The sequence below is a fragment of the Sphingomonas kyeonggiensis genome (assembly GCF_030812785.1).
Classification (GTDB): domain Bacteria; phylum Pseudomonadota; class Alphaproteobacteria; order Sphingomonadales; family Sphingomonadaceae; genus Sphingomonas; species Sphingomonas kyeonggiensis_B.
Map to the genome: position 1 here is coordinate 274,412 of NZ_JAUSTJ010000002.1, position 56,400 is coordinate 330,811.

Annotated in this window: 51 protein-coding genes (1 of these 51 running past the window's edge); 20 read left to right on the forward strand and 31 right to left on the reverse strand. The window is 67.8% G+C overall.

The window, feature by feature from the left end:
* The 3 genes in view from J2W22_RS10760 to J2W22_RS10770 are tightly spaced (at most 42 nt apart) and all read left to right on the forward strand, a layout consistent with a single transcriptional unit that may run on beyond the window.
* On the forward strand, positions 1-13 hold the 3' end of the coding sequence (locus J2W22_RS10760; RefSeq protein ID WP_307118256.1) for a molybdenum cofactor biosynthesis protein MoaE. It extends 428 nt beyond the left edge of the window; 13 of the gene's 441 nt are visible here — the last part of the coding sequence; its start codon lies beyond the left edge, outside the window; its stop codon occupies positions 11-13.
* 42 nt (positions 14-55) lie between these two features.
* Positions 56-316, forward strand: coding sequence for a ribbon-helix-helix domain-containing protein (locus tag J2W22_RS10765; protein ID WP_307118257.1), 261 nt, complete (start codon positions 56-58; stop codon positions 314-316).
* Positions 313-636, forward strand: a complete 324-nt coding sequence (locus J2W22_RS10770) for a type II toxin-antitoxin system RelE/ParE family toxin (RefSeq protein ID WP_307118258.1) — start codon at positions 313-315, stop codon at positions 634-636. The genes J2W22_RS10765 and J2W22_RS10770 overlap by 4 nt, the downstream gene beginning before the upstream one ends.
* Here J2W22_RS10770 and J2W22_RS10775 read toward each other — a convergent pair.
* The 6 genes from J2W22_RS10775 to J2W22_RS10800 form a co-directional block, all read right to left on the reverse strand.
* The gene (locus J2W22_RS10775; protein ID WP_307118259.1) at positions 633-1,538 is read right to left on the reverse strand and encodes a hydrogen peroxide-inducible genes activator; all 906 of its coding nucleotides are present in this window, start codon (positions 1,536-1,538) and stop codon (positions 633-635) included. The genes J2W22_RS10770 and J2W22_RS10775 overlap by 4 nt on opposite strands.
* A gap of 60 nt (positions 1,539-1,598) precedes the next feature.
* The gene (locus tag J2W22_RS10780) at positions 1,599-2,159 is read right to left on the reverse strand and encodes a hypothetical protein (protein ID WP_307118260.1); all 561 of its coding nucleotides are present in this window, start codon (positions 2,157-2,159) and stop codon (positions 1,599-1,601) included.
* An 81-nt stretch (positions 2,160-2,240) separates the two neighbouring features.
* Entirely contained in the window at positions 2,241-3,818 is a 1,578-nt protein-coding gene (gene ahpF / locus J2W22_RS10785; RefSeq protein WP_307118261.1) for an alkyl hydroperoxide reductase subunit F, read from the reverse strand.
* 241 nt (positions 3,819-4,059) lie between these two features.
* Entirely contained in the window at positions 4,060-4,623 is a 564-nt protein-coding gene (gene ahpC / locus J2W22_RS10790; protein WP_184169391.1) for an alkyl hydroperoxide reductase subunit C, read from the reverse strand.
* A gap of 269 nt (positions 4,624-4,892) precedes the next feature.
* A complete protein-coding gene (locus J2W22_RS10795) occupies positions 4,893-5,024 on the reverse strand; it encodes a hypothetical protein (protein ID WP_307118262.1) in 132 nt (43 codons plus the stop codon).
* A gap of 364 nt (positions 5,025-5,388) precedes the next feature.
* Positions 5,389-6,150, reverse strand: a complete 762-nt coding sequence (locus J2W22_RS10800) for a sulfite exporter TauE/SafE family protein (protein WP_307118263.1) — start codon at positions 6,148-6,150, stop codon at positions 5,389-5,391.
* Positions 6,151-6,306: 156 nt separating this feature from the next.
* Between J2W22_RS10800 and epsC the strand changes: the two genes are divergently transcribed.
* Positions 6,307-6,996 (forward strand): serine O-acetyltransferase EpsC, encoded by a 690-nt coding sequence (gene epsC / locus J2W22_RS10805; RefSeq protein ID WP_307118264.1) that lies wholly within the window; start codon positions 6,307-6,309, stop codon positions 6,994-6,996.
* Entirely contained in the window at positions 6,997-7,335 is a 339-nt protein-coding gene (locus J2W22_RS10810; RefSeq protein WP_307118265.1) for a DUF2794 domain-containing protein, read from the forward strand.
* Positions 7,336-7,479: 144 nt separating this feature from the next.
* On the opposite strand, the gene J2W22_RS10815 is transcribed toward J2W22_RS10810, so the two are convergent.
* On the reverse strand, positions 7,480-7,959 hold the full coding sequence (locus J2W22_RS10815; RefSeq protein WP_307118266.1) for an Lrp/AsnC family transcriptional regulator: 480 nt from the start codon (positions 7,957-7,959) through the stop codon (positions 7,480-7,482).
* Between the two features lie 109 nt (positions 7,960-8,068).
* Here J2W22_RS10815 and J2W22_RS10820 point away from each other — a divergent pair, with 109 nt between their 5' ends.
* On the forward strand, positions 8,069-8,962 hold the full coding sequence (locus tag J2W22_RS10820) for an EamA family transporter (RefSeq protein WP_307118267.1): 894 nt from the start codon (positions 8,069-8,071) through the stop codon (positions 8,960-8,962).
* A gap of 90 nt (positions 8,963-9,052) precedes the next feature.
* Here J2W22_RS10820 and J2W22_RS10825 read toward each other — a convergent pair whose 3' ends face one another.
* The 11 genes from J2W22_RS10825 to J2W22_RS10875 all read right to left on the reverse strand — a co-directional run bounded on the left by J2W22_RS10825 (position 9,053) and on the right by J2W22_RS10875 (position 19,746).
* Positions 9,053-10,162: a hypothetical protein gene (locus J2W22_RS10825; protein ID WP_307118268.1), complete on the reverse strand. Its 1,110-nt coding sequence runs from the start codon at positions 10,160-10,162 to the stop codon at positions 9,053-9,055.
* A gap of 207 nt (positions 10,163-10,369) precedes the next feature.
* Complete coding sequence (locus J2W22_RS10830) at positions 10,370-11,263, reverse strand: SDR family NAD(P)-dependent oxidoreductase (RefSeq protein WP_307118269.1); 894 nt, start codon at positions 11,261-11,263, stop codon at positions 10,370-10,372.
* 195 nt (positions 11,264-11,458) lie between these two features.
* Positions 11,459-11,872, reverse strand: coding sequence for a Fe-S oxidoreductase (locus J2W22_RS10835; protein WP_307118270.1), 414 nt, complete (start codon positions 11,870-11,872; stop codon positions 11,459-11,461).
* A gap of 110 nt (positions 11,873-11,982) precedes the next feature.
* Positions 11,983-12,276 carry a hypothetical protein gene (locus J2W22_RS10840; RefSeq protein ID WP_307118271.1) on the reverse strand — a complete coding sequence of 98 codons (294 nt, stop codon included), beginning with the start codon at positions 12,274-12,276 and terminating at the stop codon, positions 11,983-11,985.
* A gap of 214 nt (positions 12,277-12,490) precedes the next feature.
* A complete protein-coding gene (gene phoB / locus J2W22_RS10845) occupies positions 12,491-13,183 on the reverse strand; it encodes a phosphate regulon transcriptional regulator PhoB (RefSeq protein WP_086128782.1) in 693 nt (230 codons plus the stop codon).
* Positions 13,184-13,202: 19 nt separating this feature from the next.
* Positions 13,203-13,904: a phosphate signaling complex protein PhoU gene (gene phoU, locus J2W22_RS10850; protein WP_307118272.1), complete on the reverse strand. Its 702-nt coding sequence runs from the start codon at positions 13,902-13,904 to the stop codon at positions 13,203-13,205.
* 11 nt (positions 13,905-13,915) lie between these two features.
* The gene (gene pstB, locus J2W22_RS10855; protein WP_307118273.1) at positions 13,916-14,704 is read right to left on the reverse strand and encodes a phosphate ABC transporter ATP-binding protein PstB; all 789 of its coding nucleotides are present in this window, start codon (positions 14,702-14,704) and stop codon (positions 13,916-13,918) included.
* On the reverse strand, positions 14,704-16,002 hold the full coding sequence (pstA, locus tag J2W22_RS10860; protein ID WP_307118274.1) for a phosphate ABC transporter permease PstA: 1,299 nt from the start codon (positions 16,000-16,002) through the stop codon (positions 14,704-14,706). The genes pstB and pstA overlap by 1 nt, the downstream gene beginning before the upstream one ends.
* On the reverse strand, positions 15,995-17,371 hold the full coding sequence (pstC, locus tag J2W22_RS10865) for a phosphate ABC transporter permease subunit PstC (protein WP_307118275.1): 1,377 nt from the start codon (positions 17,369-17,371) through the stop codon (positions 15,995-15,997). The genes pstA and pstC overlap by 8 nt, the downstream gene beginning before the upstream one ends.
* 52 nt (positions 17,372-17,423) lie before the next feature.
* Positions 17,424-18,455: a substrate-binding domain-containing protein gene (locus J2W22_RS10870; protein ID WP_307118276.1), complete on the reverse strand. Its 1,032-nt coding sequence runs from the start codon at positions 18,453-18,455 to the stop codon at positions 17,424-17,426.
* 94 nt (positions 18,456-18,549) lie between these two features.
* Positions 18,550-19,746 carry an ATP-binding protein gene (locus J2W22_RS10875; RefSeq protein WP_307118277.1) on the reverse strand — a complete coding sequence of 399 codons (1,197 nt, stop codon included), beginning with the start codon at positions 19,744-19,746 and terminating at the stop codon, positions 18,550-18,552.
* Positions 19,747-19,975: 229 nt separating this feature from the next.
* Here J2W22_RS10875 and J2W22_RS10880 point away from each other — a divergent pair, with 229 nt between their 5' ends.
* The 5 genes from J2W22_RS10880 to J2W22_RS10900 all read left to right on the forward strand — a co-directional run bounded on the left by J2W22_RS10880 (position 19,976) and on the right by J2W22_RS10900 (position 23,259).
* Complete coding sequence (locus tag J2W22_RS10880) at positions 19,976-20,362, forward strand: hypothetical protein (RefSeq protein WP_307118278.1); 387 nt, start codon at positions 19,976-19,978, stop codon at positions 20,360-20,362.
* Between the two features lie 328 nt (positions 20,363-20,690).
* On the forward strand, positions 20,691-20,960 hold the full coding sequence (locus J2W22_RS10885; protein ID WP_307118279.1) for an HPr-rel-A system PqqD family peptide chaperone: 270 nt from the start codon (positions 20,691-20,693) through the stop codon (positions 20,958-20,960).
* Positions 20,957-21,802, forward strand: coding sequence for an HprK-related kinase A (locus tag J2W22_RS10890; protein WP_307118280.1), 846 nt, complete (start codon positions 20,957-20,959; stop codon positions 21,800-21,802). The genes J2W22_RS10885 and J2W22_RS10890 overlap by 4 nt, the downstream gene beginning before the upstream one ends.
* Positions 21,799-22,809 (forward strand): nucleotidyltransferase domain-containing protein, encoded by a 1,011-nt coding sequence (locus J2W22_RS10895; RefSeq protein WP_307118281.1) that lies wholly within the window; start codon positions 21,799-21,801, stop codon positions 22,807-22,809. The genes J2W22_RS10890 and J2W22_RS10895 overlap by 4 nt, the downstream gene beginning before the upstream one ends.
* Before the next feature lie 84 nt (positions 22,810-22,893).
* Positions 22,894-23,259 carry a VOC family protein gene (locus J2W22_RS10900; RefSeq protein WP_307118282.1) on the forward strand — a complete coding sequence of 122 codons (366 nt, stop codon included), beginning with the start codon at positions 22,894-22,896 and terminating at the stop codon, positions 23,257-23,259.
* 1 nt (position 23,260) lies between these two features.
* On the opposite strand, the gene J2W22_RS10905 is transcribed toward J2W22_RS10900, so the two are convergent.
* Positions 23,261-23,944 (reverse strand): HAD-IA family hydrolase, encoded by a 684-nt coding sequence (locus tag J2W22_RS10905; protein ID WP_307118283.1) that lies wholly within the window; start codon positions 23,942-23,944, stop codon positions 23,261-23,263.
* Between the two features lie 73 nt (positions 23,945-24,017).
* Between J2W22_RS10905 and glmU the strand changes: the two genes are divergently transcribed.
* The 3 genes from glmU to glmS are packed head-to-tail and all read left to right on the forward strand — an operon-like array spanning position 24,018 to position 27,634.
* A complete protein-coding gene (glmU, locus tag J2W22_RS10910; RefSeq protein ID WP_307118284.1) occupies positions 24,018-25,376 on the forward strand; it encodes a bifunctional UDP-N-acetylglucosamine diphosphorylase/glucosamine-1-phosphate N-acetyltransferase GlmU in 1,359 nt (452 codons plus the stop codon).
* The gene (locus tag J2W22_RS10915; RefSeq protein ID WP_307118285.1) at positions 25,376-25,780 is read left to right on the forward strand and encodes a hypothetical protein; all 405 of its coding nucleotides are present in this window, start codon (positions 25,376-25,378) and stop codon (positions 25,778-25,780) included. The genes glmU and J2W22_RS10915 overlap by 1 nt, the downstream gene beginning before the upstream one ends.
* 30 nt (positions 25,781-25,810) lie before the next feature.
* Entirely contained in the window at positions 25,811-27,634 is a 1,824-nt protein-coding gene (gene glmS / locus J2W22_RS10920; RefSeq protein ID WP_307118286.1) for a glutamine--fructose-6-phosphate transaminase (isomerizing), read from the forward strand.
* Here glmS and J2W22_RS10925 read toward each other — a convergent pair.
* The gene (locus J2W22_RS10925; RefSeq protein ID WP_307118287.1) at positions 27,621-28,169 is read right to left on the reverse strand and encodes a GNAT family N-acetyltransferase; all 549 of its coding nucleotides are present in this window, start codon (positions 28,167-28,169) and stop codon (positions 27,621-27,623) included. The two genes, glmS and J2W22_RS10925, sit on opposite strands and share 14 nt — an antisense overlap.
* Positions 28,170-28,277: 108 nt before the next feature.
* Here J2W22_RS10925 and J2W22_RS10930 point away from each other — a divergent pair, with 108 nt between their 5' ends.
* Positions 28,278-28,565, forward strand: a complete 288-nt coding sequence (locus J2W22_RS10930) for a DUF6916 family protein (protein WP_307118288.1) — start codon at positions 28,278-28,280, stop codon at positions 28,563-28,565.
* Between the two features lie 76 nt (positions 28,566-28,641).
* On the opposite strand, the gene J2W22_RS10935 is transcribed toward J2W22_RS10930, so the two are convergent.
* A complete protein-coding gene (locus J2W22_RS10935; RefSeq protein ID WP_307118289.1) occupies positions 28,642-29,277 on the reverse strand; it encodes a phage tail protein in 636 nt (211 codons plus the stop codon).
* Positions 29,278-29,766: 489 nt separating this feature from the next.
* Here J2W22_RS10935 and J2W22_RS10940 point away from each other — a divergent pair, with 489 nt between their 5' ends.
* Positions 29,767-37,959, forward strand: a complete 8,193-nt coding sequence (locus tag J2W22_RS10940; protein WP_307118290.1) for an IPT/TIG domain-containing protein — start codon at positions 29,767-29,769, stop codon at positions 37,957-37,959.
* 347 nt (positions 37,960-38,306) lie between these two features.
* Here J2W22_RS10940 and J2W22_RS10945 read toward each other — a convergent pair whose 3' ends face one another.
* From J2W22_RS10945 to J2W22_RS10955, 3 genes are read right to left on the reverse strand one after another with little or no spacing between them, the layout of a single operon-like run.
* The gene (locus tag J2W22_RS10945; protein ID WP_307118291.1) at positions 38,307-38,663 is read right to left on the reverse strand and encodes a response regulator; all 357 of its coding nucleotides are present in this window, start codon (positions 38,661-38,663) and stop codon (positions 38,307-38,309) included.
* Positions 38,660-40,798 carry a PAS domain-containing sensor histidine kinase gene (locus J2W22_RS10950; protein WP_307118292.1) on the reverse strand — a complete coding sequence of 713 codons (2,139 nt, stop codon included), beginning with the start codon at positions 40,796-40,798 and terminating at the stop codon, positions 38,660-38,662. The genes J2W22_RS10945 and J2W22_RS10950 overlap by 4 nt, the downstream gene beginning before the upstream one ends.
* Before the next feature lie 36 nt (positions 40,799-40,834).
* Complete coding sequence (locus J2W22_RS10955) at positions 40,835-41,707, reverse strand: HpcH/HpaI aldolase/citrate lyase family protein (RefSeq protein ID WP_307118293.1); 873 nt, start codon at positions 41,705-41,707, stop codon at positions 40,835-40,837.
* Between the two features lie 159 nt (positions 41,708-41,866).
* Here J2W22_RS10955 and J2W22_RS10960 point away from each other — a divergent pair, with 159 nt between their 5' ends.
* Together J2W22_RS10960 and J2W22_RS10965 are read left to right on the forward strand one after the other, a co-directional pair.
* A complete protein-coding gene (locus J2W22_RS10960; RefSeq protein WP_307118294.1) occupies positions 41,867-43,762 on the forward strand; it encodes a putative bifunctional diguanylate cyclase/phosphodiesterase in 1,896 nt (631 codons plus the stop codon).
* A complete protein-coding gene (locus J2W22_RS10965; RefSeq protein WP_307118295.1) occupies positions 43,762-45,621 on the forward strand; it encodes a sensor histidine kinase in 1,860 nt (619 codons plus the stop codon). Before J2W22_RS10960 ends, J2W22_RS10965 begins: the two co-directional genes overlap by 1 nt.
* A gap of 168 nt (positions 45,622-45,789) precedes the next feature.
* Here J2W22_RS10965 and J2W22_RS10970 read toward each other — a convergent pair whose 3' ends face one another.
* The 4 genes from J2W22_RS10970 to cysD form a co-directional block, all read right to left on the reverse strand.
* A complete protein-coding gene (locus J2W22_RS10970) occupies positions 45,790-46,941 on the reverse strand; it encodes an SET domain-containing protein (RefSeq protein WP_307118296.1) in 1,152 nt (383 codons plus the stop codon).
* 114 nt (positions 46,942-47,055) lie between these two features.
* The gene (locus J2W22_RS10975; protein WP_307118297.1) at positions 47,056-47,781 is read right to left on the reverse strand and encodes a 3'(2'),5'-bisphosphate nucleotidase CysQ; all 726 of its coding nucleotides are present in this window, start codon (positions 47,779-47,781) and stop codon (positions 47,056-47,058) included.
* Entirely contained in the window at positions 47,778-49,691 is a 1,914-nt protein-coding gene (gene cysN, locus J2W22_RS10980; RefSeq protein WP_307118298.1) for a sulfate adenylyltransferase subunit CysN, read from the reverse strand. The genes J2W22_RS10975 and cysN overlap by 4 nt, the downstream gene beginning before the upstream one ends.
* Before the next feature lie 304 nt (positions 49,692-49,995).
* Positions 49,996-50,940, reverse strand: coding sequence for a sulfate adenylyltransferase subunit CysD (cysD, locus tag J2W22_RS10985; protein ID WP_307118299.1), 945 nt, complete (start codon positions 50,938-50,940; stop codon positions 49,996-49,998).
* A 442-nt stretch (positions 50,941-51,382) separates the two neighbouring features.
* On the opposite strand from cysD, the gene rfbA reads away from it, so the two are divergent.
* The gene (gene rfbA / locus J2W22_RS10990) at positions 51,383-52,267 is read left to right on the forward strand and encodes a glucose-1-phosphate thymidylyltransferase RfbA (RefSeq protein ID WP_307119564.1); all 885 of its coding nucleotides are present in this window, start codon (positions 51,383-51,385) and stop codon (positions 52,265-52,267) included.
* The gene (gene rfbB, locus J2W22_RS10995) at positions 52,264-53,346 is read left to right on the forward strand and encodes a dTDP-glucose 4,6-dehydratase (protein ID WP_373422969.1); all 1,083 of its coding nucleotides are present in this window, start codon (positions 52,264-52,266) and stop codon (positions 53,344-53,346) included. Before rfbA ends, rfbB begins: the two co-directional genes overlap by 4 nt.
* Positions 53,347-53,488: 142 nt before the next feature.
* Here rfbB and nagA read toward each other — a convergent pair whose 3' ends face one another.
* From nagA to J2W22_RS11010, 3 genes are read right to left on the reverse strand one after another with little or no spacing between them, the layout of a single operon-like run.
* Entirely contained in the window at positions 53,489-54,610 is a 1,122-nt protein-coding gene (nagA, locus tag J2W22_RS11000; RefSeq protein ID WP_307118300.1) for an N-acetylglucosamine-6-phosphate deacetylase, read from the reverse strand.
* The gene (locus J2W22_RS11005) at positions 54,607-55,488 is read right to left on the reverse strand and encodes an N-acetylmuramic acid 6-phosphate etherase (protein ID WP_307118301.1); all 882 of its coding nucleotides are present in this window, start codon (positions 55,486-55,488) and stop codon (positions 54,607-54,609) included. The genes nagA and J2W22_RS11005 overlap by 4 nt, the downstream gene beginning before the upstream one ends.
* The gene (locus tag J2W22_RS11010; RefSeq protein ID WP_307118302.1) at positions 55,478-56,371 is read right to left on the reverse strand and encodes a BadF/BadG/BcrA/BcrD ATPase family protein; all 894 of its coding nucleotides are present in this window, start codon (positions 56,369-56,371) and stop codon (positions 55,478-55,480) included. The genes J2W22_RS11005 and J2W22_RS11010 overlap by 11 nt, the downstream gene beginning before the upstream one ends.
* Positions 56,372-56,400 lie beyond the last annotated feature (29 nt).

Sequence of the window (56,400 nt, forward strand, 5' to 3'; positions counted from 1 at the left end):
CTGGCAAGGTTGAGGCGTCAACGATATTCCACTATATCGTGACAAGGAGGCGCTTATGGCCATGACCCTCAATGTCCGCGTGAATGGTCCGCTCGAAGAATTCATCGCCGAGAATATCGGCGAGCAAGGCTTGTACGAGAATGCCAGCGAATATGTCCGCCACCTGATCCGCCAGGACAAAGAGCGGGTGGAGCAGGCGCGGTTCGAGGAACTCAGGGCTGAACTCCAGCAGGCCTTTTCGGCCCCCGACAGCGATGCCAAGCCCTTTGATCGAGCAGCATTTCTGGAGCGTGCCCGCAAGCGTTGGCAGGCGTGAATGGATATCGTCTGTTTTCCCGAGCCGAACTCCGGCTTGAGGAGATTGTCGACTATACGCGGTCGCGATGGGGCGATGCCCAGGCAGAGGCCTATCTCGACGGCATGCTCGCGCGCATCGAGGCATTGGCCGAGCGTACGATTCCATGGCGAACCATTCCGGCGGAACTGGGCGTCGCGGGATACTATGCCCGCTACGAAAGCCATCTGCTCTATTGGCGGGTTCTTGAAGACGGTGCGATCGGCGTCGTGACGATCCTGCACGAGCGCATGCAGCAGGTGGCTCCTCTGCGTGAAGCTTTCCTGGAGCCGGAACCCTAAGGCCGCGCTTCCGCCAGCACATCGGCCAGCAGCCGGAAGTCCCGCTCCCGCGGCGAAGCCTTCCGCCACACCAGAGCGATTCGCCGCGAGGCATTGTCCGCCTCAAGCGGCCGCGCCGCGACCTGGGTGTGGTCGAGGATCCCGGCGTCCACCGCCATCTCGGGCAGCATCGTCACGCCCAGGCCGTTGTCGACCATCTGCACCATGGTATGCAGCGAGGTGCCCAGCATCGTCGCCTCGGCGCGCATCTCCGGGCGGTTGCATGCGGCCAGCGCATGTTCCTTCAGGCAATGCCCGTCCTCGAGCATCAGCAGACGAGTCTCATCGATCTCGGCCGGATGTATCGAGGCGCTCGGGTCCATCTCGCCCTCCCGGTACGCGACGAACAGCCGGTCGTCGAACAACGGCGCGGTCTCCACATCGCCGCAGGCATAGGGCAAGGCGAGCAGCACGCAGTCGGTCCGGCCATGGTGCAAGCCCTCGCAGGCCTGGCCGCTGGTCTCCTCGCGCAGGTAGAGCTTCAGGTCGGGATAGTCGCGGCGCAGCTTGGGCAGGATACGCGGGAGGAGGAAGGGGGCGATCGTCGGGATCACGCTCATCCGCATCTCGCCCGAGAGCGGCCGCCCGGCGGCGCGGGCGAGGTCGCCCAGTTCGTCCGCCTCGCGCAGCACCCGGCGTGCCTTCTCGACGATGCGTTCCCCAAGGGGCGTGAAGCGCACCACCCGCCGTGTCCGCTCGACCAGCACCACCCCGATCAGCGTCTCCAGCTCGCGGATGCCCGCCGACAGCGTCGACTGGGTGACGTAGCAGCTCTCCGCCGCCCGGCCGAAATGGCCATGGTCCTTGAGCGCGACGAGATACTGGAGCTGCTTGAGCGTGGGGAGGTAGGTGGTCTGCGCCATTGATCGCCTGTATCGATTGTCAGGCGCCTATATAGTGAATAAGGCGATCAAGTCACCCCGTTACCGCATCGGCCCGCAAACGCCGACATTGGGATCGGGAATGATCACCCGCGAGCCCGTGCGAAAGCCCTTGAAGCTGCATCGGTTGAGGTCCCGCGCCACCACGGTCGCCGCGCGTTTCTTGAGCGCCTCGACACCGGCCACGAAATCGTCCCGCGCGGCGGCGAACTCGCGGCCCAGCGCTTCCCTGCGTAGTGCAGATACCCGCGGGCAGGCCTTGGCCAGGGTATCGAGCTGGCCGACCATCTCCCGCCACAGCGCGGGCTCGCCCGTCCGCCGCGCATAGTGATGAAAGGTTGAGGCCTGCAGGCAGTCATGGCCGCGGACCCCGATCTGCAGGACGCGGCCATCGTCGAGCAGTTCGACCGACATGTCGCCTTCGCGCGCGTCCCAGCGCAGATGCAGCTTCTTCCACGCATTGGGCGCATGGATCATCGGCACCTGGTCTGGATCGCGGGTCCATTCCTCCTGGATCAGCGTCATCGATCCGAAGGCGGTGCGATGCTCGACCGTGCCGCTCCATGCAGCAACGGCCAGCATCAAGGGGAGAAGGCCTGCCATGCTCCGATCCTGCCCCGCGCCCGCGCAAAGGAAAAGGGCCGGGAACATGCCCGGCCCTTCCATTTGGTCCACGGTGGAGCGTTACGCCGCCTCGCTGAGTTCCTCGGGCAGCCGGATCATATAGTCGAACGCCGAGAGCGCCGCGGTCGAGCCCGCGCCCATCGCGATCACGATCTGCTTGTAGGGCACGGTGGTGCAGTCGCCCGCCGCGAAGATGCCCTTCTGCGAAGTCTCCCCGCGAGCATCGATCTCGATCTCGCCGCGCGGCGACAGCGCGATGCTGTCCTTCAGCCACTCGGTGTTCGGGACCAGGCCGATCTGCACGAAGATGCCTTCCAGCTCGATCTGGTGCTCGGTGCCGTGGTTGCGGTCCTTGTAGGTCAGGCTGGTGAGCTTCTGCCCGTCGCCCGCAACCTCGGTGGTCAGCGCCGAGGTGATCACCTTGACGTTGGCCATGCTGCCCAGCTTGCGCTGCAGCACCGCATCGGCGCGCAGCTGGCTGTCATATTCGATCAGCGTCACATGACCAACGATCCCGGCCAAGTCGATCGCGGCCTCGACGCCGGAGTTGCCGCCGCCGATCACCGCCACGCGCTTGCCCTTGAACAGCGGGCCGTCGCAGTGCGGGCAATAGGTCACGCCCTTGTTGCGATAGTCCTCCTCGCCGGGCACGCCCATCGTCCGCCAGCGCGCGCCGGTGGAGAGGATCACGGTGCGCGCCTTCAGCGTCGCGCCATTCTCAAGCACCACCTCGTGCAGCCCGCCCTCGTGGCGTGCCGGCACCAGCCTGGCGGCGCGCTGGTGGTTCATGATGTCGACGTCATAGTCCTTGACGTGCTGCTCCAGATGCGCGGCGAGCTTCGGCCCCTCGGTGTGGCTGACCGAGATGAAGTTCTCGATGCTCATCGTGTCGAGCACCTGCCCGCCGAAGCGCTCCGCCGCGATGCCGGTGCGGATGCCCTTGCGCGCCGCATAGATCGCCGCCGCAGCGCCGGCGGGGCCGCCGCCGACCACCAGCACTTCGAACGGCTCCTTGCTCGCGATCTTCGCCGCCGTGCGCGCGCCGGCCGCGGTGTCGATCTTCGCGACGATCTGCTCCAGCTCCATGCGGCCGCTGGCGAAGGGCTCGCCGTTCAGGAACACGCTCGGCACCGCCATGATCTGGCGCGCCTCGACTTCGGCCGGGAACAGCCCGCCGTCGATCGAGGTGTGGCGGATGCGCGGATTGAGCACCGCCATCAGGTTCAGCGCCTGCACCACATCCGGGCAGTTCTGGCAGGTCAGCGAGAAATAGGTCTCGAAGACGAAGTCGCCGTCCAGGTTCCTCACCTGCTCGATCAGCTCCTGCGCCGCCTTGCTCGGATGGCCGCCGACCTGAAGCAGGGCGAGCACCAGCGAGGTGAACTCGTGCCCCATCGGCAGGCCCGCGAAGCGCACGCCGATATCGGTGCCGGTGCGGTGGATCAGGAAGCTGGGCTTGCGGGCATCGTCATCGGTGCGAACGACCGAGACCTTGTCCGACAGCGCGGCGATTTCGTTCAGCAGCTCTTCCAGCTCGCGCGACTTGGCATCGTCACCAAGGCTGGCGACCAGCTCGATCGGCTCCCGGATGTTCGCGAGATAGCCCTTGAGCTGCTGGGTCAGGTTGGCGTCGAGCATGGCATCTTTCCTTCTTCGTCACCCCGGACCTGTTCCGGGGTCCACCGCGCCGCGAGGTACCGGCGGTGGTTGTTTGTCGGGGACGCGGCCAATGCATGCACTGGCCGCATCGCCGGTCGCTCGATGGCCCCCTCGGCAAGGGGCAGGGGCGAGCTGGACACAAAACGGCCCGGGACAGAAGGGTATCGCCGTCCCGGGCCGCTGGGGGCGCCCGCAAGGGGGCTAACGGGCGCCTGGGGGATCAGATCTTGCCGACCAGGTCGAGCGACGGCGCCAGCGTCTCGGCGCCTTCTTCCCACTTGGCGGGGCAGACTTCGCCCGGGTGGGCCGCGATATACTGCGCAGCCTTGATCTTGCGGAGCAGCTCGGCCGCATTGCGGCCCACGCCCTCGCTGGTGATCTCGACCAGCTGGATCACGCCCTCGGGATCGACCACGAAGGTGCCGCGGTCGGCCAGGCCCTGGCCCTCACGGAGCACGTCGAAGTTAGTCGACAGGACGTGGTTCTGGTCGCCGAGCATGTAATAATTGATCTTGCCGATCGCCGGCGAGGTGTCGTGCCAGGCCTTGTGGCTGAAGTGCGTGTCGGTCGACACCGAGTACACCTCGACGCCCATCTTCTGGAGCTGCGGGTAGATGTCCGCCAGGTCCTCGAGCTCGGTCGGGCACACAAAGGTGAAATCGGCCGGGTAGAAGAAGAACACCGCCCACTTGCCCTTCGTGTCCGCGTCGGTGACCTGGACGAACTTGCCTTCCTTATAGGCCTGCGCGGTGAACGGCTTGATGGTGCTGCCGATGAGAGCCATTGCTTGGTATTCCTCCAGAACGGGGGTTGTTGTTGCAAAAGCGAGATAGTCCCGCTGCATCGCAATGTGAAATTGGAATAGCCGGTCGCGTTGATCGGTTTAGTCGATCAGTTCTGGTAAATTGATTGATCGACTGAATTATCTGCAATGCCGTGCAGCTATGCCCGTCTCACCACAGTCTTCACACGGGACGCGCAAGTGCGCAGCGGCGGCGAAGCCTGCTGCATCGCAAGATGAAAAGGGGCTGGTTCGGCCCGATCGGTGGAGGATCAGAAGGCGCGGGCGATCGTCGCGATCACGGTTATCACGATCATGCTGCCCAGGATCAGGTCGAGCGGCCGGCAGGCGCCGAGCCAGTCGACGATCCGGCCCCAGCGCCGCTGCCATCTGCTTTCCTGCACGCCGATACGCCGTATCCGCCCGTGGCGGCTGTTCCTGCTGCTGTCCCACATGCGCGGGGATGTGGGGCGGATCGGCGTAAGGTTTCGAGAGGGAAGATGGGGCGGGGCGTAAGGAAGGTGTAAAGTGCCCACCTCGCCGCACCCCGCAAACATCCGTCATCCCGCGCCAATATTCGTCATCCCGCGCCAATATTCGTCATCCCGGCGAAAGCCGGGATCTCGCGCGGCTCCTTCCCCGCGCCTTCGCCCGAGATCCCGGCTTTCGCCGGGATGACGGATTTGAGGCGCGAGACGAGGTTCGTGGAACGGGCTGAGGCTAAGAGTGGCCGGCTTGACGGTATCGGCCACTGGATAACGGGATCGGTTACCGCCCCACCGCCAGGTAAAGATTGTACAAGCTCGTCAGCGTCAGCACGATGCCGACCATCAGCATCAGCGTCTTGGGCTCCACCCGCTTGGCGAGCAGCGCGCCGAACGGTGCCGCGATCACGCCGCCGATCAGCAGGCCCACCGTCGCCAGGGTGAAGGCGCCCCAGCCGAGCTGGGTGATGAAGGTCGCCGAGATCGTCGTGGTGACGAAGAACTCGGCGGTGTTCACCGTGCCGATCGTGGTGCGCGGGCTCGCGCCCTGGACGAGCAGGTTGCTGGTCACCACCGGGCCCCAGCCGCCGCCGCCCGCCGCGTCGAGGAAGCCGCCGGCCAGACCCAGTGGCTCGACGATCTTGGGCGACTTCTCCTTGGGCGGATAGTGCCGGCTGCGCCACAGCAGGTAGAAGCCGATCCCGGTCAGATAGGCGAGGATGAAGGGCTTGGCGGTCCCGGCATTGATGTTCGACAGCACATAGGCGCCCAGGCCGCCGCCGATAACGCCGGGCACGGCGATGCGCAGGAACAGCTTCCAGTTCACGTTCTTGTGCACCGCATGGCTGATGCCCGAAACGGCGGTGGTGAAGCTCTCGACCGTGTGCACGCCGGCAGAGGCGGCCGCGGGCGGCACCCCCAGGCTCAGCAACAGGGTGTTGGAGATCACGCCAAAGGCCATGCCCAGCGCGCCGTCCACCATCTGGGCGGCGAATCCCACCGCGATGAACGGCAGCAGGAGGGTCAGGTCGATTCCAAAGATCATTCGCACCTTGAAGGTTGGGCCGGGAAGGAATGGATGACGGCCCCGGAACGTTCCAACAAGATACATACGCTTTACCGCGCCCAAGCCCAGAATGGGCCATTCTGGAATTCCGCGGGTTTAGCTATTATGTGGGCTCCCGATAAAAGGGGACCGGCCATGTTCCAGCGCCTGGTGGCGTATCTAGATTCGATCAAGGCGCGCGATCCCGCGCCGCGATCGCGCGCGGAAATCCTGCTCTACCCGGGCGTCTGGGCGCTCGGCTATCACCGCATCGCGCATGCGCTGTTCCGCAACCGCCTGTTCTTCCTCGCCCGCGTGGTGAACCACTGGTCGCGCTTCGTGACCGCGATCGACATCCATCCGGGTGCGAAGATCGGCCGCAACTTCTTCATCGACCATGGCTTCGTGGTGATCGGCGAGACGGCGGAGATCGGCAACGACGTCACCATCTACCAGTGCGTCACCCTAGGCGGCACCAGCCCGGACAATGGCGTGGCCGGCAAGCGCCACCCGACGATCCTCGACGGCGCGATCCTCGGCTCGGGCGCGCAGGTGCTCGGCCCGATCACCGTCGGCGAGCGTGCCCGGGTCGGCGCCAATGCGGTGGTCACCAAGGACGTCGCGCCCGGCGCGGTGATGGTCGGCATCCCGGCCAAGCCGACCCTGGTCGAGGCCGAGAAGTGGCAGAAGGACTTCGTGCCCTATGGCACGCCCTGCAGCGACCTGTTCGATCCGCAGACCCAGAAGCTCGAACTGATGCGCTGCGAGCTGGAGGCGATGCGCAAGCGGCTCGATGCCGTGCTGGCCGAGCGGCGGACGGAAGGGGAGCAGCGCGACAGCGCGTAGATGGGCACCGTAACCCCGCTCCCTCTCGGACGCCCCGGACAGGTCGGTTTCGAGCGTCCGGAACTCACCCGCATCTTCGATCTCTACGGCCGCATGGTCGCCGCCGGCCATTGGCGCGACTATGCGATGTCGTTCGATCTCGACGCCGCGATCTTCGCCGCCTTCCGCCGTGCCGCCGAGCGTCCCGAATACCGCATCGAGAAGCGCCCCAGCCTGCGCAACCGCCAGGGCATGTGGATGCTGGTCGGCGAAGCCGGCACCATCCTCAAGCGCGGCCATGAGCTCGGCCCGGTCCTCGCCCCGGTCGAGCGCCGGCTGATGAAGCTGGTGGAGGAATAGGGGCGGGCGAGGCCCATCGCATTCCCATCGTCACCCCGGCCTTGTGCCGGGGTCCACGGTGCCGCAACGGAGATGCAAGAGCCTCCCGTCTGTCACTCTCCTCCCGGTGGACCCCGGCACAAGGCCGGGGTGACAATAACGGAATTACCCCAATCCCACCGGCACCGGACTCATCCCGCCGGTCTCGCGGATCACCACAAGCGTCTCGAAGGTCCGCACCCGTTCGTCGGCCGAGAAGAGGCGGCGGACCAGATCGTCATAGCTCTCCATGTCGCGGGCGAGGATCCGTACCGCGAAGTCATGGTCGCCGGTAACGTTCCACGCCTCCATCACCTCGGGCTCGCGGCGGAAGATCTCGAACATCTCGCTCACCGTGTCGGCGGTCTCGCGCTCCAGCGTCACCAGCACGATCATCGACAGCGGCCAGCCGAGCGTCTTCGGGCGCACCACCGCGATCTCGCGCTCGATCACCCCCGTCTCGCGCAGCCGCCTTATCCGCCGATAGCAGGCCGGGGCGGACAGCCCGACCTTCTCCGCCAGCGCCGCCACCGGCTGCTGCACATCCAGCTGGAGCAGCTCGAGCAACTTGAGGTCGAACGAATCGAGCGGTTCAATCTTCGTCATTTTGCGAGGGTAGCGCGATAAACTTTATCGTGTAAGCGCCAAAATAAACCACCCTTATCGCCCGATATTTCTATCCTCGGCGCCACACCAGCCAATATCCGAGTAGCAAATGTCCGCTTTCGCCGCCCCGCGCCCCGCCTCCGCACGCCTCGATCTCGTCGCCCTCGCCGCGCTGTTCGTCTCGCTGCTGTCGGTGACGGTCGGCGCCACCTTCGCCAAGCAGCTCTTCCCGCTGGTCGGGGCGGAGGGCGCGACCGCGCTGCGCCTGATCGTCGCCGCGGCGATCCTCTCGGCGATCTTCCGGCCCTGGCGGATCAAGCTCGATGCCGGCTGGCGCTCGCTGCTCGGCTACGGCCTCGTCCTCGGGGTGATGAACCTGAGCTTCTACAAGGCGCTGTCCTATATCCCGCTCGGCATCGCGATCGCCGTCGAGTTCACCGGCCCGCTCGCGGTGGCGGTGCTGACCTCGCGCCGCCGGGTCGATTTCCTGTGGATCGGCCTCGCCGTCATCGGCCTGCTCCTTCTCCTGCCGATCTGGAAGGGCGCCGCCCATCTCGACTGGCGCGGGGTGGCCCTCGCTCTGGTCGCCGGCGCCTGCTGGGCGGCGTACATCCTCACCGGCCGCCATGCCGGCAAGGCGCACGGCCCCGCCGCCGCTGCCGGGGGCATGCTGATCGCCGCCTGCCTCGCCGCACCGGTGGGTATCCTCCATGCCGGCACCGCGCTGCTGCGGCCCGAGGCGCTGCTGCTCGGTCTGCTCGTCGGCATCGTCTCCAGCGCCATCCCCTATGCGCTCGAGATGATCGCGCTGCCCCGGCTCCCCGCCAACACCTTCGGCACCCTGCTCAGCGCCGAACCCGCGGTCGGCGCGCTGATGGGGCTGCTGCTGCTCGGCGAGGTCCTCACCGGCACCCAGTGGCTCGCCGTCGCCCTGATCGTCCTCTCCTCGGTCGGCACCGCGATCAGCGCGCGGCCCGGCCAGCCCGCGGAGCAGCCCGCATGAAAAACCCCTCCCGTACCTGAGGCACGGGAGGGGCAGGGGTGTCGGAAGCGGGGCTGGGGACCGCGCTCCCTACGTAACGCCTGTGTCAGGTCAGGCCGTGACGATCTGGGTGGGCGGCAGCCGCTCCTCGAGCCCGCCGAGCAGGCCGACGACCCTGCGGCGCACCGGCTGCCAGAAGGCCGAGAGCAGCAGCAGCGCCGACCCGATCACCAGCGCGGTCAGCGCCGCGGCCAGCTCGACCGCGCCGGTCGCCTGGAACAGCGCGTACATCGCCCAGAGCACGTAGATCAGGCTCGAGACGAGCAGCGCGCGGCGGTCGACCGCCAGGGCGACAAAGGCGAACACCACATAGAGCGCGATCACCACCGCGGCGACCGGGCCGGTGACATCGCCGTCGAACACGCCGAGCATGTGGAACACCGGGTGCGCGATCAGCGGCGCCGCGGCGAGGTGGAGCCAGAAGGCCACGTCCGAGCGGCGGGTGCGGCGCTCCAGGTCGCTCATGTCCCAGCGCATCGCGAAGAAGAACATCGCCACACCCGCGACGAGCAGCATCTCGTTCACCCAGTCCTTCGCCTGGGGCACCAGCGCCAGCACGATCGCGACCAGCATGCCGACCACGACCATCGCCCCGGCGGCGACGGTGATCGGCACCATGAACCGCTTCCAGTGGATCCAGGTCGCAGCCGCGGTCAGCAGGCCGACGGTGGCGGCGATGCCGGCGCCCAGCTGCTGCTTCTGCAGCTCGCTCGCCAGATGCAGCTGCTCCTCGAGCCAGGGGATGTTGGCGACGAAGATGCCGGAGAGGCCCGCGGCGATGCCGCCGACGAAGCCGAACAGCAGCAGGATCGAGGGCAGCGCCATGCGGCGCTTGGCGGTGAAATATTCGGCGAGCATCCAGCTCGTCGCGGCCACGGCGAAGCCCCCGCCGATCATGTTGCCGCCGGCGATGCGCTCCTCCGGCCCGATGCCGATCAGCCACTCGCCGAAATAGGCCCCGATCCGCCCCGCCGCGACCAGGATCAGCGCGGCGGCGATCGCCACGAAGATGTCGTTGAAGCCGGTGAGCAGCTTGAAATGCTCTTCGTCCACCGCGGGCGCCGACCGGCGCTCGGCGACATAGTTGCGCAGCGCATTGGCCGCGGCGGGCGAAAGCGCCCCCGCTTCCACGGCACTGGCCAGATCGCTCTCGCTATACATGGCAGTCTCCTCCTGTGAGGGAGGATATACCATGTGTGTGTTAGTGAGACAATACGGTAAGGCGGTGCGTGTTCCCCTCCCTGAAAGGGAGGGGTTAGGGGTGGGTGGAGGCTTGGCGATATGGATGGGCTTGGCCTTGTCCGCGCAATATCGCGAGCACTCGACCCACCCCCGACCCCTCCCTTTCAGGGAGGGGAGCTTGCCAGCCTATCCCCGCTGCAATTTCCCCAGGATCAGCATCGTCTGCTCGGACCCCGACCCCGGTACGATCTCCCCCGTCCGGTCGGTGATCTGCGCCCATTGCGCCTGCACCGCCTCGGGGGTCAGCGCTTCCAGCTTGGCGCCCTGGGTCAGGGTCACATAGGCGGCCTGCACCACACCGCCGCCCGCGCCGACGATCTGGTTGGTGGGCGCATCCTCGCTCACCAGGAACAGCGCGGCCGGCGCGACATTCTCCGGCGCGAAGGCCTTGAAGGCTTCTTCGGGGAACAGGTCCTCGGTCATCCGCGTGCCGGCCACCGGGGCGATGGTGTTGACCTTGATCCCGTATTTCGCGCCTTCGAGGTAGAGCGTCTTGGTCAGCCCGGCGAGGCCCAGCTTGGCTGCGCCGTAATTCGCCTGGCCGAAATTGCCGAACAGCCCGGTGGACGAGGCGGTCATCAGGATGCGCCCGTAATTGGCCTCGCGCATCGTCTCCCACACCGCCTTGGTGCAGTTGGCCGAGCCGATCAGGTGGACGTCGACGACGAACCTGAAGTCCTCCGGCTCCATCTTGGCGAAGCTCTTGTCGCGCAGCACGCCGGCATTGTTGATCAATATGTCGATCCGGCCCCATTTCGCCTTGGCCGCCTCGACCATCGCGACCATGTGGGCATAGTCGGTGACGCTGCCGCCGTTCGACATCGCCTCGCCGCCCAGCGCCTCGATCTCCTCGACCACCTTTAATGCGGCGTCCGAATGGCCGGTGCCGTCGCGCGATCCGCCCAGGTCGTTCACGACCACCTTGGCCCCGCGCTTCGCCAGCTCGAGCGCATAGGCCCGGCCCAGCCCGCCGCCGGCCCCGGTGACGATGGCGACGCGGTCCTTGAAGTCGATGGTCATGCGGTTCTCTCCTTTTGGGGAGAGCTTAGCCGCAACCGCCACCACGCAACAATAACCGTCATCCGCCCCACAGCCGTCATCCCGGCGAAAGCCGGGATCTCAGGCGGAGGCGCGGGACAAGAGCCGTACGAGATCCCGGCTTTCGCCGGGATGACGGGAAGGGGTGGGCGGGTAGCCCACCCCCGGGGCGCACAATTACCGCCCCTGGCGGCAATGGTCCTTCACGGTCTTCGAGCAGCGCGGATAGCTCTTCGGGTCCGAAGGCATCGGCGCGGCGGCAGTTGCCGGGGCGGCAGGCGCCGCAGCATCCGCGGTCGTATCCGGCGCGGGAGCGGCCGGCGGTGCGGGCGGAGTCGTCGCCGCATCCGGCGCGGCGGGCGTCTCCGGAGCCGCAGGCGGCGGGTTGGTCGCGGGCGGCGGCGGTGCCGCCGGATCGGCCGGTGTGGCCGGTTCCGCTGGCGCGGTGGGGGTCGTCGGCGTGTCGACCGGCGGAGTGGGCGGCGTGGGAGCCGGGGCCGGCGTGGTCTGCGGGGCGGTCTGGGGCATGTCCTGCGCGATGGCGGTGCCGCCGATCGCAAGGGCGGCCGAGGCCAGGAGCATGAACTTCATCGAAAAACTTCCTCTCTGTCGCTCCCCCTGCACCCCTCGAAAACGCATGTGCCGGGCACGACGTTGCGCGCCCGGCACATTCGGTCCCGCAAAAAGGGGCGTCCGGCGCGTCAGCCGCCGCGCTGGCGGCAGCCGTCGAACTGGCCGCGCTTGCAGACCGGGTAGGCGGCCTTGGGCGCAGGCGGCGGGAAGGCCTCGGTCGGCGTCTGGGTGCTCGGCACGAACACCACCTGGGTGCCCGGCGGCGGGGTGGTGCCGGTGCTGAACAGCGGCGCGGCCGGGGCATAGCCGCCCAGCTTGCTGGCGTCGTTGTTGGTGGGAGCCTCGGCCTTCTGCGCCGAAGTCTGGGCCTGAGCGGCGCCGGCGACGAGCGTCAGCGCGGCTGCCATGGCAAGGAGCTTCATGGGGTGCGTCTCCTGAAACCGGGCGAAATCGTTACGCCCGGTCCCAGCAACGCGAGGGGGAGGGGGATGGTTTCGTTAAATCGAAGTCATCAAAAGCCCCTCCCGCGAACATCACCGTCATCCCGGCGAAAGCCGGGATCTCAGGCGAAGGCGCGAGGCGGCAGGGGCAGGAGCCGCACGAGATCCCGGCTTTCGCCGGGATGACGGTTATCTCTCAATTCCCCGCGTCGAGCGCATAGCCGGCCGAGCGCACGGTCCGGATGATGTCCGGCCGGTTGCCCTTGTTGATCGCCTTGCGCAGGCGGCGGATGTGCACGTCCACCGTGCGGCTCTCGATGTCGCTGTCATGCCCCCACACCGCGTCGAGCAGCCGCTCGCGCGAGAAGACCCAGCCCGGATGCTCAAGGAAGTGCTTCAGCAGCCTGAACTCGGTCGGCCCCAGCTGGACCACTTCGCCGGCGCGGCGGACCTTGTGGCCCACCGTGTCCATCTCGATGTCCGAATAGGTCAGCGCCTCGCCGGCCAGTGCCGGGCGCACGCGGCGCAGCACCGCGCCGACCCGGGCGACCAGCTCGCGGGGCGAGAAGGGCTTGGTGACATAGTCGTCCGCCCCGGTCTCGAGCCCGCGCACGCGATCCTCCTCCTCGCCGCGCGCGGTGAGCATGATGATCGGCACGTTCGCCGTCTCGGGCATGCGGCGCAGGCGGCGGCACACCTCGATGCCGCTAAGCCCCTCGACCATCCAGTCGAGCAGCACGATATCCGGCGTCGCCTCCTTGGCGAGCAGCAGCGCCTCTTCCCCGTCCGGGGTGTGCTTCACCTCATAATCTTCGCGCTTGAAGTGATAGGCGACCAGCTCCGCGATTGCGGCGTCGTCCTCGACGAGAAGCATCTTAACTCGGGCCATATTTTCCCCGTTTCCCCGCTTAGTTCGCTCCGGCCTCGCCGGTCTCGCGCTCGGCCATGTATTCGCCTGTCGCCGCGAAATAGACCATCTCGGCCACGTTGGTGGCGTGATCGCCGATCCTCTCCAGGTTCTTCGCCACGAACAGCAGGTGCGCCACCTGGCTGATCGTCCTCGAATTCTCGACCATATAGGTCACAAGCGTGCGGAAGATCGAATCGTAGAAATCGTCGAGCGCATTGTCGCGCTTGCAGACCCGCACCGCAGCCTCGGGATCGCGCGCCGAATAGGCGTCGAGCACGTCGTGGACCATGTCCGCCGCCAGCTGGCCCATCGACGGCAGGATCGAGACCACTTCGATCCGCTCCTCGCCCTCGGCATGGATCAGCGGCACGCGCTTGGCGATGTTCTTGGCATAGTCGCCGATCCGCTCGATCACCGCGGCGATCTTGAGCGCGGCGATCACCTCGCGCAGGTCGTCGGCCATCGGCGCGCGCAGCGCGATCACCCGGACGACGAGCTTTTCCAGCTCGGCCTCGATGGAGTCGATCTGCTTGTCCTTGCGGCGGACCTCGTCGGCCAGCTCGGCATCGCCGCGCGACAGCGCAAGCATCGCGTCCTCGATCGCCTGCTCGGCGAGCCCGCCCATCTGCGAGATGAGCGCGCGCAGCTGTCCGATGTCCTGATCGAACGCCTTTACGGTATGTTCCTGGCCGGTCGACATGATACCCGCTCTTAGCCGTAACGGCCGGTAATGTAATCCTTCGTCCGCTCCTGCTTCGGCGCGGTGAAGATATTGTCGGTGTCGCCATATTCGACCAGCTGGCCGAGATGGAAGAAGGCGGTCTTCTGGCTGACGCGGGCCGCCTGCTGCATGTTGTGGGTGACGATCACGATGGCGTAGCGGCCCTTGAGCTCGTGGATCAGCTCCTCGATCTTTGCCGTCGCGATCGGGTCGAGCGCCGAGCAGGGCTCGTCCATCAGGATCACCTCGGGGTCCACCGCGATGGCGCGTGCGATGCACAGCCGTTGTTGCTGGCCGCCCGAAAGCGCGGTGCCGCTGTCCGAGAGCCGGTCCTTCACTTCGTCCCACAGGCCGGCGCGGCGCAGCGACTGCTCGACGATCCCGTCCAGCGCGGCCTTTGAGCTCGCCAGCCCGTGGATGCGCGGGCCATAGGCGACGTTCTCGTAGATCGACTTGGGGAAGGGGTTCGGCTTCTGGAACACCATGCCGACCCGGGCGCGCAGCTGCACCACGTCCATCCCGCTCGAATAGATGTCCTCGCCGTCCAGCCTTATGTCGCCGGTCACCCGTGCGCTCGGGATGGTGTCGTTCATCCGGTTGAGCGTGCGCAGGAAGGTCGACTTGCCGCAGCCCGACGGGCCGATGAACGCGGTGACGTGATCCATGTCGACGTCGATCGAGACGTCGCGGATCGCCTGCTTGTCGCCATAGGACACGCTGACGCCGCGGGCGGACATCTTGTGCCCGGTGCCGGTGGGAAGGGGAGTGGCGTCGGTCATTACCAGCGGGTCTCGAACTTGTTGCGAAGATAGATGGCGAGCCCGTTCATGGCGAGCAGGAACACCAGCAGCACCAGGATCGCGGCGGAGGTCTTCTCGACGAAGCCGCGGCTGACTTCGTCGGACCAGAGGAAGATCTGGACCGGCAGCACGGTAGCGGGATCGGTGAAGCCGCTCGGCGGGGTGACGATGAAGGCGCGCATGCCGATCAGCAGCAGCGGCGCGGTCTCGCCCAGCGCGCGCGCCATGCCGATGATCGTGCCGGTCAGGATGCCGGGCATGGCGAGGGGGAGGACATGGTGGAACACCACCTGGATGCGGCTCGCGCCGATGCCCAGCGCGGCGTCGCGGATCGAGGGCGGCACGCCCTTGATCGCGTTGCGGCTGGCGATGACGATGACCGGCATGATCATCAGCGCGAGCGTCAGCCCGCCGACCACCGCGGCCGAGCGCGGGAAGAGCGGGCCGAACGTATGTCCGCCGATCTGCCAGCTGCCCAGGAACACCGCCAGGCCGAGCAGGCCGAAGATGATCGAGGGCACCGCCGCCAGGTTGTTGATCGACACCTCGATCAGGTCGGTCCAGCGGTTCTTCGGGGCATATTCCTCGAGGTAGATCGCCGCCAGCACGCCGACCGGGAAGGCGATCAGGAAAGTCACCAGCATGGTCAGCAGCGAGCCCTTGAGCGCGCCCCAGATACCCACCGCCACCGGATCGTTCGAATTGCTCGCGCTGAAGAAGCCCCAGTTGAAGCCGGTGCGCAGCTGCCCCGCCTGGCTCAGCCTGCGCGCGTCCGCCTGGACGTCCGCCGGTCCTTCGCCGCGCGATCCCATCTCGAGCTCGGTCGAGGCCGGCACCCAGATGGTCGCCTTGCCGTCGAGGACCGAGGGCCGCGCCTTGATCCGGTCGCGCACTGTCAGCCAGGCGCTGTTGGAGGCGAGCGAATAGCCCGCCGGGCTGGTCGCCAGCGTCTCCACCTTGTCCTGCAGCCCGGCACCGGCCAGCGCCAGGTCGGCCCCCGGCGTCGAGAGGTGCGAGCGGTCGATCTTCAGCGCCATTGCCGGGAAGTCGACGCTGAGCGCCACTTCGCTGCGGGTAAAGCCGCGCGCGCCATTGGCGACCATCGTCGCGATCAGGAAGGCGAGGAAGGCGGCCGACAGGATCACCGCCATCATCCCGAACAGCTTGAAGCGGCGCTCGCGCGCATAGCGGCGGCGGATGCGCTTCTGCATCGCCGCGCTCTTCCAGTCGGTCGGCGTCCGCTCGGGCGCGGGGGCAGGGGCGACGCGCTTACTCATAGGCTTCGCGATACTTCTTCACCACGCGCAGCGCGACGATGTTGAGGAGCAGGGTGATGACGAACAGCGTCAGGCCCAAGGCAAATGCAGCAAGCGTCTTGGGGCTGTCGAACTCGCTCTCGCCGGTCAGCAGGTCGACGATCTGCTTGGTCACGGTGGTCGCGCTCTCGAACGGGTTGAGCGTGATGTTCGCCGCGCCGCTCGCGGCCATCACCACGATCATCGTCTCGCCGATCGCGCGGCTGACGGCGAGCAGCACGCCCGCCACCACGCCGGGCAGCGCCGCGGGCAGCAGCACCTTGGAGATCGTCTCCGAATTGGTCGCGCCCATCGCCAGGCTGCCGTCGCGCATCGCGGTCGGCACTGCAGCGATCGAATCATCGGCCAGCGAGGAGACGAACGGGATGATCATCACGCCCATCACCAGGCCCGCCGCCAGCGCGCTCTCGGCCGAGGCGAAGGGCATGCCCAGCGCCACCGCCAGGTTGCGCACCGCCGGCGCCACGGTCAGCGCGGCGAAATAGCCATAGACCACCGTCGGCACGCCGGCGAGGATCTCGAGCATCGGCTTCATCCAGCGGCGCACCCGCGGGGCGGCGTACTGGGTGAGGTAGATCGCGCTCATCAGGCCGAACGGGATGGCGACCAGCATCGCGATCACCGCGCCGATGAAGAAGGTACCCCAGAACAAGGGCACCGCGCCCAGCGACTTGCCCGGATCGTTCGGGTCTATCAGCTGCGGGCTCCAATGGGTGCTGAACAGGAAGTCCTGCGGCGGCACCATCGCGAAGAAGCGCATCGATTCCCAGAACAGCGACAGGAAGATGCCGAGCGTCGTCAGGATCGCGATCAGCGAGGCGAGGAGCAGGATCAGCATCAGCCCGCGCTCCACCCTTGTGCGGGCGCGGAAGGCCGGGCTGGTCCGGCTGAACGCGAAGGCGCCGCCGGCAAAGGCGAGCAGGATCGCGATCCCGGTGCCGGTCCAGCCATAGAAGCGGATCGCATCGCGCATCGGCTCGACCAGCGCCTCGGCGGTCGGATCGAAGGTCGATTCGGCACGGCCCAGCGCCGCGTCGCGCGCCTCGCCCAGGATCGTGTCGCGCTCGAAGGCGAAGTCGGAAAGCTGGGCGGCGGCCGGCGCCTTGAGCACCTGGTCCTTGATCAGTGCCGGGCTCAGCGCGCTCCATACCGCGATGAACAGCAGTGCCGGCAGCACCGTCCACATCGCCACGTACCAGCCATGCTGCGACGGCAGCGAATGGAGCCTTTTCTGTCCGCCGCGATCGAACCGCACGGCGCGGGCGCGCGCCGTCAGCCAGCCGATCAGGCCCAGGCCGGCCACGACGAACAGGAGCGCGAAGACATTCACTTGGACGTCAACTCAGGCCGGGATTCAGGGAAGTGGGAAATGACGTCCTCGTTCAGTGCAACTGGGAGGGATCGAGCGCAATCCCCTTCTCGATGATCTCGGCCGACTCGTCCTGCACCTCGGTAGGGGCGGCGATCAGGCCGCGCTTGTTCAGCTCGCCCTTGGGCTTCCACATCGTGGCGTAGAGATTGAGGAAGTCCTGCATCCCGCGCACCGCCTTGATGTGGCGCTTCTTCACATAGATGTAGAGCGGGCGGCCGCCCGGGTACTTGCCCGTGACGATGTCGTTGTTGGTCGGCGCCACGCCCTCGATCTCGGTGCCGTGCAGCCGGTCGATATTCTCCTCGAGATAGGAATAGCCGAAGATGCCGATCGCGTTCGGGTTCTGGCTCAGGCCCTGGACGATAAGGTTGTCGTTCTCGCCCTTGTCGACATAGGGGCCGTCGTCGCGGATGCGCAGGCACGCATCCTGGAACTTGGCGGGGTCGTGCCCGTCCTTGATCGCCTTGGCCTCGGGCCAGGCGGCCAGGCAACCCGGCTCCATCATCAGCTCGATGAACGCGTCGCGCGTGCCGCTGGTCGAGGGCGGGCCCATCACATAGATCGGGATCGCCGGCAGCGCGGGGTTCACGTCGCGCCAGGTCTTCGCCGTGTTCGGCTTGCCCATCGGGTTGGCGGCGAGCGCCAGATATAGATCCTTGCGGCTCAGCTTCAGCTTCGGCCCGTTGTTGCTCTCGGCCAGCACCACGCCATCGAGCCCGATCTGCACTTCGAGGATCTCGCCGACATTGTTCTTCTGGCACAGGTCATATTCAGTGCGCTTCATCCGGCGCGAGGCGTTGGCCAGGTCGGGATATTGCGATCCCACGCCCTCACAGAACGCGCGGAAGCCCGCTCCCGAGCCGATCGATTCGATTACCGGCGCCGCACGGCGCTTGTCCTGGTTGACAAAGGCCTCGGCCACCGCGGTGGTGAAGGGGAAGACGGTCGAGGACCCGACGGCGCGGATCGGGCGCACTGCGCTGCCGTCGCAAGCCGAGAGAGCCACTACGGAAAACGCGAAAAGCGCAAGTCTGCCAAGCATCGCCGTCTCCTGTCCCTGGGATTGAAAGAATCGCGGAGGCATGCGCCGGACGGTCGCCCCCCCAGCGCGCCCTTCGGCCTCTAGCGTGACAGGTTCATGACAGTCTCTGGACGGGGAGCAGCACGGTGACCGTCGATCCCTTGCCGACGGTGCTGGCGATGTCGAACCGTCCGCGGTGCCGCTCGACGATGTGCTTGACGATCGACAGGCCCAGCCCGGTGCCGCCTATCGTGCGGCTGCGCCCGGCATCGACCCGGTAGAAGCGCTCGGTCAGCCGCGGCAGGTGCTCGGGGGCGATGCCGTCGCCCTGGTCGGTCACGGTCAGGCGGATCATCGATTCGCCCTCGGCCGTCAGGCTCACCAGGATCGGCGTGCCTTCCTTGCCATATTTCATCGCATTGCCGATGACGTTGTGGAGCAGCTGGCTGAGCTGCGAGGCATCGCCGCGCACCGGCGGCACCTCGGCGATCTCGGTCACCACATCGGCCGCGCGCGGCACGCCGGACAACTCCAGGCAGACCTCGTCGATCAGCTCGTCCAGCGCGACAGGATTGTCCGGCGCGCGATATTTCTCGGCCTCGATCCGGCTCAGCGAGATCAGGTCGTCGATCAGGCGCTGCATGCGGCGCGCCTCGTCGTGCATGATCTTGAGGAAGCGCTTGCGCAGTCCCGGCTCCTCGCCCGCGCCGTCCTCCAGCGTCTCGACATAGCCGAGCAGCGAGGCGAGGGGGGTACGCAGCTCGTGGCTGGCATTGGCGACGAAGTCGACCCGCATGCGCTCGCTGGCATAGCTGCCGGTGCGGTCGATCAGGTGGACGATCCGCCGCCCGTCGCCCAGCGCCGTCACCCGCATCTCCCAGCGCTGGTCGCGTGTGCCGAGGCCGACCAGATGGATCGGCGAGCCCGGATTCTGGTCGCTGCTGTTCATCAGCCGCTCGGCGGCGGCGGGGTGGCGGATGGCGACGCGCACGTCCTCGCCCAGGATGTGCTGGCCGAGCAGGACGCGGGCGGGCGGGTTGGCGGCGGTCACCCTTCGGTCGGCGATCAGCAGCACCGGCTCGGCGATCGCGTCGAGCACCTCGGCGATGCCCGGCCCCTCGCTGACGGTCGGCGCGGTGTCGAGCGCCCCGGGCGCTTCGGCGCCGGCAGTCGCGACCAGCACGGCGGCGACGCCGCACACCAGCATCACCAGGCTGGTCTGGACATCGCCATTCAGCAACAGCCCCGCCAGCGCGCCGGCGGCGACGATGCCGAGCGCCACGAGCGCCTTGATACCGGGAGAATAGGGCATGTGGCGGCTCTTCTAGGGGGCGCTCATCCTTTCGTCACCCCGCTACTTCTCCGTCATCCCCGCGAAAGCGGGGACCCATCTCCTGAACGGCCAGCGAACGCACCGGTGCATTTGCCGCCAGCGCGGGAGATGGGCCCCCGCTTTCGCGGGGGTGACGAAGGAGGGGAATGTCCCAGCACTACTCACAATTTACGATTGCGAAACGCCGCCGGGCGCAGGACAATGCATCATGGCAGACGAAGACCAATCCCCAAAGGCTAGCCGCCGCGCGCTGATGCTGGGCGCGGCGAGCGCTTCGGCGATCGTCTCGATCCGCCCGGCGCTGGCGCAGACCAATGCCTCGGTGATGAACTGCGAGATCCCGGTCCCCGATCCGGGCCGCGCCGGCCAATATGTCGCGGCCGACGGCAAGCTTGTGCCTGCCGGCACGCAGGGCGCCTTTCCGGCGGCGGGCAGGCCGTTCAAGGCGGCCGAGGTCAAGAACGCCCTCAACGGCGGCACGCTGCCCGGCACCACCTACGAGCAGAGCCGCGCCTACACCAACTACATCCGCCGCCTCCAGTCGGGCACCAGCGGCTTCACCTGCTTCGCCTCGCTGCAGATGCCGCGCGGCTGAGGCCGTGGCTGCCCACAAATTCCAGTCCCACTCCCGTCATCCCGGCGAAAGCCGGGATCTCGTGCGGTTGGCGCAAGCTGCAGATTTGTTCGCGCGACGACGCGACGGCGCAACGAAGAAGAATTTGTTCACGCGGAGACGCGGAGACGCGGAGGATGTCTCGCGTCGCGTGAGCGACGCCCTCCCTTGTTATCAGTGCCGATATCCCGCCGCTGACGCGGCGCAAACAGGCGCCGCAAGCACTCTCTCCGCGCCTCCGCGTCTCCGCGTGAACCCAATTTCTTCTACTTCTTCGTCGCGTCGTCGCGTCGTTGCGCGAACAAAATAAATGACCAGCTACCGCGCCGCCGGGCCCGAAACCCTCCGCATCATCCCCCTCGACGCGCTCACCCTGGTCTACCACCGCGCCTCCGGCATCACGCATGTGGTGGATGCCCCCGTCCCCGAGATGCTCGAAGCCCTGGGTCGCGACGACCTGAGCGTAGACCAGCTCCTCGCCCGCCTCAGCGAGCGCTACGACCTGCTCGACGCCGATCCCGCAGCTCTCGCCATCCGCCTCGACGAGCTGGTCGAGGCCGGTCTGGTGGAGCGGCTGTGAGGCACGTCGCCCATCTCGGCATCGGTCCCGTCGGTTTCCGCATCGGCAGCGATTGGCGCGGGCCGATCGCGCAGCTCGAAACCCTCTACCGCGACTATCCCAAGCCGAGCATCCCGGACTTCAGCGTCCACCTCTTCGCCGCCCGGCCCTGGCGGAAATATCTCCGCCCTTCGGTGATGATCGGCGGCGACTATACCATCCCCGACGCCGCGCCGCTGCCGCTCGCCCAGGGCCTGCTCGCCGCCGAGATGGGGATGAACCTGCAGATGGCGCTCGCCCAGCGCCGCTATCTGCTGCTGCACGCATCCGCGGTCGAAAGGGACGGGAAGGCGGTGCTGATGACCGGCATCTCCGGCGCCGGCAAGTCCACCCTCGCGGCGCTGCTGATGGCCAGAGGCTGGCGGCTGATGGGCGACGAGTTCGTCCTGATCGACCCCGCCACCGGTCTGGCCCACGGCTTTCCCCGGCTGATCAGCCTCAAGAACCAGGCGATCGCGGTCGCCCAGGCCGCGATGCCCGAAGGCCGCTTCGGCCCGCTGCTCCCCGGGACGCCCAAGGGCGATATCCGCCATCTCGTCCCCGATGCCCGGGCGATCCGGGCGATGGCCGAGCCCGCCCAGCCCGCGCTGCTGCTCTTCCCCCGCTTCGGCTTCGATGCCGCCGAGCGCCCGGTGCCGCCCAGCGAAGCGTTCGTCCGCCTCACGCAAAGCTCGACCAACTATGTCCATCTCGCCGAGCGCGGCTTCGATGCGCTGACCCGCCTCGTCCAGTCCGTTCCGGCGCGCGCAATAGACTATCCGGACACGGATAGTGGCATCGCCCTGGTCGAGGCGCTGGCATGACTCCCGGCTGGCGCCTCGCCGCGGTGCTGCGCGACCCCGGCCGGACCGAGCATTTCTCGGCCCGCCAGTGGACGGAGTTGTTCGCCGTCGCGCGGGCGGAGCAGATGGCCGGAACGCTCGCGCACCGTCTGGACGGCCTCGATCTCCATCCTACCGTCCAGCGCCTGGTCGACGACGCGATCGCCTCGGCCGGGCAGGTTCGCCTCGCCGCGCTGTGGGAGGCCGAGATGGCCCGCCGTGCCCTGGCGCCGCTCGGCGTGCCGGTCGTCCTGCTCAAGGGCACCGCCTTCGCCGCCGCCGGTCTCTCGCCGAGCCTGGGCCGCAACATCGGCGATCTCGACATCCTCGTGCCGCGCGAGCGCATGGACGAGGTCGAGGCCGCGCTGCTCGCCGCCGGCTGGGAATGGGTGAAGCCCGATCCCTATGACGACGCCTATTATCGCCGCTGGATGCACGAGCTGCCCCCGCTGATCCACCGCGAGCGGGACCGGATGATCGACGTCCACCACACCATCCTGCCCCTCACTGCGCGGATCCGTCCGGACGCCGGGGCGCTGCTGGCGGACAGCGAGCCGCTCGAAAACGGCCTGCGCACACTTTCGCGGACGGACCTTCTGGTCCACGCGGTCGCCCATCTTCTCGCGGACGGCGATCTGGCCGGCGGGATGCGCAACCTTTGGGACTTTCACTGTCTGGTACAGGACGGAGGCACGATGGGGCTCGCGGAGCGCGCCCGCCACCACGGCTTGGGCAGGGAAATGGCCCGCGCCGGGCGCCTCAGCCACGCCCTGTACGGCACGGAGGTCCCCTTCGAATGGCAGGCGCTCAAGCCCCTCGACCACCTCTATCTCCGCCGCCTCACCGCCCGCGACGGCTGGGGCCGCCAGGGCCGCAGGCTCACCCGGCTTGGCTTCTACGTCCGCAGCCACTGGTTGCGCATGCCGCCGCTGATGCTCGCCCGCCACCTCTGGACCAAATACCGCAAGGGCTATCGGCCGGTCGGCTGAAACCATTGAAACAAAACAGGAACAAATTCTTGTCTTGTTGAGGGTCAGTGCCTATGCTGCGCGCCGTTCAGGAGGAGAGGTTCGATGTTCCGCAAGGTCGCTTTCACGCTGTATCCGGTCATCGATCTCGATCGCGCCCGGGCCTTTTACGAGCAGACGCTCGGCCTGCCCGCCGCCAGCGCGGAATATGGCATTCCCTGGGTGGAATATGATCTCCCCGGTGGCGGCTGCCTGGCGATCACCACGGTCACCGGCGACAAGCCCGCCTCCGACGCCGGCGGCACGATCGCCTTCGAGGTCGAGGACCTCGACGCGCTCTGCGCCGATCTCGAGGCCAAGGGCGTCACCTTCAAGACCGACCTGATCCACTCCCCGGTCTGCCGGATGCGGGTGATCCAGGACAGCGAAGGCAATGCCGTGCTGCTCCACCAGCTGAAGAACCGGGATTGATTTAAGCCGCCGGTACCCCCAGCCGCTCCAGCACCGGCACCAGCTCGGCATAGGAGTCGATCACCGCATCGGCCCCCAGCTCCTCCACCGGCTGGGAGAGGAACCCGAAGCTGACCGCGATGCTCGGCACCCCGGCGTTCTTCGCCGCCAGCGTGTCGTAGATCGAATCGCCGACGAACGCCGTCCGCCCGCCGCCGCAGCGCCGGATCATCTCCTGGATCGGCAGGGCGGAGGGCTTGGCGTTGCCCTTGCCCATCGTGTCGCCGCCGATAACGCAAGCGAAGCGCGCGGAGAGCCCCAGCTCCTCGATCAGCTTCACCGCCAGATATTCGAACTTGTTGGTGACGATCCCCAGCGTCACGCCCCGCGCCGCCAGGTCGTCCAGTGCTTCAAGCATGCCCGGGAAGGGCCGCGAATGGTCGGAGACATGGTCGCGGTACCATTCCAGCAGCGCCGGATAGAGCCGCGCCATCAGCGCTTCGTCATACCCGCCCGAGGCCTCCAGCGCCTGTTCGAGCATGTGCTTGGCGCCGCGCCCGACCATCGTCATCACCGCCGCCATCTCCAGCCTCGGCCGCCCGGCCAGGTCGAGCGCGTGGTTGGTGGCGCCGAGCAGGTCTGCGCTGGTGTCGAGCAGCGTGCCGTCGAGGTCGAATCCGACGATGTCGAAGGGGAAATCGGTCATGTCGCCGCTGCCTGCCAGCTGCCCTATGGAATTGGCAAGACTAACGTGGCAGGGGACGGCCAACGGAGGGACAATGACGGCACCGATCGCAGCAATCATCCTCGCGGCCGGCAAGGGCACGCGGATGAAGTCCGACACCCACAAGGTCCTCCATCCCATCGCCGGCAGGCCGATGCTGCTCCATCTGGTCGACAGCGTGAAGGCGCTCGGCGCCGAGCGCGAGGTCGTGGTGGTCGGCGCCGGCAAGGAGCAAGTCGAGGCCGCGGTGCACCCCCTCGGCGTCGAGACCGCCGAGCAGGCCGAGCAGCTCGGCACCGGCCATGCAGTCCGCATGGCGGAACAGGCGCTCGCCGATTTCCAGGGCGATGTCCTCATCCTCTATGGCGACGTGCCGCTGGTCACGACCGAGACGATGCGCCGGATGATCGACGCGCTCCACGGCGAGGGCGATCCCAGCGTGGTGGTGCTAGGTTTCCGCCCCGCCGATCCCGGCGCCTATGGCCGCGTCATCGTCGGCCCCGACGGCCGGCTCGACAAGATCGTCGAGTTCAAGGACGCGAGCCCCGAGGAGCGGGCGGTAACCCTCTGCAATTCCGGCCTGATGGCAGTGCGCTCGGCGGACCTGTTCCGCCTGCTCGCCCAGCTCAGGAACGACAATGCCGCCGGCGAATATTACCTGACCGACCTGGTCGAGCTCGCCCGGGCCGAGGGCCGCTTCTCGGTCGGCATCGAGACCGACGCGATTGAGGTCGCCGGGGTCAACAGCCGCGGCGAGCTGGCCGGGCTGGAGCAGGAATGGCAGCAGCGCCGCCGCACCCGCGCGATGGTCGAGGGCGCCACGCTGATCGCGCCGGAGACGGTGTGGTTCGCTTATGACACCCAGATCGGTCGTGACGTCACGATCGAGCCCAACGTGGTGTTCGGCCCCGGCGTCACCGTTGCCGACCGCGTCGTCATCCACGCCTTCAGCCACCTCGAAGGCGCCGAGATCCTCTCGGGCGCAGATATCGGCCCCTATGCCCGCCTGCGCCCCGGCGCGCGAATCGAGCAGGGCGCCAAGGTCGGCAATTTCGTCGAGATCAAGAAGGCGGTGATCGGCCCCGGCGCCAAGGCCAACCACCTCAGCTATATCGGCGATGCCACCGTCGGGGCCGGCGCGAACATCGGCGCGGGCACGATCACCTGCAATTATGACGGTTTCTTAAAGTACCGGACAGTGATCGGTAACGGCGCTTTTGTAGGTAGCAACAGCGCGCTCGTGGCGCCCGTCACCATCGGCGACGGCGCGATCGTCGCCGCCGGATCGGTGGTGACCCGCGATGTCGAGGGCGATGCGCTGGGGATCGTGCGGGCCGAGCAGCAGGTGAAGCCGGGCTGGGCGCGGACGTTCCGCGAGAAGATGAAGGCGAAGAAGGAGGCGGCGAAGAAGTGATGCGCACAACGGCCCTGATCGCTGCTTTCGCCCTCGCCGTGGCGGCGCCTGCCTTCGCGCAGACTGCGCCGATGAACCCCGCCCAGGCGATCGAGGCGGTCGCCGCCTCGAAGGCCGGCGAGGTCGAAGGCACTTTCGAATTCGTCGTCGCCTCCACCGGGGCGGGGGGCTTCAACGCCTATCTCAATTCGGCCGTCGATTATCGCGACCCGGGCAACCTCTCGGTCGTGCTGAACACCACGGGACGCAATGCGCTCAAGGACAAGCTCGGCGGCCATGCCGAGGATATGCTCAAGGGCAAGCGCATCCGCGTGAAGGGCATCGCGCGTCGCGTACCCACCGGCTCCCATTTCCAGATTCGCATCGCCGTCGAGACGGCGGACCAGATCGAAATCCTCGGCTGATCGCCGGGCTCAGGCAGGAACACCCAAAGCATGTGCGGAATCGTCGGAATCGTCGGCAAGGAAGACGTCGCGGAGCGACTGTACGACGGTCTCAAGCGCCTGGAATATCGCGGCTATGATTCGGCCGGCATCGCCACCGATGTCGATGGCCGGATCGAGCGCCGCCGCGCCTCGGGCAAGCTGGTCAATCTCGGCAAGGAGCTGGCGGCCAATCCGCTGCCCGGTACCACCGGCATCGCCCACACGCGCTGGGCGACGCATGGCGGTCCGACCACCAACAACGCGCATCCGCATGCCACCGGCGAAGTCGCTCTGGTCCACAACGGCATCATCGAGAACTTCAAGGCGTTGCGCGACGAGCTGATCGCCCGCGGCCGCGTCTTCGAGAGCGAGACCGACACCGAGGTCGTCGCGCACCTGGTCAGCGAAAAGGTCGAAGCCGGCATGGCCCCGGCCGAAGCCGTCGCCGAGGTGCTGCCGCGCCTGCACGGCGCCTTCGCGCTCGCCATCCTGTTCCGCCAGCATCCGGATCTGCTGGTCGGCGCGCGCCTCGGCTCGCCGCTGGTCGTCGGCTATGGCGAAGGCGAGACCTATCTCGGCTCGGACGCGCTGGCGCTCGCGCCGCTGACCCAGCGCATCGCCTATCTCGAGGAAGGCGACTGGGTCGTCATCACTCGCGACGGCGCGCAGATCTTCGACAAGGACAACAACCCCGTCAAGCGCGCGATCACCATCTCGGGCGTCACCGGCGAGCTGATCTCCAAGGGCAACCACCGCCACTATATGCTCAAGGAGATCTACGAGCAGCCGATCGTCGTCGCCCAGACGCTGCGCTCGTATCTCCAGCGCATGGAAGAGCAGGTCACGCTGCCGATCCCGGACTTCGACCTCTCGGCGATCAAGCGCGTCACCATCGTCGCCTGCGGCACCAGCTTCTATGCCGGCATGGTCGCGAAATACTGGTTCGAGCAGTTCGCCCGCGTGCCGGTCGACCTCGATGTCGCCTCCGAGTTCCGCTACCGCGCGCCGGTGATGGAAGAAGGCGGGCTGATGATCGTCATCAGCCAGTCGGGCGAGACGGCCGATACGCTCGCCGCGCTCCGCCATGCCCGCAGCGAGGGGCAGAAGATCGCCGCGGTGGTCAACGTCCCCACCAGCTCGATGGCGCGCGAGGCGGACCTGCTGCTGCCGACCCATGCCGGGCCGGAGATCGGCGTCGCCTCGACCAAGGCCTTTACTTGCCAGCTCGCGGTACTAGCCGCGCTCGCCGCCAATCTCGCAAAGGCCAAGGGCAAGCTGTCCGAGGCCGAGGAGAAGGCACTGGTCAAGCATCTCGCCGAGGCACCCGCCGCGCTCAACGGCGCGCTTGCCTATGACGAGGCGATCCAGGCGATGGCCCATGTCGTCGCCGCCGCCCGCGACGTACTCTATCTCGGCCGCGGCACCGATTATCCGCTGGCGCTGGAAGGCGCACTCAAGCTCAAGGAAATCTCGTACATCCATGCCGAGGGCTATGCCGCCGGCGAGATGAAGCACGGCCCGATCGCGCTGATCGACGATGCCGTGCCGGTGATCGTGATCGCCCCCTCGGGGCCGCTCTTCGAGAAGACCGTGTCGAACATGCAGGAAGTGCAGGCGCGCGGCGGCAAGGTGATCCTGATCTCCGACTATGACGGGATCGAAGCGGCGGGCGAGGGCACGGTGGCGACGATCACCATGCCCAAGGTCCACCCGCTGATCGCGCCGCTCGTCTATGCGGTGCCGGTGCAGCTGCTCGCCTATCACGTCGCGGTGGCCAAGGGCACCGACGTCGATCAGCCGCGCAACCTCGCCAAGTCGGTCACCGTCGAATAGGCCGCCAGAGCATCGAAAGATGGGTGCCGGCAACGTCGCCGGCATCCTCGAAACCGAGACGCCGGTAGAGCGCCTGCGCGCGCGGGTTCTCATGGGCGACGCTCAGCCGCAACCGGTCCGCGCCGGCCTCGGCTGCCGCCTGTTGCAGCCATTGCACCAGCGCCGTGCCGATCCCGCCGCCCTGCGTCTCGGCGGCCAGCAATATGTCGATCAGCACCCATTCGGGGCCGGTGCGGTTGAAATACAAGCGGCCGACCGGCCGGCCTCCCAGCGTCACCAGCCGGAAGTCGCCTTTGCGGTGCGTCTTCACGAAATGCGCATGCTGGAGCGCGAACTGCGCGTCGAGAAAGGCGCGCTTCTGCGCCGGCGGCCAGGGCGCGAAGAACAACTCGGCCAGGCGCGAGGCGGCATAGAGATCGCTGAGCCAGGGTAATTCCCCTGTGCCCGCCGGCGGCAGGGCCAGGCATTTTGATGTCAGGGGTTCGAGCTGCGCCGGCAGCGGCCGTGCGGGCGGAAAGGGCGGCAACCGGCTCATTTTGTTCCGAACTGGCGCGGACCGGCTTCACGCGGCCGCGCGGGCGCGGCAGGATGGGCCACTGAGTTCGGGCGGCAATAGCTGCCGCCGGAGGGGGAAAATACGCGCATGGATCTTACACCGGAAGATTTCGAACCCTGGGTTGGCCGCAAGGTTCGCCTATCCACGATTCCCGAGCCCGTCGAGATCACGCTCGCCAGCATCCAGCGGCGGCCCGCGCTGATCGGCATCGATGTGCGTCCGCCCTTCTCGCTGTTCTTCGAGGCGCCGCTCGAAGTCTATCTGCTCGACAACACCTATGAGATGGATTGCGGCAAGGGCGGCCCGCATGCGATTCTGATCACCCAGCTCCAGCCACTGCCCGATCGCCGGATCTACCAGGCGGTCTTCTCCTGATCTTCGTTCGAGGCGTAAACAGAACCGGCTCCGTCGCGGGTGCGACGGAGCCGGCTTGGTCTCGAAGCCCCTGCGATCAGTTGCGCGAGGGGAAGACGCCCTCGAGCGCGATGTTGGTCTGCACCGCGAGATAGGGGTTCATGATCGAGAAGGGGATGTTGCTGCCGGTGATGCCGACCTGCACCGAACCCTGCGGGGTGAAGTTGCCGCCGGTGATGTTGACGCCGGCGAGGTTGACCATCGTGCCGGTCGTGCCCGACGGCGCATAGATCTTCACCTGCGCCGCGCCTGCATTGGCGCAGTTCGCCAGCAGCGAGCCGTCGGTCGGGGTGTTGACCTGGGTGGTCTGGCCGGTCACCGCCTGGATGCTGCCGCTCGCGGTGGTCGGGCCGGCGATGCCGGTGAAGTTGGCGACGTGGTTGTGCGCCGGCATGTTCGCGATCGTCAGCGTCTCGTTCTCGGTGCCCGCTGCCTGGCCCCAGACATAGGCGCTGCCGCCCGCAGTGCTCTGGCCCAGGCCGACGAAACCGCGGCCCGCGGCGTTCGGCAGGGCGAAAGTGCTCACGCCGTTTCCGCCGAACGTGGTGCCGAGCAGCGCGAACAGGGCGTTATTCTGCGCAATACCCAGAATTTGCCCATTGCACGAAGCCCAGCCACGCGGCGCGTAATTGAAGCCGACCTGCATGATCTGGCCCATAAACGGTTCAGACATCGTCCTACCCCCGGAATGTAGCCGCGGTCGGCTGGGCGGAATGCCGCGCCGTTTCCCGCTAGCGCGCGTGTTAGATACCCGATCCCGATGGCAGACAAGGGGCTATTACTTCACTTCCGTGCTTTTCGCGGGGCCAATCATGAAGAAGTGCGGATTAATACATTTTATTGACAGAATCCGGGGGTTTCCGCGAATCGCGTAATTGGCAAAGCGATTGATACCATTTTGGTTCTAAATATCCTGATTCGAGAATGTCTGGATATTTCCTCGGTTTAACCGCTGTTGCCGGGTTTATTGCTTGTATGTAGAACAAGGCCGCCTTTTACGGGCGTTGGGGGTATTGTCGGCATGGTGTGGGGCTTGGGGAAAGCGCGTTCCGTTTGCGTTCGGATCGCGGCAGCCGTTTCGGGTGGACAGCGCGTTGGGGAGCGCGCGACACCAACCTCCAGCTCGAACAGGCCAAAGCCCCTCGGGCGGCTGGTCCGCCGCATGGGCGGCGCGCTCGCCGCGGGCATCCTGGTCATGGCGCCGACCAGCGCCTGGGCGATCTCGGGCCAGTGCCAGTCGATCAACAACAACCAGATCGCCACCGGCGCGGGCAACAATGCCCCGGGGACGCTGTCCGGCACCTATTCGATCGGCAACCAGAGCTTTGGCGGCGAGCAGCTGTCGAGCAGCAACTATGCGGACTTCACCCAGGCGCTCGCGCCGGGCGAAGTCATCAACTTCAGCTGGACCCGCAATTCGGGCACCGGCTATGTCCAGGTCACGCTGCAGGAGCAGAGCGGCTTCACCCTGCGCTCGGGCTCGACCGAGAACGTCACCGCCGCCTCGGGCTCGGGCAGCATCACCGTCGGCGCCGCCAACGACGTCTTCAACATCGCCGTGACCAACTATTCGGTCGATGCCGCGAACGGCGTCACCAACGCCGCCGAAGCCGGCCGCAACAATTCCAGCGTCACCTTCACGATCAGCTGCACCGCGCCGACGCCGACGCTCGGCGTCAGCCTGACCCATGGCGGTACCCCGGCCCAGGGCGGCACCTTCACGCTGCTCCCGACCGTGAACAACACCGGCACCGGCGCCACTTCGGGCACGGTCACGCTCACCTCGACGCTGCCGGCAGGCCTCAGCTACAGCAGCGCCACCGGCGCCAACTGGAACTGCGCAGGCTCGAGCGGCACCAATGTCACCTGCGCCTTCACCGGCACGATCGCGGTGGGTGCCTCGAACAACGCGCTATCGATCACCACCGCGGTATCGACCAGCTCGGCGCTATCCCGAAGCGTGACGGTAGGCGTGAGTGGAGGCGGGGCGGCGAATTCGCCAACGGCGTCCCACACGATAACGATGCTGCCAACGATCACCTCGGTCTCACCGACCGCGGGCCCGACCGGTGGCGGCACGTCGGTGACCATCACCGGCACCAACCTGAACGGCACCACCGGCGCCAGCGGCGTGCGCTTCGGCGCGACCAACGCGACCGGCTACACCGTCAACAGCAACACCCAGATCACCGCCACGGCCCCGGCCAACAGCGCAGGCACCTATGACGTGACCGTCACCAATGGCGGCAACACCAGCGCGACCAGCGCGGCCGACCAGTACACCTATATCACGGCACCGACGGTGACCTCGGTCTCGCCGACCGCGGGCCCGACCGCGGGTGGCACGACGGTGACGATCACCGGCACCGGCTTCGCGGCGGCCTCTCCGACCGGGGCGGTCAAGTTCGGCGCGGCCAACGCGACCTACACGATCAACAGCAACACGCAGATCACCGCGACCTCGCCGGCGAACGCCGCGGGTACGTACGACGTCACCGTCGCTACGCCCGGCGGTACCAGCGCGACCAGCGCGGCGGACCAGTTCACCTACATCCCGGCGCCGACGATCACTTCGATCTCGCCGACGGCAGGCCCGACGGGCGGCGGCACCACGGTGACGATCACCGGCACCAACTTCACGGGTGTGTCGGCGGTCACCTTCGGCGGCACTGCGGCGGGCGGGTTCACCTTCGTCAACGCGACCACGATCACTGCGACCTCGCCTGCCGGCAGCGCCGGCACGGTGGACATTCGCGTGACGACCGGTGGCGGCACCAGCGCGACCAGCGCGTCGGACCAGTACACCTATGTTGCGGCGCCAACGGTGACGGCGGTCTCGCCGATCGCGGGCCCGACGGGCGGCGGCCAGACGGTGACGATCACCGGCACCGGCTTCGCGGCAGCGAACCCGACCGGCGCGGTCAAGTTCGGCGCGACCAACGCGACCTACACGATCAACAGCAACACGCAGATCACCGCGACCTCGCCGGCGAATGCGGCGGGCACCTATGACATCACCGTTGCCACGCCCGGCGGCACCAGCGCGACCAGTGCGGCGGACCAGTACACCTATGTCAACGCACCGACGGTGACCTCGGTCTCGCCGACCGCGGGCCCGACCAGCGGCGGCACCACGGTGACGATCACCGGCAGCGGCTTCGCGGCGGCGAACCCGACCGGTGCGGTCAAGTTCGGCGCGACCAACGCGACCTACACGATCAACAGCAACACGCAGATCACCGCGACCTCGCCGGCGAACGCGGCGGGTACGTACGACGTCACCGTCGCGACCCCCGGCGGCACCAGCGCCACCAGCGCGGCGGACCAGTACACCTATGTCGCCGCGCCGGTTGCGAGCTCGTACACGGCGGCGGCCGTCGCCTATGACATCAGCAACACGACCTTCAGCCTCACCGGCCACGCCACCAACAGCCCGACCAACTATGCGGTCGGCTCGGCGACCACGGCCCAAGGCGGCTCGGTCGCGGTCGATTCCTCGGGCACGGTAACCTACAGCGCGCCGAGCGGCTTCCGCGGCAATGACAGCTTCACCTTCACCGCGACCAACCTGGGCGGCACCTCCGCCCCGGCGACGGTGACGGTGCCGGTCAGCAACCCGACCCTCCTCTTCACCTTCCCGGTCGGCGGCGGCACGCGCGGCATTGCGCTGTCGAACGTCCGGATCGACACCACCGGCGGCCGGTCGCCCTACACCTGCTCGACCACGCTGAACACGGGTTCGCTGCCCGCCGGCACGCAGCTCAACGCCGACTGCACGATCACCGGCACGCCCGCGGCGAGCGGGACCTTCACCTTCACCGCCACTGTTACCGACAGCTCGCTCGGCACCGGTCCGTTCACCATGTCGACCGGCCCGATGGTGCTGACGATCGGCGCACCGACGATCAGCATTTCGCCGGCTTCCGGCGCGCTGCCGGGCGCCACGGTCGGTACCGGCTATTCGCAGAGCTTCACGGCGAGCGGCGGCACCGCCGGCTACACCTATGCGCGGACGCTGGGCACGCTCCCGACCGGCCTGACGCTGTCGGGCGGCACGCTGTCGGGCACGCCGACCGCCACCGGCACCTTCAACTTCGACATCACCGCGACCGACGGCTCGACCGCGGGCAGCGGCGGGCCCTACACCCGGACCCAGTCGTACAGCATCACGGTCTCCAAGGGTGCGCAGACGATCACCTTCGGCGCGCTGTCCAACGCGTCGCTCTCGGCCTCGCCGCTGACGCTGTCGGCCACTGCGTCGTCGACCCTGACCGTCGACTTCGCCTCGACCACGACCAGCGTCTGCACCGTCTCGGGCACCACGCTCACGCTGAACCAGACGGGCACCTGCTCGATCACTGCCAGCCAGGCCGGTGACGGCAACTGGGACGCCGCACCCGATGTGGTGCAGAGCTTCACCGTCACCCCGGCGAACCTGACGATCAACACGGGTGCCGCCTCAGGCACCCAGGTCGGCGCCAGCTTCAACCAGAGCAACACCGCTGCCGGTGGTATCGCGCCCTACACCTACTCGGTGCTGAGCGGTACGCTGGTGGCGGGCACCAGCCTCAACGCATCGACCGGTCTGGTTTCGGGTACGCCGACCACTGCCGGCGCGTTCAGCTACCAGATCCGAGTGACCGACAGCCAGGGCACGCCGGTCACCACCGACGGCTCTACCGTCTCGGGCACGATCGCCAAGGGCACCCAGACGCTCAGCTTCACCTCGACCGCGCCGGGCGCGTCGGTGGGTGGCGCGGCCTATACGCCGACCGTCGCGGCATCCTCGGCGCTGACGCCGGTCCTGACGATCGACGCCAGCTCCACCGGGATCTGCAGCATCTCGGGCGGCTCGGTGACCTTCCAGGCGACCGGTACCTGCCTGATCAACGCCAACCAGGCGGGCGACACTAACTGGAACGCCGCGGCCCAGGTGCAGCAGAGCGTCACCGTCAGTGCAGCGGCGGCGATCAGCGTGACGGTCGATTTCTCGACCGCCTCGCTCGGTGTCGGCCAGACCGGCACCGCGACGATCACCTTCACCAATCCCAATGCCTCGGCCTCGCCCAGCATCGCGCCGCTGCTCAGCGGCTCGGCGCTGGTCAGCCGCGGCGCGCTCGGCGGCAGCTGCGGCGCCAGCGGTTCGGATAGCGGTGCGAACTTCCAGTTCAACGGCTTCAGCATCCCCTCGGGCAGCTGCACCGTCACGATCAGCTATACCGGCACCACGGCGGGCTCGACCGCCGGCTTCTCGCTCGGCGCCTTCACGCCGGCCGGCTATCCGACGACGAGCGCGACCCCGGGCAGCGCCTTCGCGGTCGTCCCGACCGTGACCAGCGTCTCGCCGAATACGGGCCCGGTCAGCCAGGTGGTGACGGTCTCGGGCACCGGCTTCAGCACGACCCCGGGCAACAACACCGTGACCTTCGGTTCGGCCGGCAACGGCAATGTGACCGCGGCGAGCGCGACCTCGCTCACCGTCACCGCGCCGGCGGCAGGTTCGGGCGCCAAGGCGGTGACGGTCTCGGTCAACGGCCAGACCAGCACGACCTCGGCGACCTTCACCTTCATCGACAAGCCGATCGCGGCCGACAAGCCGGGCGTGGCGGTGCCGTTCAACAGTGCCGGCACTGCGATCGACCTGGCCAGCTCGATCACCGGCGGCCCACACAGCAGCATCGCCATCGGTACGGCGGTACAGCATGGCACGACGACGATCTCGGGCGATGTCGTGACCTATACCCCGACCGCCGGTTACTTCGGCACCGACAGCTTCACCTATACGGCGACGGGTGCCGGCGGCACCTCGAACATCGCGACGGTGAGCATCACGGTGTCGACGCCTTCGGCACCGGTCGCCGCCGACAAGAGCGGTGTGGCGATCCCGTACAACGGCACGGGCACCGGCATCGATCTCTCGGCCTCGATCACCGGCGTCCATTCGAGCATCGCGATCGGCACCGCGCCGGTGCATGGCTCGGTGACCGTCGCGGGCGATGTCGTGACCTACACCCCGACCACCAACTATTATGGGGCGGACAGCTTCACCTACACGGCAACCGGCCCGGGCGGCACTTCGACGCCCGCGACGGTGACCGTGACGGTGGCGAACCCGCCGGCACCGGTGGCAGCCGACAAGAACGGCGTGGCGGTGCCCTATGCGAGCACCGGCACGGCGATCGACCTGTCGGCCTCGATCACCGGCGTCCATTCGGCCATCGCGGTCGGCACCGCGCCGGCGCATGGCACGGTCACCGTTGCCGGTGACGTCGCCACCTACACCCCGAACGCCACTTATTACGGCGCGGACAGCTTCACCTACACGGCGACCGGTCCTGGCGGCACTTCGGCGCCGGCGACGGTGAATATCACCGTGGGCCTGCCGCCCTCGCCGACCGCGTCGAACAAGGCCGGCGTGGCGGTGCCCTATGCGAGCACCGGCACGGCGATCGACCTGTCGGCCTCGGTCAGCGGCGTCCATTCGAGCCTCGCGGTCGGCACCGCGCCGGCGCACGGCACGGTGACGGTGGCGGGTGACGTGATCACCTACACGCCGGCCGCGACCTATTATGGGGCGGACAGCTTCACCTACACCGCGACCGGCCCGGGCGGCACCTCGGCACCGGCTACGGTCTCGCTGACGGTGGCGACCCCGGCGGCTCCGGTCGCCACGAACAAGCCGGGCGTGGCGGTGCCCTATGCGAGCACCGGCACGGCGATCGACCTGTCGGCTTCGATCACCGGCGTCCATTCGTCCATCGCGATCGGCACGGCGCCGGCGCATGGCACGGTGGCGATCGCCGGTGATGTGGTCACCTACACTCCGGCTGCCACCTATTATGGGGCGGACAGCTTCACCTACACCGCGACGGGCCCGGGCGGCACGTCGGCGCCTGCGACGGTGAGCATCACCGTCGGCCTGCCGCCGGCACCGGTTGCCGCCGACAAGACCGGCGTGAACGTGACCTATGCGAGCACGGGCACGGCGATCGACCTGTTGGCCTCGGTCACCGGCGTCCACTCCTCCATCGCGATCGGCACGGCGCCGACGCATGGCACGGTGACGGTGGCCGGCGATGTGGTGACCTATATCCCGGCTGCCACCTATTATGGCGCGGACAGCTTCACCTACACCGCGACCGGCCCCGGCGGCACTTCGCCCGCCGCCACGGTCTCGCTGACGGTGGCGACCCCGCCGGCGCCGACGGCTGCCAACAAGACCGGCGTGACCGTGGGTTATAACAGCTCGGGCACCGCCATCGATCTCAGCACCTCGATCACCGGCGTCCACAGCACGCTGACCGTCTCCACGGCGCCGACCCATGGCACCACCACGGTCAGCGGCGATGTGGTCACCTACACCCCGACCGCCGGCTATTTCGGAGCGGACAGCTTCGCCTATACCGTCACCGGTCCGGGCGGCACCTCGGCGGCCGCAACGGTGAGCCTCACCGTCGATACGCCGCCGCCGCCGAGCGCGGGGCCGGGCACCTCCACCGTGGCGGGCAGCACCACCACGGCGGGGACCAGCGTTCAGATCAACCTCTCGTCGCTGGTGACCGGCGTCTATGACTCGATCCAGATCGCGAGCCAGCCGGCGCATGGCACCGTCACGCTCAGCGGCGGGGCAGGGCCGAGCCTGACCCCGGTCGCGGCGGCGCCGACCTCGCCCTACATCGCCACCTACACCCCGGCCGCCAACTATGCCGGTACCGACAGCTTCACCTATGTCGCGGTCGGCCCGGGCGGCACCTCGGCACCGGGGACGGTGACGATCACCGTGGTCGGCCAGGTGCCGGTCGCGGCGCCGAAGACCGCGACGGCGGGCGATGGCCAGCTGGTCTCGGTGATGCTCACCGAGGGCGCGGCGCGCGGGCCGTTCACCGGCGCGAACGTGGTCAGCATCTCGCCGGCCAATGCGGCGACCACCAACATCGTCGCGGCGGGCAGTGGCAGCTATCGCCTCGATGTGACGCCGAACAACCGCTTCGGCGGGACGATCGTCGTCACCTACACGCTCAGCAACGTCTACGGCGCCTCGGCACCGTCGACCGTCACGCTCACCGTCCAGGCACGCCCGGATCCGCGCAACGATCCGGACGTGGCGGCGATCAGCGATGCCCAGGCCGAAACGGCACGCCGCTTCGCCCGAGCGCAGGTCGCCAACTTCATGCGGCGCACCGAGCAGCTCCATAATGGCGGCGGCGCTACCGGCCTCGCCATGGGCGTCACGCTCGGCTCGCGCGACGGCATGTCGGTGCGCGAGCGGCCGACCGACAAGGGCTGGAGCCTCGCGATCACCGATCGCATGCGCTTCTCGGGCGAGGATCCGGCGATCGGCCAGTTCGCCAATGACGCCCAGTCGCCGCTCTCGCGTGCCGACCAGCTCGGCTATGGCCGGACGGTCGCCACGACCGGCGGTGCGGGTGCCGTGGGTGGTTCGGGCGGCGCCGCCGGCGCCGGCGGGGCCAAGCAGGCCGCGCCGGGCTCGGACAGCGTCGATGAGGACGGCAACCGCCGGGTCGGCTCGCTGGCCACCTGGGCGGGCGGCGCGATCGACATCGGAACGCGTGACCGGCGGACCGATCGCAGCAAGATCACTGCCACCACCGCGGGCCTCAGCGCCGGCGCCGACATCAAGCTCTCCGAAGGGGTGCTGCTCGGCCTGGGCGGCGGCTATGGCAATGATCTGAGTCAGATCGGCACGGCGGCGCAGGTGCGCGGCACCAGCACGCTCTATGCCGCCTATGCCAGCATCCAGCCTGTCGGCGGGGCGTTCATCGACGGCATGGTCGGCCGCGGCCAGCTCGACTTCACCACCCGGCGTCTTGCCGCGGCGGTGAACGCGACGGCGCGTGGCAGCCGCGACGGCAGCTACACCGTCGCCGCGCTCTCGGTGGGCATCGATAGCCGGACTGGCCCGCTGCAATGGTCGATCTATGGCCGTGGCGAATATCTCGACGCCGATCTCGACGCCTATGTCGAGACCGGGGCCGGGCGCTACAATCTGCGCTTCGATGCGCGCGAGGTCAGCTCGATCACCGGTACGATCGGCGGGCGTCTAGAGTATCGCCAGAAGACGAGCTTCGGTTCGGTCACCCCGCGCATCCGCGCCGAGTGGAACCATGAGTTCGCCGATCTCGATGCGCAGTGGCTCGACTATGCCGATATCCCGGGCACGGCGCTCTACGGCCTCTCGGCCAATAGCTGGAAGCGCGAGCAGCTCCAGCTGAGCATCGGCACGCGGTTCGACATCCTGAGCAGCGGCTGGTCGTTCGACTTCGAGACCGGCCTGCGCGCCGGCCAGGGCGAGAAGTCGGGCACCCTGCAGATCCGCCTGTCGAAGCGCTGGTGATAGAGGGGGAGGGCCCGGGACGGCGGCGTTGTCGCCGTCCCGGGCCTGTCCACAACCTCCGCCTCAATCCGTCATCCCGGCGCAAGCCGGGATCTCAGGCGAAGGCGCGATAAGGACGGCGCACTACCACAGCTTGCAATGTAGGATTCCGCCTGCTTGGCTCACGCAGCCGGGGTCAAACCCGGTCGCTCTTTGCTCCGTTGGGGAAATAGGATCACGCCGGCGCAAGGATGTTGCGAGATGCGGCGCGTTTGCGGGAACTGTGTCAATCTAGCCCGCGCGAAAACCCGCTTTTGGCGTGTACTTCGTGGACTTTGGCGAGTCGCCCGCCACCGCGTGGTAGGAGGCTAGGTCAGCAACCGGCTGAGCGCCCCAGCGACCTGCGCCTCGCGATACGGCTTCTCGATCATCGGCACATTCTCGCCAAAGCCCTCGGGCGGCACGCCATAGCCGCTGGCAAAGGCGAAGCGCAGCCCGCGCAGGCGCAATGCCTCGGCGATCGGCGTGCTCCGCTCGCCGCCCAGGTTGATGTCGAGGATCGCCACGTCGAAATCGCCATGCTCGGCCAGTTCCAGCCCGTCGGCCAGCCGGCTTGCCGGGCCGATCGTCTCGCAGCCCAGCGCGTCGAGCAGGTCCTCGAGATACATGGCGACCACCGGCTCGTCCTCGACGACGAGCACGCGCAGGCCCGCGAAGCCGCTCATTCGGCGCCCTCGGGCAGCGGCGCGTCGACGGTGCAGACCAGCCCGCCCGGGCGGAAGTCGATCTTGACCGTGCCGCCCAGCTCGGCGGCGAGGCCGCGCTCGATCATCCGCGTGCCGAAGCCGCGCCGCGTCGGCGGCTCGACCGCCGGGCCGCCCGACTCTTCCCAGCGCAGCGCCAGCCGCGCCGGCCCGTCGCCGCGGATCCGCTGCCAGGCGACCGAGATGTGCCCCTCGGGGCACGAGAGCGCACCGTGCTTGACCGCGTTGGTCGCCAGCTCGTGGATCGCCAGCGCCAGGCTGATCGCGGTCTTGGGCAGGATCGTCAGGTCCGGCCCGTCGAGCGTGAAGCGGCCGGCCTCACCATGCGGGCGCAGCGCGTCCTCGATGATCTGCCGCATCGAGACCAGGCTCCAATGCTCGCGGGTGAGCAGGTTGTGCGCCTCCGAAAGCGCCGCCAGCCGGCCTTCGAACGCGGCACGCGCCTGGCGCGGCGGCACATCGTCCTTGAAGCTCTGCTGCGCGATGCCCTGGACGATCGCCAGCGTGTTCTTCACCCGGTGGTTGAGCTCGTCGATCAGCAGGCGGAGATGCGTCTCGGCGCGCTTCGCCTCGGTCATGTCGCGCCCGATCGCGTGCAGCGCCGTCGGCCGGCCCTGCTCGTCCAGGCTTAGCCGCGAATTGACTTCCCAGATCAGCTCGCGCCCGTCCTTGGCGCGCAGCCTGACGGTCAGCCGCGTCGAGCCGCCATGCTCGAGCTTGCGGTTGAACGCGTCCATGCTGATCGCGAACTGGTCCTCGTCCATGAACTCGCGGATCGAGTGGCCGATCAGCTCGTCCTCGGCATAGCCGAGCGCCGCGATCACGGCCGGATTCACGGAAGTGACGCGGTTGTCGAGCGTGGTGGTGATCAGGAAGTCGTTGGCCTGCTCGAAGATCGTCCGGAAGCGCGCCTCGCTCTCGCGCAGTTCCTCCTCTGCGCGCTTGCGGCCGGTGATGTCGAACGAGACGCCGACGAAGCGGCTCGGCCGGCTGTCGCCATAGTCGATCCGGTTGCCATGGCTCTGCAGCCAGCGCTCGCTATTGTCGTCCGCGCGGCAGATACGATACTCGATCGTATAGGGCACGCCGTCCCGGAAACAGCGCTCTGCCGCAGCGCGTGCCATCTGGCGGTCGTCGGGATGGACCCGTTCGATCCACTCCTCGAAGGTGCCGCGATTGTCCGGCCGCCGGGGCATGCCGAGCAGGTCGAAGCGGTTGGGCGACCATTCGCCCTCCCGCGTCTCCAGATCGGCTTCCCAGGTCGCCATGCCCGCGGTCTCGGTGGCGAGGCGCAGCGTCTCCTCGTTCTTGCGCAGCGCCTCCTCGTCCTCGCGCCGCCGCGTGACGTCCAGCGCCACTGCCAGCACGCCGAAGGGCTCGCCGCTGGGCCGCCGGATCACCGCCACCGAATTGTTCACCCAGACGATCCCGCCGTCCTTGCGGATATAGCGCTTCTCATGGGTGTAGGGGGTGCCCTCCCGCACTGCCCGCTCGAACAGCGGCTCGTTCCGCGCGAGGTCGTCGGGATGGGTGATCTGCTGCATGGTCATGCCCATCAGCTCGTCGCGGCTCCAGCCGGCGATCTCGCAGAACCGGTCGTTGACCAGGGTGAAGCGGCCTTCCAGATCGACCTGGCCAAAGCCCGCGGTGGTCTGGTTGATGAAGGCGGAAAGCTGCGCCTCGCGTTCCCGAAGGGCGAGCTCGGCGGTCTTCGCCTCGGTCACGTCATGCGCGACGCCGATGAAGCCGATGTGCCGGCCCTGCGCGTCCCGGCGCGGCTGGGAAGTGGAGTGCAGCCAGCGCCACTCGCCGGTGGCGCTGCGGTATCGGCCCTCCAGCGCGAAGGTGGTCAGGCTCGCTTCGCCGGCGATCGATGCTGCCAGGATTTGCGCCGCGTCGTCCGGGTGGATGATCCGTCGCCAGTCGAAATCCAGGGCTTCCTCGTAGGTTACGCCGAGGAACTCGACATAGGCGCGGTTGACGAAGCTGCGCTTGCGGTCGAGGCGGGTGACCCAGACGGCGACGGGGGCGCTGTCCGCGATGAGGCGGAACTCGTCTTCCCCGACCGGGAGCGGTTCTGCCGGCGTTCCGGTCATCGAGGCCCGCTGGAATAGATCCGCAAATTCATGGTGTTACTGCCGTCGCATCGCCAGCACCGCCTGGGCGCGCTTGAGGTGCGGCATGTCGAGCATCTCCCCGTCCAGGCCGATCGTGCCGGCACCCGGATTGGATTTGAAGGCACCCACGATACGGTTCGCCCTCTCGATTTCCGCCAAGGAGGGCGAAAAGGCGCGGTTGATGACGGCTACCTGGTCCGGATGGATGGCGAGCATCCCGCGGAAACCCGCGCGGCGCGCCTTGGTTGCAACCTTCTCCAGTCCGGCGAGATCGCGGAAGTCGCCATGGATCGTCTCGATCGGCGTCACCCCCGCCGCCGCCGCCCCGGCCAGCGCCAGCGCGCGGAACACCTGATAGGGGAAATCATATTCCCCGCTCTCGTCGCGATTGTGCGTCGCGCCCAGCGCCGTGGCGCTGTCCTCGGCCCCCCAGGTGAGCGCTGCAAGGCGCGGGCAGCCGGCATAGTCGCCCAGTCCGAAGATCGCCGGCGCGGTCTCGGTCGCCACCACGATCGTGCGGATCCCGCCCTGGGGCAGGCCGTGCGCCGCCTCAAGCGCGGTGAGGTAATGGTTGAGCAGTTCCGCCTCGGCGCGGGTCGCCTTGGGCAGCATGATCCCGTCGGGCCGGCCCGGCACGATAGCGGCGAGATCGGCGAGCGCATGCGGCGTGTCGAGCGGGTTGATCCGCACCCATTGCGGCTGTGCCCGCACGCCGGTCTTCAGATGCTCGGCGACCAGCGCCCGGGCAGCGCCCTTGTTCGCCTCGGCCACCGCGTCCTCCAGGTCGAGCAGCACCAGATCGGCTTCGCTCGCGCCCGCCTTGGCGAGCTTGCGCTCGGAATCCCCGGGCGCGAACAGCAGCGAGCGGGCGGCCAGCGGTTCAGTCATGCATCCTCCTGTTGTGCGGGCCTTGCTATCGCCTGACGACGGACGGGTAAACCAATGCAGATCATGGCCCGGGCCTTAACCCTCTCCGCACGCTTTTCCCCTCCGCGCCTTCGCGATTTTACCGCTCCTTAACGCTGTCCGCTTACCTCGTTTGAAGAGATGAGCGAGGGGATTTCGCAAGTGCGCATTTTGATCGTGGACGACGAACCGGCGATGCACGAGTCGTATCGCCAGGTGTTCGGGGCCCGCAGCGCCGGCAAAGCGACCGCGCTGAACACGCTGGCGGCCGAACTGTTCGGCGACGAGGAGCCGGTGACCAAGGCATCCGCCGGCGACCTGATCGATTTCGACTGCGCCCATTTCAGCCAGGGCCTCGACGCCGTCGAGGCGATCCAGGATTCGATCGAGACCGGCGCGCGCTTTGCCGTCGCCTTTATCGACGTGCGCATGCCGCCGGGCATCGACGGCAAGGAGACCGCCCGCCGCATCCGCGCACTCGATCCCGACATCAACCTGGTTATCGTCACCGGCTATTCGGACTTCTCGCCCCTCGACATCAGCCGCGCCGCCGGTCCGGCTGACAAGATCTTCTACATCGCCAAGCCCTTCCAGGCCGAGGAGGTGATGCAGACCGCGACCGCGCTCGCCCATCGCTGGGACGCCGATGCCAAGCTGCGCAGCGCCATCACGCTGCTCGAGGAGCAGAAGCTCGAGCTGGCCGCCAATGAATCGCGCGCCGTCCATATCGCCAACCATGACTCGCTGACCGACGCGCCCAATCGCCTGGCCTTCCTCCACATGCTGGGCAAGGCCGTGAAGGGCGACCGCTGCTTCGCCATGGCGATGATGGACCTCGACCGGTTCAAGATCGTCAACGACACGCTCGGCCATCTCGCCGGCGACGAGCTGATCCGCATGGTCTGCGAGATCCTGCGCGAGCAGGTGCCGGCCGAAGGCTTCGTCGCCCGGCTGGGCGGTGACGAGTTCGCGATGCTCTATCCGGTCACCGGTGAGGACGAGGCCGAGATGGCTGCCGAGCGGATGCTCAAGGCGGTATCGATCAGCTTCAAGGTGTTCGGCCATTCGGTGCAGGGCGGTGCCTCGGTCGGCCTGATGGTCGTCCAGCCCGGTACGATCCACGATCCGATCGACGTGATGCGCCGCGCCGACCTGGCGCTCAACGAAGCCAAGCATGGCGGCCGCGGCATGGTCCGCCTGTTCGACGAAGTGATGGACGAGTCGATCCGCTTCCGCCGCCAGATCGAAGGCGGCCTCTCCGAAGCGATCGCCAAGGGCGAGCTCAAGCTGGTCTTCCAGCCGATCGTCGGCCGCGACCAGCTCGAAGTCACCGGCTTCGAGGCGCTGATCCGCTGGTGCAGCCCCGAATACGGCATGGTCTCGCCGGGCATGTTCATCCCGATCGCCGAGGAATCGAACCTGATCCACGAGCTGGGCGACTGGGTGATCGACCGCGCGGTCGAGACGCTCAAGACCTGGCCGGGGCAATATGTCTCGGTGAACTTCTCGCCGCGCCAGTTTCGCCGCCACAACTTCGTCGCGCATGTGATGGAGCGCGTCGCCAATGCCGGCGTCGAGCCGGGCCGCTTCCAGATCGAGATTACCGAGACGGCGATCTTCGACGATGTCGAGCGCGCCGCCGAGACTCTGTTCAAGCTGCGCCAGATGGGCTTCCGCATCGCGCTGGACGATTTCGGCACCGGCTATTCGAGCCTCTACAACATCCGCCGCTTCGCGCTGGATTGCCTGAAGATCGACCGCAGCTTTGTCGACGGCATGGGCCGCGAGCGCGAGAGCGCCGCGATCGTCCATTCGATCATCCATCTCGGCCGCGCGCTGGGCATGGAAGTGGTTGCCGAGGGCGTCGAGACCGAGGCGCAGCTTCAGGCGCTTCGTCTGGCGGGCTGCAGCCATCTCCAGGGCTATTATCTCGCCCGCCCGATGGATGTGGAGGACGCGCTCGTTCTCGCCAACAAGGGCTATATCGGCGACGCGGAGCCGGCTGAGCTCGAGCTGGGCAACGGGACGCACGGCTGATGGCCATTGCGAGGCGCCTCAAGGCGCCGGCCTCGCTCGGCGCGAAACTGGTCCTGATCCTGACCGGCGTCGGCGTGATCGGCGCGGTCGCGCTCACCCTGATGCTGGCCACCGTCATCACGCCGAGCTTCAGCAAGCTGGAGCATGACGCGGTCGACGCCCATGTCGCGCGCACCCAGGCCGTGGTCCATGACGTATCGGCGAAGGTCGAACTGGCGGTGCGCGACTATGGCGACTGGACCTCGTCCTACGATTACATGGCCAACCCGACGCGCGCGTTCGAGAAGGAGAGCTTCTCGACGCTCGCCATGGTCAATCTCGACGTCAACGCCATGGCCTATGTCCGGCCCGACCGTTCGATCGTGATCGCGCGCTGGCTCGACCTGGAGAAGCAGGCCGATGTGCCGGCGATGCGGGCGCGGCTGACCGATGCGATCGCGCGGCTCGATTTCGCCAAGGTTCTCGCCGCGTCGAAGGAAAAGAACTCCACCGGCTTCTTCCTGCGGTTGGGCGACACGCTGGTCGCCATGGGCATCGCCCAGGTGCGTCGCAGCGACGGCAGCGGCGATCCGCGCGGCTATGTGCTGATGGCGCGCACCATCACCGCGGCGCAGCTCAGCAAGCTGCTCGAGCTGAAAGTCAACCTGCCGCTCGATAACCCGGTGGCCGAAGTCACCCAGACTCCCGGCGCCACCCGTACGCAGATCGCCGTGCCGATCCCGGGGCCGGACGGCCGCGCGGTCGCCACCGCCACCTATAGCGTGCCGCGCGACCTATCGACGCTGGGCACCCGCATGCTGGTCCTCGCCGTGGTCGGATCGTCGATCCTGTTGGCGATCGTCCTGCTCGTGCTGCGCCGGATGATCGCGCGGCTGGTGCTCGCGCCGCTCAAGCGCGTCGAGAGCCATATGGGCGTGGTCCGTGCCTCGGGCACGCTCGGGCTGCTCACCGACAAGCGGCGCGACGACGAGATCGGCAGCCTGGTCACCAGCTTCAATTCGATGCTCAAGCAGCTCAAGGACCTGCGCGAGCAGCTCGAGGTGCAGAGCTTCACTTTGGGCCGCAGCGAGAGCGCGGTGGCGGTGATGCACAATGTCCGCAATGCGCTGAACCCGATCAGCACGGTGCTCAGCCAGGGGCTGGGTGCGGGCGCGCCGATGGACCGGGCCTTGCTCGACCGCGCGCTTTCCGAGCTGGCGGGCGAGGAAGTGCCTGCAGTGCGCCGCCAGAAGCTGGTCGCCTTCCTGGCCGCTGCGATCGAGAGCATCGAGCAGGAGCGGGCGGACCGGCGCGAGCAGATCGGCATCGGCCGCGAGGCGCTGCACCATGTGCTGGAGATCATCGGCCAGCAGCAGGAAGCCGCGCACGAACGCCCGCCGCTCGATGCCTGCGACATCACCGACATCGTCGCCCAGAATGCTACGATCGCGCGCTATTCGGGGGAGAACTCGATCGCGTTCAGCTTCCCGTCGCGGGCGCATTGGGTGATGGCCAACCGGGTTATCCTCAGTCAGGTCGTCGGCAACCTCTTCGCCAACGCCGCCGAGGCGATCGCGGCGACCGGGCGCGGCAGCGGCTCGATCTCGGTGACGATCCGGGACAAGGGCGACAGCACCGAGATCCATATCCGCGACGATGGCGAGGGCTTCGATCCTTCGGTGGCGCCGACGCTGTTCCAGCGTGGTTTCTCGACCCGGGCGCATAAGTCCGGCGGGCTGGGGCTGCACTGGTGCGCGAACTCCATGCTGGCGATGGAAGGCAAGCTGGAGCTGATCAGCGACGGCAAGGGCACGGGGGCCAAGGCAATCCTGACGCTGGGGACAGCACGGCTGGCACAACCGAGCGGGCTGGCGGCTTAGAAAATCCTCCCTCGCGAAGCGGGGGAGGGGGACCATTCGCATAGCGAATGGTGGAGGGGGCGCCACTCCACAAGCGATGGATTGCTCGAAGGGCCACTACCCCCTCCACCACGCGACTGCGTCGCGCGGTCCCCCTCCCCCGGAGCTGCGCTCCGAGGGAGGAATGGATCAGCGGCGCCCCGCGGCCTTCCGCGCCCCCGCAACCTCGTCCTTACGCCGCAGATACGGCGCGACGAGGTTGCGCGCGCGGAACCATTCCTGGCGGTCGGGGTCGAGGCTGTCGAAATTGCCGATCACCCGGCGGCAGCCCTCCGCGCGGCACTGGCAGATCATGTGCCAGTTCGATTCCCTGAGCGTCGTGGAATAGTCCCAGGCGATCTCCTCGCCCGGCTCGATCGCGCGGACCGCGACCAGGAACACGCCGGCGTCGGTGAAGCGCAGCCCGGCATTGGGATCGCAGCTATGGTTGACCAGGTCGTCGATCCGGCCGGACGGGCCCATATAATGGTCGGGTGTCACCTGGACGAAGCGGTCGCCGCGGCCGCGCATCAGGCTGGGGATCTGGTCGGCGCGGAAGCGGCGGCCGGTGAACTCGATCAGCACGTCGCCCTCGGCGAACGCGCTCGCCGCATAGACGGCCTTGCCCAGATGGTTGTCGCCCACCTTGAAGAGGTTGCTCGAAGGCCGGTAGCGGTCGAACCAGCGCAGTCCGCCGCGGCGCGTGCCGAAGGAGCGCAGCGGGTTGATCGTCGCCAGGCCGATCAGGAACCAGACGCTGGCATGGCAGAGGAACTCGACAATCACATAGCCGAGCTCGGCGACGCCCGGCTGGGTCGCGCGGACGGCGACCAGCAGGGTGGCGAGATCACCGAAGGTCCACAGGCCCCAGGCCGGCGAGCGCTCGCGGTTGCGATCGGTCCAGACGCTCGCCCAGGTCGGCCAGAAGCTCACCGGTACGGCGAGGACGACGAGCATGTGCGCCCAGAAGGCCTCGCGGAAGGCGAGCCACAGGATCAGCGCGGAGAGGCTGGCGGCGATGCAGAAGGTCTCGGTGGACGAGGGCGGGGCCCAGGATGAGCGGCGCCAGATGCCGAGCGTGACTGCGATACAGGCGACCGAGCTAAGCGCGAACACCCAGCCCTGCGGCGCGCCGGGATTGACCGCGGCATAGGTCAGCGCCTCGAGCGTGGTCGCCGCGCTCCAGATCAGCCAGGACGCGCGGTTCGGCTCGACCAGCTCGCGACGCAGCCCGATCAGGTAGGTCGCATAGCCCGCAAAGCTGAATCCGATCGCCAGAAAGAACCAGATATCGGCGGTCAAAACGCTCCCTCCCAAACGAAGCGTTTACCATGTCCGGGATTCGGCGTCTACGCACGACTCGTGGTGACTCCGCGAGTCGTGGGGAATCGGAGGGAGTCGCTTAGCGGCGGAATCTCAGAGATCCGCGCCGCAGTCCTTCACCGCTTCCAGCACGATCGGCGCCCATTCCTTGCGGCAGATCAGCAGGTCCGGGATGCTCGTGCTCGGCTGATTGTAGACGATCGGGCTGCCGTCGATCCGCGAGGCGTGGAGCCCGGCGGCGAGCGCTACCGCAACCGGCGCGCAATTGTCCCATTGGTGCTGACCGCCCGAATGGAGGTAGATTTCCGCCTCGCCGCGGACCACCGCCATCGCCTTGGCGCCGGCCGAGCCCATGCCGATATGGACCGCGCCGATCCGCTCGCCGACGCCGGCGCAGAGCGCGCTCGGGCGGGTGCGGCTGACCAGCATGCGCGGCGGCAGCTCGCCTTCGGGCAGTGCCGGCGGGCAGTCGCTGGACAGGGTGCAGCCGAGCCTGGGCAGGGCGACTGCACCCACCGCCGCCTGGCCATTGATCGCCAGGGCGATGTGTACCGCCCAGTCGTCGCGACGTTCGGCGAACTCACGGGTGCCGTCGAGCGGATCTACGATCCATACCCGGCTGGTGGAGAGCCGGGCGGGGTCGTCGGCGGATTCCTCGGAGAGGATCGCGTCGTCTGGACGGGCGAGCGCGAGCGCGGCGAGGATCAGGGCGTTGGCCTCACGGTCGCCGCGGTCGCCACCGGCACATTCGCCCTGGATGCGCAGCAGCAGCGCGCCTGCCTCCTCGGCGACTTCCCGGGCGAGTTCGGCGTCGGTCAAATCACCGGACTCCAGGTACCCATGATCGTCTCGACGATCCGCTCGGCGGCTTGCTCGGGCGTCTCCCTGGTCGTGTCCACGCGGATTTCGGGGCTCTGCGGCGCCTCATAGGGGCTGGAGATGCCGGTGAAGTTGGCGATCTGGCCGGCGCGCGCTTTCTTGTAGAGTCCCTTCACGTCGCGCGCCTCGGCCACGTCGAGCGGGGTGTCGACGAAGATTTCGAAGAACTCGCCCTCGGGCAGCATCGCCCGCACCAGCTCGCGCTCGGCCCGGAAGGGGGAGATGAAGGCGGTGAGGACGATCAGCCCGGCATCGGTCATCAGCCGGGCGACCTCGCCGACGCGGCGGATATTCTCGATCCGGTCGGCATCGGTGAAGCCCAGGTCCTTGTTGAGCCCGTGGCGGATATTGTCGCCGTCGAGCAGGAAGCTGTGCTTGCCCATCGCGTGGAGGCGCTTCTCGACCAGGTTGGCGATGGTCGACTTGCCCGAGCCCGAGAGGCCGGTGAACCAGAGCAGGCGCGGGGCCTGGTGCTTCTGCCGGGCATGCGCCTCGCGATTGATCTCGACCGCCTGCCAATGGACGTTCTGGGCGCGGCGCAGCGCGAAGTTGAGCATGCCCGCGGCGACGGTGGCGTTGGTCGCCTTGTCGATCAGGATGAACCCGCCCAGATCCTTGCTGTCGGCATAGGCCTCGAACGCAATGCCGCGGTCGGTATAGACCTCGGCCACGCCGATATCGTTGAGCCCCAGCGTCTTCACGCTGAGCTCGGCCATGGTGTTGACGCAGATCGCGTGGCGCGGCGGCTGGACGGTGGCGCTCACCGTCTGGGTGCCGAGCTTGAGCCAGTATGCGCGGCCCGGCAGCATCTCGGCCTGGTCCATCCACACGATCGTCGCCTGGAACTGGTCGGCGACCTGGGGCGGCGCATCGGCGGCGGCGATCACGTCGCCGCGCGAGCAATCGACTTCGTCGGCGAGGGTGATCGTCACGCTCTCGCCTGCAACGGCTTCGGCCTTGTCCCCGCCGAAGCCGACGATCCGCGCCACCGTGGTCGTCTGGCCCGAGGGCAGGATGCGCACCTTGTCACCGGGCCTGACGCTGCCCGAGGCGATCATGCCGGCGAAACCGCGGAAATCGAGGTTGGGGCGGTTCACCCATTGCACCGGCAAGCGGAAGGGGCGTGCGGCATCGGCGTCCGCATCGAGCGCGACCGTCTCCAGATGCTCGAGCAGCGCCGGCCCGGCGTACCAGGGCGTGTTCGCGCTCGGGCCCGTGATGTTGTCGCCCTTGAAGCCCGAGATCGGGATCGGGGTGAAGGCGGTGATGCCGATGCTCTCGGCAAAGGTGCGATAGTCCGCGACGATCGCGTCGTACGCGGCCTGATCATAGCCGATCAGGTCCATCTTGTTCACCGCCAGCACGATGTGGCGGATGCCGAGCAGGTGACATAGATACGAGTGGCGCCGCGTCTGGGTGAGCACGCCCTTGCGCGCATCGATCAGGATCACGGCAAGGTCGGCGGTCGAGGCGCCGGTCACCATGTTGCGGGTGTATTGTTCGTGCCCAGGCGTGTCGGCGACGATGAACTTGCGCTTCTCGGTCGCGAAGAAGCGATAGGCGACGTCGATCGTGATGCCCTGCTCGCGCTCGGCGGCGAGGCCGTCGACCAGCAGTGCGAAGTCGATCTCGCCGCCCTGGGTGCCTACGCGCTTGCTGTCGGCTTCGAGCGACGCAAGCTGGTCCTCGAAGATCATCTTCGAATCGTAGAGCAGTCGCCCGATCAGCGTCGACTTGCCGTCGTCCACGCTGCCGCAGGTGATGAAGCGCAGCAGCGACTTGTTCTGGTGCAGCTGGAGATAGGCGGAGATGTCGGACGCGATGAGTGCGTCGGGGCGGTAGGAGGTCATACGCGGGCCTCCGTAATCCCGACAAATTTTCTTACGCGAAGGCGCAAAGACGCGAAGATCTTGTTCACGCGGAGGCGCGGAGGCGCGGAGGATGCAGCCGCCGCGTCAGCGGCAGGAAATATCGCCAACTCGCGACCTGCGGCAAGCGATCTGAGACCTGCGCTTTGCGCGAATCCAGACATCTCCGCGCCTCCGCGCCTCCGCGCGAACCAATCTTTTTCTTCTCTTCGCGCCTTTGCGTCTTCGCGTGAAATTGAAAGACGCGGGATACCCGCGTTCGCGGGGACGGCGAGGGGGAGGCGCATCAGAAATACCCCTCCTGCTTCTTCTTCTCCATGCTCGCCGCCTGATCGTGGTCGATCGCGCGGCCCTGGCGTTCGCTGGTGGTGGTCAGCAGCATCTCCTGGATGACCGCCTCCAGCGTATCGGCCTCGCTCTCCACCGCGCCGGTGAGCGGGTAGCAGCCGAGCGTGCGGAAGCGGACCGATCGTTCCACCGGCACTTCGCCCGGATTGAGCCGGAAACGCTCGTCATCGACCATCAGCAGCAGCCCGTCGCGCTCCACCGTCGGCCGGGGTGCGGCGAAGTACAAGGGCACGATCTCGATCCCCTCGGCGAGGATGTATTGCCAGATGTCGAGCTCGGTCCAGTTGGAGAGCGGGAAGATGCGGATGCTCTCGCCCTTGTGCTTGCGGGCATTGTAGAGCCGCCACAGCTCGGGGCGCTGGTTCTTCGGGTCCCAGCGATGCGTCGCGGTGCGGAAGCTGAACACGCGCTCCTTGGCGCGGCTCTTCTCCTCGTCGCGCCGTGCGCCGCCAAACGCGGCGTCGAAGCTGTATTTGTCGAGCGCCTGCTTGAGCCCCTCGGTCTTCCACATGTCGGTGTGGCGGCCGCCATGGTCGAAGGGATTGATCCCCTGCGCCTCGGCCTCGGGGTTCTTGTAGACGATCAGCTCCATGCCGGCGTCGCGCGCCGCCTTGTCGCGCAGGTCGTACATCGCGCGGAACTTCCAGGTCGTGTCGACATGGAGCAGCGGGAAGGGCGGGGGCGCCGGATAGAAGGCCTTGCGGGCAAGGTGCAGCATCACCGCGCTGTCCTTGCCGATCGAATAGAGCATCACCGGGCTTTCGGCCTCGGCGACGACTTCGCGCAGGATGTGGATGCTCTCGGCTTCGAGCCGCTGGAGGTGCGTCAGCCGCGCGGCCGGAATCGTTCCCGCAGCGCCAGCGCTCGCCTGTGTCTCCGTCATGTTCCCGGAATGCAGCATGGCGGGCGATTTAGGAAGCCGCTCGCGGCTGCGCGATCTAGATAATGTTTAGCGCGGCATACCGGCTACCCAGCAGCATGTAACAGGCGTAAGACGTTGTTCGGGCGGGGGCAAATCGAGTCGGAGAGACCGAGGATGCACCAAGAGGGGTTTGAAGGGCCGCGTTCCTACGCGGAGCCGAAGGCGTTCGCATTTGATGGCTGGTCGATGGTCCCTATCGCGCCGCCGCCTGTCGAAATACCGATAGCAGAGGCGGCGTTCGCCGAAGTACCGGTCGAGCCGCAGCCTGCCTGATTTCCACGGTTAGCAGTTCCTGAACCAATTTCGGTGCACAATCCGGTGGTGCGCCGCGCTTCCAAGCGCCTGGGCGCCGGGGAGGGAATTGGTGGCTGCTTCCATATCCGCCGCATCGTCGGACAGGCCGGTGAAGGGGATCATCCTTGCGGGCGGTGCCGGTACGCGCCTGTATCCCGCGACGCTCTCGATCTCGAAGCAGCTGCTGCCGGTGTTCGACAAGCCGATGATCTATTATCCGCTGTCGGTGCTGATGCTCTCCGGCATCCGCGACATCCTGATCATCTCCTCGCCTCGTGACCTGCCGATGTTCCGCCTGTTGCTGGGCGACGGATCGGCGTTCGGGATCAACTTCGAATATGCCGAGCAGCCTGCCCCCGAAGGCCTGGCCCAGGCCTTCCTGATCGGCGAGCAGTTCCTCGATGGCGGTCCGGCCGCGCTGATCCTGGGCGACAACATCTTCCATGGCGACGGGCTGGCGGCAAAGGGCCGCGCCGCCGCCGAAGCCGCCGCGCAGGGCCAGGCGAGCGTCTTCGCCTACCAGGTCGACGATCCCGAGCGCTACGGCGTCGCCACTTTCGATCCCGAGACCGGCAAGGCGACCAGCATCGTCGAGAAGCCCGCCGAGCCCAAGTCGAACTGGGCAGTGACCGGCCTCTATTTCTTCGACGACCAGGTGGTGGACATCGCCCGCACGCTGAAGCCGTCCCCACGCGGCGAACTGGAGATCACCGACGTGATCTCGGCCTATCTGGAGCAGGGCAATCTCAACGTGAACCGGCTCGGCCGCGGCTATGCCTGGCTCGACACCGGTACGCATGACAGCCTGCACGATGCCGGCAGCTTCGTGCGGACGATCGAGAACCGCCAGGGGATCAAGATCGCCTGCCCCGAGGAGATCGCCTTCGACCTCGGCTATCTCGACGCGCAGATGCTGCTCGCCCGCGCCGATACGATGGGCAAGACCGACTATGCGCGGTATCTGCGCCGCTGCGTGGAAGCGGCCGCGGCATGACCTTCCTTCAGCCGATCGCCCCGGCTCCGAAGATGCGCCGCGTGCTGGTCACCGGCGGTGCGGGCTTCATCGGTTCGGCGGTGTGCCGGCTGCTGGTGGCGAAGCGCTACCGCGTCGTCTGCGTCGACAAGCTCACCTATGCCGGCAACATGGCGTCGCTCGGCAGCATCATGGGCCGGCCCAATTTCCGTTTCGTCGGCGCGGATATCGGCGATGCCGCGCAGCTCCACCGGCTGATGCGCGACGAGCGGATCGAAGGGGTGATGCACCTGGCGGCCGAGACGCATGTCGACCGCTCGATCGACAGCCCGGCAGCGTTCGTCGAGACCAATGTGCTGGGCACCGTCCGCTTGCTCGACGCCGCGCTCGAGCATTGGCGCGGCCTGTCCGAGGCGAAGCGCGCGGGCTTCCGCTTCCACCATATCTCCACCGACGAAGTGTTCGGCGACCTGCCGTTCGACAGCGGCGTGTTCACCGAGGCGACGCCCTATGCGCCGTCCTCGCCCTATTCGGCGTCCAAGGCTGCATCGGATCATTTCGTCCGGGCCTGGCACGAGACCTATGGGTTGCCGGTGGTGCTGTCGAACTGCTCGAACAATTACGGGCCGCATCACTTCCCCGAGAAGCTGATCCCGCTGGTCATCCTCAACGCGCTCGAGGGCAGGGAACTGCCGATCTACGGCAAGGGCGCGAACGTCCGCGACTGGCTGTACGTCGACGACCATGCCGAGGCGCTGGAGCAGGTGCTGACCCGGGGCAGGGCCGGCGAGACCTATCTGATCGGCGGCCGGCAGGAGCGCACCAACCTCCAGGTCGTCGAGGCGATCTGCGACCTGCTCGATGCCAAGGTCGGCGGACGGCAGCACCGCGACCTGATCCGCTTCGTGGCCGATCGGCCGGGGCATGACCGGCGCTATGCGATCGATCCGTCGAAGATCGAGGCCGAGCTGGGCTGGACGCCGCGCGAGAGCTTCGAGACCGGGCTGGCGAAGACGGTCGATTGGTATCTGGCGAACCGGGACTGGTGGGAGCCGATCCGCGCCGGGACCTATCAGGGCGAGCGGCTGGGGGTTTTGTAACTTCTCTCCTTCTCCCTTGATGGGAGAAGGAAGGGGCCCGCTGCCGAAGGCAGTGGGAAGGATGAGGGTGAGCGTGCCTTAGGCGACGTCGCTTGCGGAGGGGGCACCCCCACCCAACCCTCCCCCATCAAGGGTGAGGGCTTTAGGTCCCGGAAATCCAGCTGCGCGTCACGTCCAGAGCATCGTTCACCAGCACCATGTCCGCCCGGTAGCCCGGCGCGATGCGCCCCAGCGCACCGCCAAGCCCCAGGAAAGCCGCCGGTGTCGCCGAAGCCATGTGCGCCGCGACGTCCAGCCCCACACGGCCCTGTTCCATCATCCCCTTGACCGCACCGGCCATGGTCAGCGTCGAGCCGGCCAATGTATTGTCGGCGCCGAGCAGCCGGTCGCCGTCGCGGTGGATCTCGCGGCCATGGATCAGGAATATGGTCTCGTCGCTGCCGACGCTCGGCATCGCGTCGGTCACCAGCATCAGCCGCTCCGGCCCCTTGGCACGCAATGCCACGCGCAGCGCCGCCGGATGGAGGTGATAGCCGTCGGCGATGATCCCGGCGAAGACTTCGGGATCCTCCAGCGCCGCGCCGACCATGCCGGGCGCGCGGTTGAGCAGCGGCGACATCGCGTTGAAGAGATGGGTGAAGCCGGTCAGCCCATTGTCGATGGCATCGCGGACGGTCTCGTACCGAGCATCGGAATGGCCTGCCGAGACGATCACCCCGGCCGCGACCAGCCGGGCGACCTGCTCGGGCGTCGCCGCCTCGGGCGCCAGCGTCACCAGCGTCCTGCCGTGCCGGCCCGATTCCAGCAGCGCGAGGAATTCGTCGCGCAGCGGCTGGATCTTGCTCTCGCTGTGAATGCCGCGCCGGACCGGGTTGAGGAATGGCCCCTCGATATGGATGCCGAGCACCCCGGGAACGCCCGCTTCGATCGCGGCATCGACCGCGCGGATGCCGGCCTCGACCACCGACAGGTCGTCGCTGATCAGCGTCGGCAGCAGCCCGGTGGTGCCGTAGCGCCGATGGGTCTCGGCGATCACCCGGATCGTCTCGACACTCGGATCGTCGTTGAACAGCCGACCGCCGCCGCCATTGACCTGTACGTCGATGAAGCCGGGGAGCAGGGTGCCGCCGCCCAGGTCGATCCGTTCGGCGCCCTCCGGCGGTTCGGGCAGGATCGCGGCGATCCGCTCGCCCTCGATCACGACACAGGCATCGTCGCGCCAGCCCTCGGCCAGCAGCATGCGACCGTTGATCAGCGCCTTCATGCGAGGGCGTCCAGCACCTTGCCCAGGCTGCCCTGCGCCGCCGCCAATCGGACCTCGGCATCGTCGGCATCGAGCCCGCGGGCGACCAGTACCGCCTTCTTGATGTCCAGCCCTGCCGTATCGAGCGCCGTCTCGGCCGGGCCCTCGCCGACGCCGGCCAGCGTCCCGACCATGCGGATCGCGCGGGCGCGCAGCTTGGCGTTGGAGACCTGCATGTTCACCATAAGCCCGTGGTGAACGAGCCCCAGGCGCAACATGATCCCGGTGGAGATCAGGTTGAGCGTCACCTTCTGCGCGGTGCCGGCCTTCATCCGAGTGGAGCCGGCGACGACTTCGCTGCCGGTATCGGCGAGGATCGCGTGCTCGGCCGCAGCCAGCACCGGCGTGCCGGCATTGTTGGAGAGGCCGATGGTCAGCGCGCCGGCTGCGCGCGCGGCTTCCAGCGCGGCGATGACATAAGGCGTGCGTCCGCTCGCCGCGACGCCGATCAGCACGTCATTGGGGCCGATATCCTCGGCGGCGACTGCGGCGAGCGCGGCCTCGCGGCTGTCCTCGGCGCCTTCCTGGGTGCGGGTGAGTGCTGCCGGGCCGCCGGCGATCAGGAAGGCCAGCCGGGTGAAGGGCCAGTTGAAGGTGGGGGTGAGCTCCACTCCGTCCTGCACGCCGATGCGTCCGGAGGTGCCGGCGCCGGCATAGGCGATGCGTCCGCCATTCCGCAGCCGCTCGGCCGCCGCGTCGATCGCGGCTGCCATCGCGCCGGTCTGGCTCTTCAGCGCGGCGAGGGCGGCGATCTGCGCCTCGAGCATCGCTTCCACCGCGGTCTCGGTGGGCCAGCGGTCGATCTCGCGATAGCGGGGGTCGGCGGTCTCAGTGGGCATCGGGCTTCCGGGTCGGCAGGGCGGTGGTGGGCAGGCCGGCGAGCAGCAGCGCGCCGTCGAGGGGATCGGAGACGGCGTCGGTCAGCCGCGCCACGGTGCGCGCGCGCAGCCAGGGCCTGATCCGCAGGGCGAGGCCGCCGGCCAGTGCGCAGCGGACGGCGCCGCGGGCGAAGATCGTCTCGATGAAGCGCTCGATATGCTGGGCCGCGTCCTCGACGATCGAGCGGGCGATCGCGTCGTTGTTCTCGGCATAGTCCATCACCAGCGGGGCGAAGGCGGCATAGTCCTTGGGCGTCGCGGCATCCATCCAGGCGACGGCGCGCGCGGTGTCATGCCCGAAGCCGGCGGTGACGGCGTGGCTGAGCGGGGTGACTTCGCTGCGCCCGTCGAGCGCGCGCAGGGCGTGGCGCATCGCGCTGAGACCGAGCGCGGCGCCGCTGCCTTCGTCGGAGATCGGGAAGCCATAACCGCCGATGGTGAAGCTGTTCGTGCCGATGCGGACCTCGGCGACGCTGCCGGTGCCGATGATCAGCGTCGCCCCCTCCGCGCCGCCATGCGCGCCGAGATTGGCGATCGCTGCGTCGGTGACGAACTCGGTCGAGGCGAAGGGGAAGGGCAGGGCGGCGAGCTGCTCGCGCATGCCCGGGCGCGAGATGCCGGCAATGCCCATGCCGGCGCGGATGGTCGCGACCTGCGCTTCGTCGAGCCCGGCGGCGCCGATCGCCTGACCGGCGACGTCGCGCAGCACGAGGTGGAGTTTCTCGATGCCGATCCGGGTATTGGCCGGGCCGCTCTCACCAATGCCCAGGATCGCGCCGTCGGCGTCCGTCAACCGGCTGCGGCAATGGCTGCCGCCTGCGTCTATGCCGAGGAAATAGGCCATGTTCGCTCCCTACAGCAGCCGTGCCGGGC

Bases quoted from the DNA above. Each gene is read 5' to 3' on its own strand.
- J2W22_RS10930 (WP_307118288.1), top strand. From the start codon at position 28,278: ATGGATCTTACACCGGAAGATTTCGAACCCTGGGTTGGCCGCAAGGTT.
- J2W22_RS10835 (WP_307118270.1), bottom strand. From the start codon at position 11,872: ATGAAGTTCATGCTCCTGGCCTCGGCCGCCCTTGCGATCGGCGGCACC.
- ahpC (WP_184169391.1), bottom strand. From the start codon at position 4,623: ATGGCTCTCATCGGCAGCACCATCAAGCCGTTCACCGCGCAGGCCTAT.
- J2W22_RS10765 (WP_307118257.1), top strand. From the start codon at position 56: ATGGCCATGACCCTCAATGTCCGCGTGAATGGTCCGCTCGAAGAATTC.
- J2W22_RS10775 (WP_307118259.1), bottom strand. From the start codon at position 1,538: ATGGCGCAGACCACCTACCTCCCCACGCTCAAGCAGCTCCAGTATCTC.
- cysD (WP_307118299.1), bottom strand. From the start codon at position 50,940: ATGACGGAGACACAGGCGAGCGCTGGCGCTGCGGGAACGATTCCGGCC.
- phoB (WP_086128782.1), bottom strand. From the start codon at position 13,183: ATGGCCCGAGTTAAGATGCTTCTCGTCGAGGACGACGCCGCAATCGCG.
- J2W22_RS10810 (WP_307118265.1), top strand. From the start codon at position 6,997: ATGGGCACCGTAACCCCGCTCCCTCTCGGACGCCCCGGACAGGTCGGT.
- glmS (WP_307118286.1), top strand. From the start codon at position 25,811: ATGTGCGGAATCGTCGGAATCGTCGGCAAGGAAGACGTCGCGGAGCGA.
- glmU (WP_307118284.1), top strand. From the start codon at position 24,018: ATGACGGCACCGATCGCAGCAATCATCCTCGCGGCCGGCAAGGGCACG.
- J2W22_RS10945 (WP_307118291.1), bottom strand. From the start codon at position 38,663: ATGAGCGGCTTCGCGGGCCTGCGCGTGCTCGTCGTCGAGGACGAGCCG.
- J2W22_RS10825 (WP_307118268.1), bottom strand. From the start codon at position 10,162: ATGTATAGCGAGAGCGATCTGGCCAGTGCCGTGGAAGCGGGGGCGCTT.
- J2W22_RS10925 (WP_307118287.1), bottom strand. From the start codon at position 28,169: ATGAGCCGGTTGCCGCCCTTTCCGCCCGCACGGCCGCTGCCGGCGCAG.
- J2W22_RS10870 (WP_307118276.1), bottom strand. From the start codon at position 18,455: ATGCTTGGCAGACTTGCGCTTTTCGCGTTTTCCGTAGTGGCTCTCTCG.
- J2W22_RS10950 (WP_307118292.1), bottom strand. From the start codon at position 40,798: ATGACCGGAACGCCGGCAGAACCGCTCCCGGTCGGGGAAGACGAGTTC.
- nagA (WP_307118300.1), bottom strand. From the start codon at position 54,610: ATGAAGGCGCTGATCAACGGTCGCATGCTGCTGGCCGAGGGCTGGCGC.
- J2W22_RS10885 (WP_307118279.1), top strand. From the start codon at position 20,691: ATGACCAGCTACCGCGCCGCCGGGCCCGAAACCCTCCGCATCATCCCC.
- cysN (WP_307118298.1), bottom strand. From the start codon at position 49,691: ATGACCTCCTACCGCCCCGACGCACTCATCGCGTCCGACATCTCCGCC.
- J2W22_RS10820 (WP_307118267.1), top strand. From the start codon at position 8,069: ATGTCCGCTTTCGCCGCCCCGCGCCCCGCCTCCGCACGCCTCGATCTC.
- J2W22_RS10800 (WP_307118263.1), bottom strand. From the start codon at position 6,150: ATGATCTTTGGAATCGACCTGACCCTCCTGCTGCCGTTCATCGCGGTG.
- J2W22_RS10905 (WP_307118283.1), bottom strand. From the start codon at position 23,944: ATGACCGATTTCCCCTTCGACATCGTCGGATTCGACCTCGACGGCACG.
- J2W22_RS10830 (WP_307118269.1), bottom strand. From the start codon at position 11,263: ATGACCATCGACTTCAAGGACCGCGTCGCCATCGTCACCGGGGCCGGC.
- J2W22_RS10955 (WP_307118293.1), bottom strand. From the start codon at position 41,707: ATGACTGAACCGCTGGCCGCCCGCTCGCTGCTGTTCGCGCCCGGGGAT.
- J2W22_RS10840 (WP_307118271.1), bottom strand. From the start codon at position 12,276: ATGAAGCTCCTTGCCATGGCAGCCGCGCTGACGCTCGTCGCCGGCGCC.
- J2W22_RS11005 (WP_307118301.1), bottom strand. From the start codon at position 55,488: ATGCCCACTGAGACCGCCGACCCCCGCTATCGCGAGATCGACCGCTGG.
- ahpF (WP_307118261.1), bottom strand. From the start codon at position 3,818: ATGCTCGACGCCAACCTGACCCAGCAGCTCAAGGGCTATCTCGCGAAC.
- J2W22_RS10935 (WP_307118289.1), bottom strand. From the start codon at position 29,277: ATGTCTGAACCGTTTATGGGCCAGATCATGCAGGTCGGCTTCAATTAC.
- epsC (WP_307118264.1), top strand. From the start codon at position 6,307: ATGTTCCAGCGCCTGGTGGCGTATCTAGATTCGATCAAGGCGCGCGAT.
- pstB (WP_307118273.1), bottom strand. From the start codon at position 14,704: ATGACCGACGCCACTCCCCTTCCCACCGGCACCGGGCACAAGATGTCC.
- phoU (WP_307118272.1), bottom strand. From the start codon at position 13,904: ATGTCGACCGGCCAGGAACATACCGTAAAGGCGTTCGATCAGGACATC.
- J2W22_RS10915 (WP_307118285.1), top strand. From the start codon at position 25,376: ATGCGCACAACGGCCCTGATCGCTGCTTTCGCCCTCGCCGTGGCGGCG.
- J2W22_RS10965 (WP_307118295.1), top strand. From the start codon at position 43,762: ATGGCCATTGCGAGGCGCCTCAAGGCGCCGGCCTCGCTCGGCGCGAAA.
- pstA (WP_307118274.1), bottom strand. From the start codon at position 16,002: ATGAGTAAGCGCGTCGCCCCTGCCCCCGCGCCCGAGCGGACGCCGACC.
- J2W22_RS10880 (WP_307118278.1), top strand. From the start codon at position 19,976: ATGGCAGACGAAGACCAATCCCCAAAGGCTAGCCGCCGCGCGCTGATG.
- J2W22_RS10940 (WP_307118290.1), top strand. From the start codon at position 29,767: ATGGGCGGCGCGCTCGCCGCGGGCATCCTGGTCATGGCGCCGACCAGC.
- J2W22_RS10900 (WP_307118282.1), top strand. From the start codon at position 22,894: ATGTTCCGCAAGGTCGCTTTCACGCTGTATCCGGTCATCGATCTCGAT.
- rfbB (WP_373422969.1), top strand. From the start codon at position 52,264: ATGACCTTCCTTCAGCCGATCGCCCCGGCTCCGAAGATGCGCCGCGTG.
- J2W22_RS11010 (WP_307118302.1), bottom strand. From the start codon at position 56,371: ATGGCCTATTTCCTCGGCATAGACGCAGGCGGCAGCCATTGCCGCAGC.
- J2W22_RS10780 (WP_307118260.1), bottom strand. From the start codon at position 2,159: ATGGCAGGCCTTCTCCCCTTGATGCTGGCCGTTGCTGCATGGAGCGGC.
- J2W22_RS10895 (WP_307118281.1), top strand. From the start codon at position 21,799: ATGACTCCCGGCTGGCGCCTCGCCGCGGTGCTGCGCGACCCCGGCCGG.
- J2W22_RS10815 (WP_307118266.1), bottom strand. From the start codon at position 7,959: ATGACGAAGATTGAACCGCTCGATTCGTTCGACCTCAAGTTGCTCGAG.
- J2W22_RS10960 (WP_307118294.1), top strand. From the start codon at position 41,867: ATGAGCGAGGGGATTTCGCAAGTGCGCATTTTGATCGTGGACGACGAA.
- J2W22_RS10875 (WP_307118277.1), bottom strand. From the start codon at position 19,746: ATGCCCTATTCTCCCGGTATCAAGGCGCTCGTGGCGCTCGGCATCGTC.